The 56,707-nt window shown below is 51.2% G+C and carries 45 protein-coding genes; 23 read left to right on the top strand and 22 right to left on the bottom strand.

The features are described 5' to 3' along the window. Positions 1–2 precede the first annotated feature (2 nt). Together LAT75_RS04015 and LAT75_RS04010 are read right to left on the bottom strand one after the other, a co-directional pair. The gene (locus tag LAT75_RS04015) at positions 3–2,201 is read right to left on the bottom strand and encodes a M3 family metallopeptidase (protein WP_291481337.1); all 2,199 of its coding nucleotides are present in this window, start codon (positions 2,199–2,201) and stop codon (positions 3–5) included. A gap of 181 nt (positions 2,202–2,382) precedes the next feature. Further along, the gene (locus LAT75_RS04010; RefSeq protein ID WP_291481336.1) at positions 2,383–3,228 is read right to left on the bottom strand and encodes a TIGR02757 family protein; all 846 of its coding nucleotides are present in this window, start codon (positions 3,226–3,228) and stop codon (positions 2,383–2,385) included. Positions 3,229–3,385: 157 nt separating this feature from the next. On the opposite strand from LAT75_RS04010, the gene LAT75_RS04005 reads away from it, so the two are divergent. From LAT75_RS04005 to LAT75_RS03970, 8 genes are all read left to right on the top strand, one after another. Next, the gene (locus tag LAT75_RS04005; RefSeq protein WP_291481335.1) at positions 3,386–4,096 is read left to right on the top strand and encodes a sulfite exporter TauE/SafE family protein; all 711 of its coding nucleotides are present in this window, start codon (positions 3,386–3,388) and stop codon (positions 4,094–4,096) included. 127 nt (positions 4,097–4,223) lie between these two features. Then, positions 4,224–4,703, top strand: a complete 480-nt coding sequence (locus tag LAT75_RS04000; protein WP_291481334.1) for an EVE domain-containing protein — start codon at positions 4,224–4,226, stop codon at positions 4,701–4,703. Between the two features lie 171 nt (positions 4,704–4,874). Beyond that, positions 4,875–5,345, top strand: coding sequence for a transcription antitermination factor NusB (nusB, locus tag LAT75_RS03995; RefSeq protein ID WP_291481333.1), 471 nt, complete (start codon positions 4,875–4,877; stop codon positions 5,343–5,345). A 25-nt stretch (positions 5,346–5,370) separates the two neighbouring features. After that, the gene (locus LAT75_RS03990; RefSeq protein ID WP_291481332.1) at positions 5,371–6,039 is read left to right on the top strand and encodes a metallophosphoesterase family protein; all 669 of its coding nucleotides are present in this window, start codon (positions 5,371–5,373) and stop codon (positions 6,037–6,039) included. A gap of 11 nt (positions 6,040–6,050) precedes the next feature. Then, positions 6,051–7,154, top strand: a complete 1,104-nt coding sequence (gene ychF, locus LAT75_RS03985) for a redox-regulated ATPase YchF (protein ID WP_291481331.1) — start codon at positions 6,051–6,053, stop codon at positions 7,152–7,154. A gap of 187 nt (positions 7,155–7,341) precedes the next feature. Beyond that, on the top strand, positions 7,342–8,448 hold the full coding sequence (locus tag LAT75_RS03980; protein WP_291481330.1) for an efflux RND transporter periplasmic adaptor subunit: 1,107 nt from the start codon (positions 7,342–7,344) through the stop codon (positions 8,446–8,448). Between the two features lie 54 nt (positions 8,449–8,502). Next, positions 8,503–9,726 (top strand): ABC transporter permease, encoded by a 1,224-nt coding sequence (locus tag LAT75_RS03975; RefSeq protein WP_291481329.1) that lies wholly within the window; start codon positions 8,503–8,505, stop codon positions 9,724–9,726. Positions 9,727–9,729: 3 nt separating this feature from the next. Then, positions 9,730–10,974 (top strand): ABC transporter permease, encoded by a 1,245-nt coding sequence (locus LAT75_RS03970; protein WP_291481328.1) that lies wholly within the window; start codon positions 9,730–9,732, stop codon positions 10,972–10,974. A 243-nt stretch (positions 10,975–11,217) separates the two neighbouring features. Here the strand turns inward: LAT75_RS03970 and aceA are convergent, their stop codons facing one another. Both aceA and LAT75_RS03960 read right to left on the bottom strand, forming a co-directional pair. Beyond that, entirely contained in the window at positions 11,218–12,483 is a 1,266-nt protein-coding gene (aceA, locus tag LAT75_RS03965; RefSeq protein WP_291481327.1) for an isocitrate lyase, read from the bottom strand. Positions 12,484–12,632: 149 nt separating this feature from the next. After that, entirely contained in the window at positions 12,633–14,279 is a 1,647-nt protein-coding gene (locus LAT75_RS03960) for a hypothetical protein (protein ID WP_291481326.1), read from the bottom strand. A 304-nt stretch (positions 14,280–14,583) separates the two neighbouring features. Here LAT75_RS03960 and LAT75_RS03955 point away from each other — a divergent pair, with 304 nt between their 5' ends. From LAT75_RS03955 to LAT75_RS03940, 4 genes are all read left to right on the top strand, one after another. Beyond that, the gene (locus LAT75_RS03955; RefSeq protein WP_291481325.1) at positions 14,584–16,077 is read left to right on the top strand and encodes a helix-turn-helix domain-containing protein; all 1,494 of its coding nucleotides are present in this window, start codon (positions 14,584–14,586) and stop codon (positions 16,075–16,077) included. A 57-nt stretch (positions 16,078–16,134) separates the two neighbouring features. After that, positions 16,135–17,508, top strand: a complete 1,374-nt coding sequence (locus LAT75_RS03950; RefSeq protein ID WP_291481324.1) for a hypothetical protein — start codon at positions 16,135–16,137, stop codon at positions 17,506–17,508. A gap of 228 nt (positions 17,509–17,736) precedes the next feature. Then, entirely contained in the window at positions 17,737–20,847 is a 3,111-nt protein-coding gene (locus LAT75_RS03945) for a T9SS type A sorting domain-containing protein (protein WP_291481323.1), read from the top strand. 403 nt (positions 20,848–21,250) lie between these two features. Beyond that, positions 21,251–21,376 carry a hypothetical protein gene (locus tag LAT75_RS03940; RefSeq protein ID WP_291481322.1) on the top strand — a complete coding sequence of 42 codons (126 nt, stop codon included), beginning with the start codon at positions 21,251–21,253 and terminating at the stop codon, positions 21,374–21,376. Positions 21,377–21,464: 88 nt separating this feature from the next. Here the strand turns inward: LAT75_RS03940 and purE are convergent, their stop codons facing one another. Further along, positions 21,465–21,968, bottom strand: coding sequence for a 5-(carboxyamino)imidazole ribonucleotide mutase (purE, locus tag LAT75_RS03935; protein WP_291481338.1), 504 nt, complete (start codon positions 21,966–21,968; stop codon positions 21,465–21,467). Positions 21,969–22,009: 41 nt separating this feature from the next. Further along, positions 22,010–23,173, bottom strand: coding sequence for a 5-(carboxyamino)imidazole ribonucleotide synthase (locus LAT75_RS03930; protein ID WP_291481321.1), 1,164 nt, complete (start codon positions 23,171–23,173; stop codon positions 22,010–22,012). 84 nt (positions 23,174–23,257) lie between these two features. Here LAT75_RS03930 and prfA point away from each other — a divergent pair, with 84 nt between their 5' ends. Continuing rightward, the gene (prfA, locus tag LAT75_RS03925) at positions 23,258–24,331 is read left to right on the top strand and encodes a peptide chain release factor 1 (RefSeq protein ID WP_363320511.1); all 1,074 of its coding nucleotides are present in this window, start codon (positions 23,258–23,260) and stop codon (positions 24,329–24,331) included. 40 nt (positions 24,332–24,371) lie between these two features. Continuing rightward, positions 24,372–26,336: an ATP-dependent DNA helicase RecQ gene (locus LAT75_RS03920; RefSeq protein ID WP_291481319.1), complete on the top strand. Its 1,965-nt coding sequence runs from the start codon at positions 24,372–24,374 to the stop codon at positions 26,334–26,336. Positions 26,337–26,372: 36 nt separating this feature from the next. Here the strand turns inward: LAT75_RS03920 and LAT75_RS03915 are convergent, their stop codons facing one another. After that, positions 26,373–26,741 (bottom strand): DUF4296 domain-containing protein, encoded by a 369-nt coding sequence (locus LAT75_RS03915; protein ID WP_291481318.1) that lies wholly within the window; start codon positions 26,739–26,741, stop codon positions 26,373–26,375. Between the two features lie 287 nt (positions 26,742–27,028). On the opposite strand from LAT75_RS03915, the gene LAT75_RS03910 reads away from it, so the two are divergent. From LAT75_RS03910 to LAT75_RS03880, 7 genes are read left to right on the top strand one after another with little or no spacing between them, the layout of a single operon-like run. Next, positions 27,029–27,514, top strand: a complete 486-nt coding sequence (locus tag LAT75_RS03910; protein ID WP_291481317.1) for a chemotaxis protein CheW — start codon at positions 27,029–27,031, stop codon at positions 27,512–27,514. 10 nt (positions 27,515–27,524) lie between these two features. Next, positions 27,525–29,024, top strand: a complete 1,500-nt coding sequence (locus LAT75_RS03905) for a CheR family methyltransferase (RefSeq protein ID WP_291481316.1) — start codon at positions 27,525–27,527, stop codon at positions 29,022–29,024. Between the two features lie 19 nt (positions 29,025–29,043). Continuing rightward, positions 29,044–29,556 (top strand): chemotaxis protein CheW, encoded by a 513-nt coding sequence (locus tag LAT75_RS03900; protein ID WP_291481315.1) that lies wholly within the window; start codon positions 29,044–29,046, stop codon positions 29,554–29,556. A gap of 20 nt (positions 29,557–29,576) precedes the next feature. Continuing rightward, entirely contained in the window at positions 29,577–31,067 is a 1,491-nt protein-coding gene (locus LAT75_RS03895) for a methyl-accepting chemotaxis protein (RefSeq protein WP_291481314.1), read from the top strand. A gap of 4 nt (positions 31,068–31,071) precedes the next feature. After that, complete coding sequence (locus LAT75_RS03890; RefSeq protein WP_291481313.1) at positions 31,072–33,483, top strand: response regulator; 2,412 nt, start codon at positions 31,072–31,074, stop codon at positions 33,481–33,483. Between the two features lie 7 nt (positions 33,484–33,490). Next, positions 33,491–34,567, top strand: coding sequence for a chemotaxis-specific protein-glutamate methyltransferase CheB (cheB, locus tag LAT75_RS03885; RefSeq protein ID WP_291481312.1), 1,077 nt, complete (start codon positions 33,491–33,493; stop codon positions 34,565–34,567). An 18-nt stretch (positions 34,568–34,585) separates the two neighbouring features. Further along, positions 34,586–35,839: a response regulator gene (locus LAT75_RS03880; protein ID WP_291481311.1), complete on the top strand. Its 1,254-nt coding sequence runs from the start codon at positions 34,586–34,588 to the stop codon at positions 35,837–35,839. Between the two features lie 35 nt (positions 35,840–35,874). On the opposite strand, the gene LAT75_RS03875 is transcribed toward LAT75_RS03880, so the two are convergent. After that, entirely contained in the window at positions 35,875–38,457 is a 2,583-nt protein-coding gene (locus LAT75_RS03875) for a PAS domain S-box protein (RefSeq protein WP_291481310.1), read from the bottom strand. 256 nt (positions 38,458–38,713) lie between these two features. On the opposite strand from LAT75_RS03875, the gene brnQ reads away from it, so the two are divergent. Then, positions 38,714–40,021 carry a branched-chain amino acid transport system II carrier protein gene (brnQ, locus tag LAT75_RS03870; RefSeq protein ID WP_291481309.1) on the top strand — a complete coding sequence of 436 codons (1,308 nt, stop codon included), beginning with the start codon at positions 38,714–38,716 and terminating at the stop codon, positions 40,019–40,021. Between the two features lie 23 nt (positions 40,022–40,044). Here brnQ and LAT75_RS03865 read toward each other — a convergent pair whose 3' ends face one another. The 6 genes from LAT75_RS03865 to LAT75_RS03840 all read right to left on the bottom strand — a co-directional run bounded on the left by LAT75_RS03865 (position 40,045) and on the right by LAT75_RS03840 (position 45,808). Further along, positions 40,045–40,602 (bottom strand): hypothetical protein, encoded by a 558-nt coding sequence (locus tag LAT75_RS03865; protein ID WP_291481308.1) that lies wholly within the window; start codon positions 40,600–40,602, stop codon positions 40,045–40,047. A 73-nt stretch (positions 40,603–40,675) separates the two neighbouring features. Further along, on the bottom strand, positions 40,676–42,310 hold the full coding sequence (gene pgm, locus LAT75_RS03860; protein ID WP_291481307.1) for a phosphoglucomutase (alpha-D-glucose-1,6-bisphosphate-dependent): 1,635 nt from the start codon (positions 42,308–42,310) through the stop codon (positions 40,676–40,678). A gap of 268 nt (positions 42,311–42,578) precedes the next feature. Then, positions 42,579–43,232: a pyridoxamine 5'-phosphate oxidase gene (pdxH, locus tag LAT75_RS03855; RefSeq protein WP_291481306.1), complete on the bottom strand. Its 654-nt coding sequence runs from the start codon at positions 43,230–43,232 to the stop codon at positions 42,579–42,581. Positions 43,233–43,301: 69 nt separating this feature from the next. Beyond that, entirely contained in the window at positions 43,302–44,015 is a 714-nt protein-coding gene (locus LAT75_RS03850) for an SDR family NAD(P)-dependent oxidoreductase (RefSeq protein WP_291481305.1), read from the bottom strand. Between the two features lie 9 nt (positions 44,016–44,024). Next, entirely contained in the window at positions 44,025–44,888 is an 864-nt protein-coding gene (locus tag LAT75_RS03845) for a universal stress protein (protein ID WP_291481304.1), read from the bottom strand. A gap of 62 nt (positions 44,889–44,950) precedes the next feature. Then, positions 44,951–45,808, bottom strand: coding sequence for a universal stress protein (locus LAT75_RS03840; RefSeq protein WP_291481303.1), 858 nt, complete (start codon positions 45,806–45,808; stop codon positions 44,951–44,953). A gap of 180 nt (positions 45,809–45,988) precedes the next feature. Between LAT75_RS03840 and gdhA the strand changes: the two genes are divergently transcribed. Next, a complete protein-coding gene (gene gdhA, locus LAT75_RS03835; protein WP_291481302.1) occupies positions 45,989–47,344 on the top strand; it encodes an NADP-specific glutamate dehydrogenase in 1,356 nt (451 codons plus the stop codon). A gap of 63 nt (positions 47,345–47,407) precedes the next feature. Here the strand turns inward: gdhA and LAT75_RS03830 are convergent, their stop codons facing one another. The 8 genes from LAT75_RS03830 to LAT75_RS03795 all read right to left on the bottom strand — a co-directional run. After that, positions 47,408–48,484 (bottom strand): aminoglycoside phosphotransferase family protein, encoded by a 1,077-nt coding sequence (locus tag LAT75_RS03830; protein ID WP_291481301.1) that lies wholly within the window; start codon positions 48,482–48,484, stop codon positions 47,408–47,410. A gap of 19 nt (positions 48,485–48,503) precedes the next feature. After that, entirely contained in the window at positions 48,504–49,418 is a 915-nt protein-coding gene (locus LAT75_RS03825) for a sugar phosphate nucleotidyltransferase (protein WP_291481300.1), read from the bottom strand. Between the two features lie 115 nt (positions 49,419–49,533). Then, on the bottom strand, positions 49,534–51,375 hold the full coding sequence (locus LAT75_RS03820) for a sodium:solute symporter family protein (protein ID WP_291481299.1): 1,842 nt from the start codon (positions 51,373–51,375) through the stop codon (positions 49,534–49,536). Between the two features lie 136 nt (positions 51,376–51,511). Next, on the bottom strand, positions 51,512–52,918 hold the full coding sequence (locus LAT75_RS03815) for a Gfo/Idh/MocA family oxidoreductase (protein ID WP_291481298.1): 1,407 nt from the start codon (positions 52,916–52,918) through the stop codon (positions 51,512–51,514). Positions 52,919–53,059: 141 nt separating this feature from the next. Beyond that, positions 53,060–54,091: an HPr(Ser) kinase/phosphatase gene (gene hprK, locus LAT75_RS03810; protein WP_291481297.1), complete on the bottom strand. Its 1,032-nt coding sequence runs from the start codon at positions 54,089–54,091 to the stop codon at positions 53,060–53,062. Between the two features lie 213 nt (positions 54,092–54,304). Next, a complete protein-coding gene (raiA, locus tag LAT75_RS03805; RefSeq protein ID WP_291481296.1) occupies positions 54,305–54,598 on the bottom strand; it encodes a ribosome-associated translation inhibitor RaiA in 294 nt (97 codons plus the stop codon). Between the two features lie 124 nt (positions 54,599–54,722). After that, positions 54,723–55,634, bottom strand: coding sequence for a tyrosine recombinase XerC (locus LAT75_RS03800; protein ID WP_291481295.1), 912 nt, complete (start codon positions 55,632–55,634; stop codon positions 54,723–54,725). Between the two features lie 234 nt (positions 55,635–55,868). Continuing rightward, on the bottom strand, positions 55,869–56,707 hold an 839-nt coding region (locus tag LAT75_RS03795; protein ID WP_291481294.1), incomplete at its 5' end, for a glycosyltransferase.

The raw sequence follows: 56,707 nt of genomic DNA, 5'->3' as shown, positions 1-56,707 counted from the left end.
ATTTAATTTACCGGTGTAGGGTCGAGGCCGCGGCGGCGAAGCAGCGCATCTACGGTGGGGTCCTGCCCTCGAAAATCGCGGTATAGCTCCATCGGATCCCGACTGCCGCCGCTGGAGAGTACGGTGCGCTGGTAATGGCGGATGATTTCCGAACCCAGCCCGCCGCTTTGCTGCACAAACTCAAAGGCATCGGCTGCAAGCACTTCGCTCCAGAGGTAGGCGTAATAGCTCGCTGCATAGCCGCCCGGCCATACGTGGTTAAAGATGCCGCTTGTGTAGCGGGGCGGCACGAACGACCAGTCCACACCGTGGCGTGCAAGCGATTCGCGCTCAAAAGCTTCGGCATCAGACGGGATTTCGCTGCTGCTCAGGGTGTGCCAGTCGAGGTCGAGCAGGGCTGCCGCGATGTACTCAAACGTATCGAAACCCTGGTTGAACTTGCGTGCCTCGAGGAAACGGGCGAGCAGGTCGAGCGGGATGGGCTCTCCGGTTTCGTAGTGCAGGGCATAGTTGCGCAGCACTTGCGGCTGTATGGCCCAGTCTTCCTCATAAGTTGAGGGAAATTCCACAAAATCGCGCGGCGTAGCGGTGCCTGCAAGCGATGGGAAACGAACATTCGAAAACAGCCCGTGAATGCCGTGCCCCATTTCATGGAAAAGCGTAACAACATTGCTTAGGGAAACAAACTGCGGTTCGCCTTCGGTAGCTTTCGGAATGTTGAGCACATTCACCACAACCGGCAGCTCGCCTTTCAGGTGGTTCTGAACCACGTAGGAGCTCATCCATGCACCGCCGCGCTTGCCGTCGCGTGCGAAGAAATCTCCGTAAAACAGCCCGATTTCACTTTCATCTTCAGCGAACACGGTGAAAACGCGCACATCCGGATGGTACACCGGCAGGTCGAAGCGCTCTTCGAAGGTGATGCCGTACTGCTGCTCCATCACATAAAAAACGCCGTCGTGCAGCACGCGCTCCAGCTCGAAGTACGGGCGGATTTCGTTTTCATCCACATTAAACTGATCGGCGCGCACGCGCTCGGCGTAGAATTCCCAGTCCCAGGGCTGCAGCTCGTCGGTTATGCCGTCGGCCCGCATCAGTGCGGTGATGGCGTCGGCTTCGGCGCGGGTATTGGCTTTTACGGCAGGCAGCATGTTCAGCATGATGTCGTAGGCCGCATCGGGATGGCCCGCCATTTCGTTTTGCAGCTGGAATTCGGCAAAGTTATTGAAGCCCAGCAGCTCAGAGCGCTCGGCCCGCAGCGCGGCAATTTCCAGGATGATTGGGCGATTGTCGATATGCCCGTCGTGACCAAGCCCGCGGAAGGCGGAAGCTTCCCAAACCTTGCGGCGGGTTTCCCGGTTCAGAAGGCTTGCCGTAATGGGCTGGCGCGTCGTGTTGGTGAGGCTGAGCAGGTACTTGCCTTCGTGCCCGCGGGCGGTGGCGGCTTCGGCAGCTGCGCGGATTCGGGCGTCGCTCAGGCCGGCGAGCTCTTCGCGGGTTTCGATCAGCACGGCGCGCTCACGGCTGGTATTGAGTACGTTTTCTGAAAACTGCGTGGCAAGCGAAGACAGCCGGCCGTTGATTTCACGCATCCGGGCCTGACCCGCTTCGTCGAGGTTGGCGCCTGCCCGTACATGGGCACGGTACTGCCGCGTAAGCAGCTGACGCGACTCTTCGTCAAGCTCATTAGCGGCATCGCTGTACATCAGCGTTCTTACCCGCGCAAAAAGCTGGTTATTGAGCTGAATGTTGTCGGAATGTGCCGCAAGCTGCGGAGCCATCTCGGTTTGGATGGCCTGAAGCTCGGGGTTTGTGTTGGCTGAACTCATGTTCGAGAAAACCCGCGATACACGCAGCAGCATGGCACCGGTGTGCTCGCGGGCTTCTACGGTGTTTTCAAAAGTAGGCGGTTCGGGATTGTTCGCAATAGCTTCAATTTCACGAATCTGCTCCTCCATCCCTCTGAGAAAGGCAGGCTTGTAGTGCTCCAGCCGGATGGCCGAAAAATCAGGCGCCTGAAACGGTAGCGAGCTGGGCTCAAAAAAGGGATTGTCGGTATCGGTAGCTTGCATGGGTTGCGTTGTTTCGGAAGAGGAAAGGGGAGCGCTTTCTGCCTGCAAAGCCGGAACTGCGAAAAGTCCGGCAGTGAGGCAGCTTAGCAGGGCGCCTTTCAAAAGCGAATTGACCGGTGAAAGATTCATTTATTTTTGTTTTGGATGAGGGATGTTGCGGCAGGGCAGTTCCCGGATCGGTGAAGATGAAGATGCTGCCAGAAGAGCAACTTTTTCCATCCTGCATTTACCGCAGTTTTACTAATTGAATACAAACATTCAAATTAAGCTATTTCCCTGTTCTGAACAACAAATGCAAATAAGTTGCAGACTAAGAAATTCGTTTGTTGATGACAAATTCCTTTGGTACTTCAATGTCTTCTATACCCAGGCCGAAGAGGGCGTAATCGTACTTCGCAGGGTCTTCAGGGTCGAGCAGCCGAAGCTTTCGGGTGAGTTCGGTTACAGCCTGCCAGTCGTTTTGCTTGCGGCCCAGCAGCCCAAGGCGGCGGGCGTGCCGCGCAACGTGCACATCAAGCGGAATCATGAGTTCGGAGGCGGGCATAAAACTGTAAATGCCCGTATCGACCACGCTGTTCTGCCGCACGGTCCAGCGCAGGTACAGGTAGAGACGTTTGCAGCTGCTTCCTTTTTCGCTGCTTGCGATGTGCTTGCGGGTACGCTGCGGCCCGGTGTGATAGGCCATGAAACGCTCATGAAAAGTCGCGATAAGCTCGCGTTTTTGTTCCAGAGCCTGCTGCCGCACGGATTTCCAGAAGGCTTCGAAATTTCCGAAGTCGTCGAGTACCTGCCGCAGGTTGAAGATCAGGTGATGCACGTCTTCTTCGGTGAAGGTGCGGTGTTTGAAACCGGCAAGGGCTTCACGGTCGGCTTCCGAGTAACTGCCGATGAAGGCTGCCGGCTTGTGCCCCATGCGCTCCATCAGCTCACCGACTTTGGCAATCACAATATCGCGCCGTCCCCATGCCATGATGGCGGCAAAAAAGCCCGCCAGCTGTTTATCGATAAGCCCGTCGTAGGCGTGCAGGAAAAGCACGGGATCTTTGTCGATGTAAGCAGGTACTTCAACCCGGCTAACAACCTCGTCGAGAAAAGGGCGCATCTCAGGGATTCGTTTGAGGGCGATGGTACGGTGTCGCGATGCTTTTGAAGCCATTTATAAGGAATAAGGGTGATGCAGGAGTTCGGGCCAAATATAACAAGCTTCCGATAGGGCAGGGCAGGATAAATCAGAATCCGGTCTTTTCGGTGTGGTAATAGCTTAAATCTATTCTTATATTGATATTATATTTTTGAACTGAAACAATTGCATCATGGAATTATACTTTGCGGGCTTCCTTTTTGGCCTGTTCGGGAGCATGCACTGCGTAGGCATGTGCGGCCCCATCGCCCTGGCTTTGCCGGGAAACGATAACAAATTTGCCTTCTGGGCAGGGCGCATCAACTATAACCTCGGCCGCAGTATCACTTACGCCCTCATGGGCGGCGTGCTCGGCCTTATAGGTCTGGGCGCTTTCCTCGCCGGATATCAGGAACTGATTTCGGTGCTGGCCGGCGGGCTCATCATCACGGTTGCCGTTATTGCCATCATATCGGGCAAAGTAAACTGGATGCACCTCAAGCCAATGTGGCTGCCCATTGAGTCGCTCAAAAAGGGGATGGGGCGCATGCTTAAGTTTAACACACCCGGCGGACTGCTCGGGCTCGGGCTTCTGAACGGCTTTCTTCCCTGCGGTTTTGTGTATGTCGCCCTGGCAGGCGCGCTTGTGAGCGGCTCGGCTATCGACGGCATGATTTATATGTTCGCCTTTGGGCTCGGCACGTTCCCTGTTATGTTTCTGGTCTCTGCCTCGAACAAGCTGGTGACCCTCGACATCCGCCTCAAAATGCAGAAGGCGGTGCCTTATGTGGCTATTGCACTTGGCGTGCTGCTGATCCTTCGCGGTCTGGCACTCGGTATTCCATTCATCAGTCCGGTGCTGGGCGGCGACATGAGCAATGCCGGCGAAATGATGTGTCACTGATGCAGCGGGTTAAGGCCTGGTAACCCATCACCCTAAAAAACACAACGCCCGGCTTATTTTGGGAAAATGAAGGTTTGGGGCTAAATTCCGGCCTTCAAAATTAACCTGCATCTAAAAGAGAGAAAGCATGTCAGAAACACGCTACTGGCTCATGAAAACGGAGCCCGATGAATTCAGCATAGACGACCTCGCGAGCCGCAAAAATCAGACAACCTGGTGGGAAGGTATCCGCAATTATCAGGCGCGCAATTTTATGCGTGATGAAATGAAGGTCGGCCACAAAATCTTTTTTTACCACTCCCGTGCGAATCCGCTGGCGATCGTGGGCACGATGGAAGTAGTGAGTGAGCCTTACCCGGATCCGAGTCAATTTGATCCTGAATCCAAATATTTCGACGCAAAAGCCACGGAAGAAAATCCGCGATGGATACTCGTAGATGTGAAGCTCATCAAAAAGTTTGACAAACCGGTACTTCGTGACGACATCAAAGAAGAGCCTGAGCTGGCCGATATGATGCTCATTAAAAAAGGAAGCCGCCTGTCGATTCAGCCCGTTACGGAGCACGAATGGCTGAAGGTTCATGAAATGGCCGGAGAACAGCCCTGAGAGGTCTTATGTTGAGAGTTACAGCAAGAGCCGCTTTTCCGGAATCAGGGAAATCGGCTCTTGCTGTAAGCATTCCGGTTGCGGGGAAGAGCGTAATTGCTGGTAGTATTAAGTGCCTGTTTTGCTTATTTTGTAAAGTTTGATTCAAGCATACACCCCGTAAACCATAATATGTCCCTCAACAGAAGAAAAGCCCGGGAAACTGCAATGATGGCGCTCTATGCGGCGGAATTGAGTAATGAAACCCTCGAACACATCCTTGAGACGGTTATCAAACCGAGGTTGCAGGATGATACAAAGCTGAGAGAATTTGCAAATGCTCTCTTTCTTAAAACAGTACGTGATTCTTCTGAACTTGATGAAATCGTATCCGAATTTGTCACAAACTGGGACGTTAAACGAATTGCGACTATCGATCGTTGTGTGCTTCGTCTGGCTTTGACAGAAATGATGACTTTTGAAGATATTCCCACGAAAGTTACCATCAACGAAGCTATTGAAATAGTAAAGAAATATTCGACTTCTAAATCAGGAAAATTTGTTAATGGTATTCTTGATGCGGCTTCAAAAAAATTGACAGAGCAGGGCAAAATTATTAAGAAAGGCTCCGGGCTTATCACCAAATCTCTGCCCAGGAGCTGAAAGAAAAACATGAAATACATGCGTTTTGAGCTCAGACAAACTAATTGCAATTGGTGACATACACGGCTGTCCTGAAACCCTGAAAGAACTCCTCAAAAAGTTAAAGTTATACAGCGGATCAACTTTTATTTTTGTAGGTGATTATATCGACAGGGGCCCCGACAGCAAGGGTGTGCTTGATTATCTGATCGATTTTCAGAAATCTGAAAACTGCATTTTTTTGCGCGGAAACCACGAAGAAATGATGTTACAGGCGGCAATTGACGGTGATCATCGAATGTGGACCCTTAACGGTGGCGATCGAACCCTCAGATCCTTTGGGTTTAACAAGTGGCCGGAAGATTTTCTGAAATCTCAGTATTATTTTTTTCTGAAAGAAACACTTATGTACTACGATACGGATGATTATATTTTTGTGCATGCAGGCATGAATCCGCATGTAAGCATCCGTACTAACTTTGAGTGGGATAATGTGGATAATTTCCTATGGGAAAGAAGCCATGTGAAAGAAACCGAAATTGAATGGGAAAAGCCGGTAGTTTTTGGTCATACTCCGCTTGCAAAACCCATGAATGAAGAGCTTAAAATCGGTATCGATACCGGCTGTTGCTATGCCTATCACAGAGATTATGGTGTACTTACTGCTGTTGTACTGCCCGATCGTATTTTTATCCAACAACCCTATCTTGACTGAAAACCAATTATATGAGCGTACGCTGTGGTATTGTCGGCCTTCCGAATGTCGGAAAATCGAGCCTTTTTAATGCACTTTCCAACGCCGGCGCCGAAGCCGCCAATTTCCCGTTTTGCACCATCGATCCGAATGTGGGCATCGTTCCGGTACCCGACCCCCGGCTTGATAAACTCACCGAACTGGTGAAGCCAAAAAAGACCATCCCCACCAATATTGAATTTGTTGATATTGCCGGTTTGGTTAAGGGAGCTTCAGAAGGGAAGGGCAAAGGCAACGCCTTCCTGTCACACATCCGTGAAGTGGATATTATCGTGCACGTTGTCCGCTGTTTTGAGGATGATGACGTGATACATGTTGAAGGGAGCGTCGATCCCGTCCGGGATATTCACATCATCGATTCTGAGCTGCTTTTCAAGGATCTGGAAAGCGTCGAAAAACGCATCGACCGTGTTAAAAAGCAGACCAAAAGCGGCGATAAAGCCATGATTGCGCAGCTTGATACCATAGTACGCCTGCAGCAGCATCTTGAAAACGGCGAACCGGTTCGCACCTTTGAGGTAACCGAAGAGCAGCGCGAGCCCTACAAAGATTTGTTTCTGCTCACAGAAAAGCCGGTCCTGTTTGTGTGTAATGTTTCGGAAGATGACATTGCCAACGCAGGTGCCGATAACCCCTATGTAGCGAAGGTCCGCGAACTGGCGGAAAGCCGGGATTCGCAAACGGTTGTGGTTTGTGCAAGTATTGAAGCCGAAATTGCCGAGCTTGATGAAGAAGCCAAGCGTGAATTCCTGAACGATCTTGGCATCGACAGTGCAGGCCTTGATCTGCTGATTCGGGCCGCCTACCGCAAGCTTGGGCTTATCACCTACTTTACGGCCGGTGAGAAAGAAGTCCGTGCCTGGACCATCCGGGAAGGCTTCAAGGCGCCTCAGGCCGCCGGGGTGATTCACTCCGATTTTGAGCGCGGCTTCATTCGTGCTGAAACCATCGCTTACGACGATTTTGTTAAGCACGGCTCAGAGTCAGCTGCCCGCGATGCCGGTAAGCTCCGCAGCGAAGGCAAAGAGTACCTTGTGAAAGACGGCGATGTGCTCCATTTCCGCTTTAATGTGTAAAGCTGCTGTAAGTACTTAAACGCCTGTTTTTATAGCCCTCTCTGCTTCGCGCAGGGAGGGCTATATTTTTGCCGCAGGGCATCAGGCCGTGTTACCTCAAGCCTGCTTATATCCGGTAACTACCACAGGGTTGCGGCGTATAAGCATCTATCCTTCAATGCATTCAGCACTCTTTAATGCTACGGTTATGAAAAAACGGACGCTATTCTTCATACTTATTTCGGCAATCGCAGCAGCTGCGGTCGGTTGGTTCTATCTTCAGCAAAAACAGCAGACCTCACAGCAAACAGAACCCATGGTTGTGGTTGAACGGGGATCGGTTACTGACAAGGTGCTTGCGGTTGGCACCATCGAGCCGGAGCAGCAGGTCGAGGTAAAATCAAAAGTATCGGGGGTGGTAAGCAGGATTTTCGCACAGCCCGGTACTTATGTGAATGAGGGAGATCCGCTTATTGAAGTGCGCCCCGACCCCACACCCCTTGAACTCGCAGAAGGCCGCCGGAATGTTGAGCTGTCGGAAATTCAGCTTGCTACCATCACACAAAACATGGAGCGGCAGTCGCAGCTGATGGCGCGCGGCATCATATCACGAAGCGAATATCAGGAAACCGAGCGTCAGTTCAACGATGCGCGGGTGAGGGTGCAGATGGCGCAGGAACGCCTGGCTTTGCTGGAGTCCGGGCGGGTAACCATGGGTGATATCGAAATTGAGAGCATCATCAAGGCGCCGGTATCCGGCTATATTCTGGAGCGCATGGCCGATATCGGCGATCCCGTAGTACCGCTCACCTCCTATCAGGCCGGAACGCCGCTGATGATTATCGCTGATATGGACCGGCTGCTGTTTAAAGGCACGGTTGATGAAATCGACGTGGGGCGCATTCAGGAGGGCATGCCGGTTCAGCTCAAAATCGGTGCCCTGCCGCAGGCTCAGGTGTCCGGAATGCTGCGGCATATCGCGCTGCGTGCCAACCGGGCCGATAACACAACCGTTTTCCGGGTTGAGATAGACATCACAAATGCAGGCGGCTCCGTACTTCGGGCCGGCTACTCCGCAAATGCGGATATCGTCATCAATCAGCTTGATGAGGTGCTGCTGATTCCTGAGCGGGTTATTGTTTTCCGTGATAACCGCACTTTTGTAGAGGTTCCGGATGAATCTGCCGAAAACGGCGGCCGCAGAGAAGTAGAAATCAGAACCGGTACCGGTAACGCCATCCTGATAGAAGTAAAAGAAGGCCTCGAGGAAGGTCAGAAAGTTTTTGAACGTCCGCTGAGATCGCTTTCGATGTAGCCGCGCCTTTATCCCGTAAACCCAATCCTTTAATAAACTTACGCGGGAACTGAAATGGAACTGATTCGTGAATTCTTCAAACAAATTATGCAGCAGCGGCTGCGGACCTTTCTCACGGTCAGCGGTATTATGTGGGGTACGGCTACGCTGATTTTGCTGCTGGCTTTCGGCATGGGGTTCCGCAATCAAATGACGCAAAACCTGCTGGGCCTGGGCGACCGCATAGCCATCGTTTTTAACGGGAACACATCTCTTGCTTATGAAGGCATGGGTGTTGGCAGGCGCATTCAGCTGCGTGAAGCTGATGCCTGGTACCTCAAGCGGGAAGTGAGCGGTATAGCGGAAATCTCGCCGGAGTATTCCGGCTGGAATGAAACCATACGCTACGCACAACGCCGGAATACGCCTAATGTGGCAGGAGTGCATGTGAATTATGGTGAGATGCGCAGTATTTTTGCCAGGGAGGGCGGCCGCTGGCTTAATCCGATCGATATTGATGAGCGCAGGAGAGTCGTATTTCTGGGAGACCGGCTTGCCGGTTTGCTCTTTGAGGATGAAGATCCGGTCGGGAAGATAGTACAGCTTGGCGACCGTCCGTTTATTGTAATCGGCGTGATGCAGCGTAAGGAGCAGAATTCATCTTACAGTGCCCGTGATGAAAACCGGGCTTTCATCCCGGCCTCAACTTTTTCTGCGCTGTACGGCACCGACCGGCTCAATAATATCATTTATCTGCCGGAGTCTCCGGTAGTTGCGGCTCAGGTTCAGGCTGAGGTGAAGCAGGCACTTGCACGCCGGCACAGGTTTGATCCCAACGACCCTAACGGAGCCCCCGTGTGGGATACCAACGAAGCCTGGGAATTTTTCCACTACTTCTTTGTCGCTCTGAATGCTTTTCTGGGCCTCATCGGCTTTTTCACCCTTGCAGTGGGTGGTATAGGCGTGGCAAATATCATGTTTGTGGTTGTACAGGAGCGTACCAAAGAAATCGGCATCCGCCGTGCTGCCGGGGCAAAGCGGGGTACCATCATGCGGCAGTTTTTGGGTGAAAGTTTTTTGCTGGTCGGTTTTGGCGCCTCGCTTGGCTATGCCGCCGGCTGGGGCATAGTAAGGCTGCTTCAGAACAACCCGATACAGGAGTTTGTGGGCACGCCGGTTTTCTCCGGGGAAGTTGCCTTTGTGGCCTTTGCCGTATTGTCGTTTATCGCCCTGAGTGCGGGGTTTATGCCGGCTTACCGGGCATCCCGCCTGAATATTATAGACTGTTTAAGGAGCTGAGCGATGTGGTACATTCTTTTATCTGAGTTTATCCGCGATTTGCGGAAGCAGAAACTGAGGGCCTTCCTCACTATTATGGCCATCAGCTGGGGTACGTTTGCGGTGATACTGCTGCTGGCTTTTGGTCAGGGGCTCAGCTCAAAAATGATTGAGGGGCTGCTTGGTGGCGGCAATCAGGTGATGATGATTTACCCGGGCCAAACCTCAACCGAGTTTAACGGCCTGCCGCCGGGCCGGCGCATCCGCTTCACCGAAGAGGATCTGCGCCTGATTCAGGAGCGGGTTCCGGGCATAGCGTACATCAGTCCGCAGTATGGCCGCCACAACATGAACCTTCGCAGTCCGCATCATTCCGTAAACACCTACGGGGAGGGAGTCGGGCCCGATTACGAAATTATGCGCACCGTTTTTCCGGCGCAGGGCAGCCGGTTCATAAACCCGAATGATGTTGCGGAGCAGCGCAGGGTTGTTTTCCTGGGGGATGAAATTGCCGCAGAGCTTTTCCCTGACAACGATGCCGTTGGCAGTACGCTGTTTATCGACGCAACGCCGTTCACGATAATCGGTCTGATGCAGCCCAAACTGCAAACGTCTATGAACAACGGCCCCGACTCGCGCCGGGCCATCATGCCTTATACAACGTACCGGAACATGTATAATGAGCGCTATCTTGGCTCCATTTTGGTAAGTCCGGAAAACCCGCAGCTGCAGCAACACACGGTTGATGAAATTATGAAGGTGCTCGCCGGCCGGTATCAGTTCGATCCAGCGGATACAGAGGCCGTTTTTATCTGGGATTTTATCGAGTTTGAAGAGATGAACCGTAAGGTAGCAGATGGTATCACCCTGTTTTTATTTTCTGTTGGTTTCTTTACTCTGCTGATTGCCGGGGTAGGAGTGGCAAATATTATGTATGTGGTTGTGAAGGAACGCACCCATGAAATTGGTGTCAAAAAGGCACTTGGAGCACGACGGAAGCACATCCTCCTGCAGTTTATAACAGAAAGCCTGCTCATCTCTTTTGCAGGCGGCCTTCTTGGAATCGCCGCGGCATCCGGCATTATCCGTTTTGTGATTTCTCTGAATCTTACTGAAGGTGCCGGCGAGTTTTTTGGTCAGCCGATTTTGTCTTACCAGGTGGTTCTGGTTACGGTCGGGCTACTAACGCTTATCGGCTTTGCAGCAGGTGTGTTCCCGGCCCGAAAAGCCGCAGCACTGCAGCCGGTTGAGGCGTTGCGGTATGAATAGGAAATGCGCTTTGAGCTTAGGGGAGAGCTGTTTTGAAACCTGTTTGCTGCATCCTTCACCCAAAAAAACAAAAGGACGCCTGTTCAGGACGCCCTTTTAGAGTGTTTTGGGATAGAATTATGACCTTTCTTAGCGAAAGCTTGTAATTCAGGTCCGGCAGGGTTCAGCCTGCCGGACGTGTTGTGAACTAACCAATAATTGCTTTTAAAACTTAACCTAATACTTTCGTGTTGCGCAGGTTTCTCAGAACTGCTCTTCTTCAGTTGAGCCTTTGAGGGCCAGCGTTGAAGATTCGCCACCGGTAATGGTGTTGCTCACGAGATCGAAATACCCGGTACCCACTTCGCGCTGATGGCGGGTTGCGGTGTAGCCGTCTTTCTCGGTTGCAAACTCCTGCTCCTGCAGTTTGGAGTAGGCAGCCATGCCGGCTTCTTTGTAAGCCTTGGCAAGGGTAAACATGCTGTAATTGAGCGCATGGAAACCGGCCAGGGTGATGAACTGGAACTTATAGCCCATCTCGCCCAGATCTTTCTGGAAGCTTGCGATGGTAGGTTCATCGAGATGCTTTTTCCAGTTGAAGGATGGTGAGCAGTTGTAAGCAAGCAGCTTGCCGGGGAATTTCTCGTGAACGGCTTGTGCAAATTCGCGGGCTTCGCCAACATCCGGCTTGGAGGTTTCACACCATACAAGGTCGGCGTAAGGTGCGTAGGCAAGACCGCGGGAAATAGCTGATTCAATGCCGCCGCGAATCCGGAAGAAGCCTTCTGCCGTGCGCTCGCCGGTGATGAAAGGCTCATCATACGGGTCAATGTCGGAGGTTTGCAGGAAGGCACCGTTGGCATCGGTGCGTGCAACGAGTACGGTCGGCACATCACATACATCAGAAGCGAGGCGCGCTGCGGTGAGCGTGCGGATAAACTGAGCAGTCGGTACCAGAACTTTACCGCCCATGTGGCCGCATTTTTTCTCGGAAGCAAGCTGATCTTCGTAATGTACACCGGAGGCTCCGGCATCAATCATTCCTTTCATAAGTTCAAAAACATTCAGCGGGCCGCCAAAACCGGCTTCAGCATCAGCTACGATCGGGGCAAACCAATCTACGCTGTTATCACCCTCAGAGTGGTGAATCTGATCGGCGCGCTGCAGGGCGTGGTTAATCCGGCGCACCACATCAGGCACACTGCTTGCAGGGTAGAGGCTCTGATCGGGGTACATTTGTCCGGCGTTGTTGGCATCGGCGGCAACCTGCCAGCCGCTCAGGTAAATTGCCTTCAGACCGGCTTTAACCTGCTGCATCGCCTGATTACCCGTGAGGGCACCAAGGGCATTGATGTACGGCTCGGTGTGCAGCATGTCCCAGAGTTTTTTTGCGCCGTTTTCGGCAAGCGTGTACTTGATTTGTACGCTGCCACGGAGCTTAATAACATCTTCGGCGGTATAGGCACGGGTGATGCCTTTCCAGCGGGGGTCGTTGTTCCAGTATTCGTTGAGTTCGGATGCGTTTTTCATAATAATATGTACCCGTAGGGTTAATGGTGTTGTGTGTGAAGGATTGATTGACAGTTGAATCAAGCAGTTGGTTGAGGGTGAAGGATGCGGGATGAATTGCTTCATCCCGCGCACATACAAAAGCTTACAGAAAGGTTCCGTGTCCCGGATCAGGCCGGATCAGAGGCCATGGACAGAAAATCATCAAGCTCATCTTTTACGAAGGCTGCTTCGGCATCGGCTGCTGCCTGCGTGAAATCTTTTTTCAGTTTCTTCGCAAGCGCATCGTTTTTGCCGGAGAGGCTTTCGTCAACTTCAGCCAGAATTTTTCCCAGCTCTTCTACAAAGACCTGATGAATCAGCTCTTTGGTTACTTTGGTACCACAATCAAGCTGAACATTATGGTGCAGCCACTGCCAGGTCTGCGCCCGGGATATTTCCAGGGTTGCGAGGTCTTCCATGAGGCCGTCCCAGGCTACACAGCCGATATCCTGATTCCAGCCCTGCATGTAGCCGATGCCGACACGCACATTCGTACGCAGGCCCTTCATGCTGCAGGCGCCTTTTGAATTGGGCAGGATGTCGGGGTATTTATCGAAGTCGTCGAGGGTGCGTGTAAGCTGATTATCGTGTTTGAACTCGTTGAGCGCATACCCGATAAAGTAGGGGTGAGATACCCAGCAGCCGTCGTGCCCTATGGCTGCTTCGTAGCCCTTATCGGCCACAACTTTTGCGGTTTGTTCGGCACGGGCCTGTTCGGTTTTGCCGGGCGTAAAGGCCGACATCCCGCCGATTGCAAATGCACCTCTTGAATGGCAGATTTTAATGAGCCGCTTGGCGTAATTATCCATCCAGTATTTGTGCATATTAATGGTCGCGCGGTCTTCCATCACGCGGTCGCGGTGCGTTTTGAGCACTTTGATATCGCTGAAGATTTTATCCCAGCGGCCAACATTGAGGCCGGCTGCCCGCTCGCGAAGCTCGAAAAGAATCTCTTCGATTTGAAAAGCGGCGGTAAGCGTCTCGATCAGGAAGGTTGTTTTGATGGTGCCGGGCGATACATCCAAAACTTCTTCGATATCCGAAAATACGCGGTTCCACCAGCGGGCTTCCAGGTAGTGCTCACATTTGGGCACATAAAACTTGGGTGTTTTGCCGCGTGCGATCTGATTTTCGACCATATAATAAGCGCTCATCCAAAGGTCAAACAAACCGCCGGAAACCGGCTCTCCGTCTATGCTTACATTCACTTCATCCAGATGGAGGCCGCGAACGCGTACCATCACGCCGGCCATGTCGGTGGGGTCGAGTTCATAATGTTTTTCCGGGTTGGAAGGGTCGGTCCAGGAAAGGTTTCCTTTACTTGCGCCGGCAACGTTCAGTACGCCGTCGAGCACATTTTCCCAGCTGGGTTTCATGGAATCTTCGAAGTCCAGCATGGCCATATCGGCACGGAAACCGTCTGAATTTCTCGAAAGCATATTGATGACCATTTTCGGGGAGTTCACAGGGCCGGTAATTTCTACCCGCCGCCGGCGAAGGTCTTCGGGTATAGGATTTACGATCCAGTTTCCTGATGCAGCTTCGGTATTAGCATCTAAATAGCCGGGCAGGGCACCGTTATCAAAAGCAGCCTGACGAACCTTACGCTCGGCTAAAAGCGCTTTTCTGTCGGCCTGAAATTTACGGTGAAGAGTTACCAGTGTGGCGAGGCTTTCGTTGGTAAACACTTGTTTAGCTTTTTTACTAAGGGCTCTATCCGTAATCACGACTCCTTCGGGAATCTTCAAATTTTGTGTCTCAGTTGGTAAACTCATAAGAAGGGATTGGTTGATTGAAGGCATTGTTTCCAAATCACTTTTTGAATGTAAGTCAACGAAAACTGATAAGCAAGCGAATATTCGCAAAAAACATAAATTCGCAAAAATTATTTTATTTGCTGAATATTGCGGTCTGTTTGGGAAAGCCTTAAATTCGCTATTAGCGAAAATTTATTCCTGTATTAAACAGACTGCTGTTTCAAAGCCAAACTGCCTGTTGTTATCTTTTCAGATTATTGTTCAAACGAATAGTTCTTTTCTCCTGTAAGGCAGGTCTTTTCTCAACTAATTTTAAAAGTTAATGGACGAACAAAACCTAAAATTTATCTTTGGACTGAAACTGAATCAGCTCAGGTCTAAAAAGAATCTGTCTCTTAAGGAGCTTTCTGCGGCCTCCGGTGTATCGGCTTCCTACCTGAATGAAATTGAAAAGGGCAAAAAATATCCCAAAGCGGATAAGATTGTGGCTCTGGCCGAAGCTCTTGATATTTCTTACGATGACCTCGTTTCCCTTAAACTTGAAGCCGAGCTTAACCCTCTGAGTGAAATCCTCAAAAACGGCACCCTTCAGGATATACCGTTTGAATTATTCGGTCTTGAGCCTTCTGACATAATGGAGCTGATGAGCAACTCGCCCATGAAGTTCTCCGCCCTGCTCGATACGTTCTCGAAAATTGCCCGCAATTACGATATGCGGGTCGAGCATTTGTTGTTTGCAGCCATGAGGTCTTATCAGGAAATGAATAACAACTACTTCGAGGATATCGAGAACAAGGTTGATATTTTCGTTAAGAAATATGCCCGTTTCGATTTCAGAAATAAAAATGCTGCCGCAATGGCTGAGCTGCTCACTCAGCAGTATGGCATTGAGGTAAAGGTTCAGCATTTTTCAAAAGAAGAAGCCATCGACGGCATACGATCAATTAATGTACCCGGCAAACATCCGAAACTGCTGCTCAACGAAAAGCTGATTGAAGCACAGCGGAAATTTCTCATTGCAAAAGAAATCGGGTTTCAGGAACTGGGCCTCAAAGAGCGGGCTCACGTTTCGGTCTGGAATAAGGTTGATACCTTCGATAAGCTCCTCAACAATTTTAAAACCTCCTATTTCGCCGGTGCGCTGCTCATTCCGCGCAACGAGCTGGTAAACGAGCTCAAAGAGTTTTTCAAAAAGCCACAGTGGGACGGGGAAGCCTTTCTGGCCATCATGAACCGTTTTGATGCAACCCCTGAAATGTATTTTCACAGGCTTTCGCAGCTGCTGCCTCATTATTTTGAAATTGATCAGCTTTACTTCCTGCGGTTTAATCATCATATGCCTACGGATTTCTTCACCCTCACCAAAGAGCTGCATTTTTCCCGTCTGCATCAGCCTCACGGGGTAGGGCTTAGCGAACACTATTGCCGCCGCTGGATTACCCTTATTCTGCTTAAAGATCTCGCCGCGCAGAAAAATACCGGCACCCTTAAATACCCGATTGTTGGCGTGCAGAAATCACGCTTCCATCAAACTGAAAACGAATATTTCTGTGTTTCTATGGCGCGGCCGCTGGTATTAAACCCTGAGGTAGGCTCGTGTGTAACCCTCGGTTTTGTGATGACCGAAAAATTCAAGAGAAGAGTCCGTTTCTGGAATGATGACCGCATCAAACTGCTCACGGTTAACAAAACCTGTGAGCGTTGCGGAATTGCAGATTGTAATGAGCGCGTAGCTCAGCCTGTTATTTTTGAACGTCTTAAAGCACAGCAGAAAATGGAAGATTCCCTGCATCGCATTATTCAGGAAAATCAGTAACCACCCTGGTTATTCATTAGAAAATTTGGAAAAGGTTTTGCCACTTTAGATGGGTATGTGATTAAAAAATATCTGCTTCCGGCAGCTTGGCTGATTATGCTGAGCGGGCTTGCTGCACTCGTATTGCTGATGACAGCCTTTTTTTATTACGTGAATTATTACGAGCGCGATTTAAATCTTCCGGGTTGTACCGATACGGCTGCACTCAATTTTGATTCATCTGCTGTTGTTAATTCGGGTAACTGCGTGTATCCGCGTACCGTTATTTCTCATACAAGGCGCGCCCGAATGGTCAGCCGTGCGTACGAGTCGTCGGGCCTTCTTTACTGGCAGCACAAGTTCTGGACACAAAACGATCACGCTGATCTTAATCTTTACGGCTTTACATTCGAAGAGCCGCTTTCTGTCGAAACAGTAAAACTCAACGGACTCCAAAATATCGACTGGGAAGAAATCGTGCAGGACGATAACTTCCTTTATGTAGGCGATATTGGTAATAATTACGGAAACAGAACCAACCTGCTGATTTACAAAATTGAAAAACGCAGCCTTCAGGAAGAATTCCTCCGGTATCAGGTTATTCGTTTCCGGTATGAGGATCAGTTTTATTTCGGAAGAAGAAGCAGGCCTGGATTTGGCTTCGACAGCGAAGCCTTCATTCTGAAAGGGGAGTACATTTATCTCTTCACCAAAGAAATGCATACGCTTAAAACCAGCGTTTACCGTATTCCGAATCAGGCCGGCAATCATGTTGCACGAAGGGTGAACGGGTTCAATTCCAAAGGCATGATTACCGGTGCCATGTACCTGCAGGAAGAACGTCTGCTCGCGCTTGTGGGCTACAATTTCCCCTTTATTTCTGCACCTTTCATCTGGCTGCATTATGATTTTGAGGGAGATGATTTTTTCGGTGGCAACAACAGGCGCATCGGCCTGAACTATTTTCAGTTTATGCCCCTGCAAATTGAAGCCATCACCACTATCGACGGGCACAGCTGGTACCTGACCAACGAGCAGGCAGGTTTGAGGCGGCCGTTTCGCTTCGGCTCGGTTCAGATGATTCATGAAATTAACCTGAATCCTTTTCTTGAAGCTTATTTTGCCGGCCTTCCCGAACCCGATAAATACTATTTTCGCGGGTTTGGTGAGCTCACCGATCCTGCAAACTGGTTTACAAATCCCAACGGATCAGGGCGGAGTCCGGCTGACTTTTCGGCTCAGGGGGTGAGCTGGCACCTCACAGCCGAAGGCGAATATCAGATAAATCAACCATGGCATATCAGCGGTGAGGGCAGCCGGCTGGTGATTGGTAACGGGGAACAGCCTGTGAAGCTGACAAGCCGTTATCCGATAAAAGCTCAGTTTAAGGTTAAATCAGCATCCGAACTCCTTATTAATCATATTGGCGTACCAAGTTCCGCGAATGAATGAGTTAACGCTAATTTGTGTATTTTGAAGAACGGGCAAACCCAGACGTCAGAACCATTAAAGAGAAAAATTTACAGGAGTCATCATATGTTTAAGGGCAAATCAAACGGAACGTGGATTGTGGTATTTATGGCAATGTTTTTTGGGGTACTATTTTCGTACCCGCTTAGTGCATATGCAACGGCTGAGATCCCCGGTTGTACTGATCCGCTTGCTCAAAACTTTGATCCTGTGGCAACAGTTAATGACGGCAGCTGTACATACAACGCGACAACCATTACCTTCACTGAAAGAAAAGAACTTTCTGCAGACGTAGATGAAACTTCCGGTCTGATTGTCTGGCAGAATAAGTTCTGGACCCATAATGATGATACCGACCTTAATATCTACGGGTTCACCTTTGAAGCCCCCCTTGAATTACAGCCCATTGAGCTTACCGGCCTTACCAATATCGACTGGGAGGAGCTCACGCAGGATGCACACTATTTATATATGGGTGATTTCGGAAACAACTTCGGAAACCGTACCAACCTCAAAATCTATAAAATTGAAAAGCTTGGGCTGTTGAGAGGAGAGGTGAATGTTGAGGAAATTGCTTTCAGCTACGACGATCAGGTAGATTTCAATCCCGGGGGCTCGCTCATCACAGATTATGATGCCGAGGCTTTTATCGTAACCGACGATTTTATCTACATTTTTACCAAACAGTGGACCGGCCGGCAAACAAGCGTGTACCGCCTTCCCAACGCAGCCGGCACACACGTGGCTGAAAATATCGGAACCTTCGATGTGGAGGGTTTAATTACCGGGTCTGTTTATTTACCGGAAGAACGCCTGATCGCCCTCATTGGCTATAATTTTCCCGAAATTGCAGCACCTTTTATCTGGTTGCTGTATGATTTTGAGGGGGATGATTTCTTCAGCGGCAACAAGCGCCGTCTCGATTTTAACTTTCTGGCATTCGTTGCCCATCAGCTCGAAGCTATCACTACTGTGGACGGCCTCATTTACTATGCAACCAACGAGTTTGCCAGTACAACGAATCCGTTCCCAATCACCATCCCGCAGCGCATTCATAAGCTCGACCTTACTTCTTTTTTGGCAGGCTATCTCGATGCCCTGCCGGTGGCGGAATCATACTTTTATCGGGGCTTTGGTGATCTTGAAGACCTCTCCAACTGGGCTACCAACCCCAATGGCAGCGGCCGAATCCCCACAACTTTTGCAACGGATAACGTGAGCTGGCACATTGTGTCGCCCGATACGCTCACCCTTGCTGCCCCGCTTCCGGTAAGCGGGGCGAATGCGCGCGTTATTTTGGGGGACGGCACCTTCCCCGTGCACCTGATTGCCGAAGCAGAAATCACAGGTGTGCTTTACCTCAGCGAAAACAGCTCTGTGCACTTTAACGGTGTACAGCCGCCTGCTTTTGGTCAGATAGCCGATAACAGCTCGGTGAGCATTACCGGTGTGAATGGTTTGAGCCTCAATGAAAGCAGCTTCTGGAATCTGAGCATTACGGAAAGCAGCTTTGTAGCTGCCGATCCGGCAAGGACCCTCAGCATCCGCGGTGATCTCGTGCTGGAAAACAGCAGCGCACAAACGGCCGACGGCTGGCAGGTTACATTTGATGGAACAGGCGGACAGGCATTAACGGCCATCCCGTCCTGGGCATTCAGCCGCATGACCGTTGATAAAGCTGCCGGCACCCTTGAGATTGCTCCCGGGAGTCAGCTTCGGATTGCATCCCTGCTGAATCTGGTGCAGGGGCAGCTGAGCGGCAGTTCTGCCATTACTATTGCTTCTGATGGAAGTGTATGGGATGATGGCGGCCTTGCCCCGACCCAAACCTTCGAGCGTGAAATTACTTCACCGGATTTCAGCGGCGGAAACCTTGGTCACTGGGTTGGGCTTGCATCACCTGTTGCCGCGCCCTACGCAGGTGCCGGCGGGCTGCTCGAACCACTTTGGACACAAGGCTTCCCCGGCTCCGATGAAAACCTGCCCGGCACGCCCTCATCTGTTCTGCTTTACACCGCACAGCCCGGTCAGCCGGTTTATACAGGCCCGACTAATAACCTGATTGTACCCGGCACAGGCTTTTTCGCCTTCCTTCTTCAAAACAATCCTCCCGGTGACAGTTCCTCAGCTGTTGATTTTACACAGCCACTGCGGGTTTCCGGTGCGGCTCCCTGGTTCGATAGCAGCGGAGCATTTGCGTTTGGCGCCCTCAACGGCTCAGACACCGGAGAGTCCGCCGGGTGGAGTCTGCTTGGTAATCCTTTGGCTGCATGGCTCAACTGGGGCGACGGCAATCACTGGCAGCGGGAGAAAGTCAGTCGGTTTGCCTGGGTCTGGAACCCCATCACCCGGGAATACCGCCTGCTTGAACAAGACGGCACCGACCCGATTGACGGCATAGCCATTGAACCCGTAATCGCTCCGTTTCAGGCATTTTGGGTGAGAGCAACAGACAGCAATCCGGAACTGACAGTTGACCGGCCTGCGGTTGTGCTCGCCGGGCATGATGAGCAGCTTTTTGAATCACCGGCGGAGAATCCCTTTATTTTGTTTACCATGGATGCTGAAGGGCAGCGCGCAAGCACAGCAATCAGGTTTTCAGACCACTATGCCGGAGCTGCCGGCAACTATGATGCCCCGGCACTTTGGCCTGCATCTGAGACCTTCAGCTACCTTGCGCTTGTTCCGCAAGAGCGCCCTGTGCCCCTGATGCTCATGTCCCGAACTACGGACTTCACAGAAAGCATCTCAGTCGAAATTTCTGCAGCAGCATTTGTGCAGTCGCAACCCTATTCCGGTGCAGCTGAGTTGAGCTGGACATTGCATGATAATCTCCCCGAAGACTGGCAGCTAAGCCTAACCCACGTTCCGACAGCTGAGGTAACCGACCTTCGTTCACAAAGCAGCCTTGTATTCGAAACGCAGTTTACATCAGTTGAAACCGGTACCATAAACGCTCCGGTCTCTTTTCCGGAAAAAACCTTGTCAGAGCCCGTATTCATTTTAACAATACAGCCTGAAGGTAGCACATCACTTAGCCCTGAAGCTGAAAAGCCGGCATTTGTACAGTTACAGCAAAATTATCCGAACCCTTTTAATCCTGAAACAAGGATCACATACACCCTGCCTGAAAGTGCAGAAATCAGCCTCACTATATATGACAGTCTCGGGAGAAGGGTGGCGGTAATTATTCAGGGGCAGCAAGCAGCCGGTACGCATACAGCTGTTTTCCGATCAGGAAACCTCTCCTCCGGACTTTACTTTTATGAGCTCCGAACCCCAACGGCCACACTTATCAGGAAAATGAGTATATTGAAATAAATACGATCATATTTTTGCCCTGGTCGGAGAGCAGGTAATTTTGCCCCGAACCAAGTGTAATTACGTATTTTTTGGATCTGAATTAAGCAAAATAGCGGATTCTGATGCTTAAAAACACCATCAGCGGGTGTGTTAGGATACAGGTTCCACAATGGAAAAAGCTTATAAAGTTTGATTTAAGTACCCCTTAGGCTGAATTAAACAGCAGTTTTGCCTTTTTGCTTTGATACCCATCGGAATTTAAAATTCATTCATCGAAGAATTTTAACAGTTTATCGAAAAATATCCGAAAAAGTACGTAATTCCCCTTATCCTACACCCAAGGACAACGGAAATTTGATTATGCACTGATAATGATCAATTCGGATATCAATCAATCTTAAACTCTTAGTTGCGTTCATTCATGCGAACAAGAAACGAATCTGCAAGTACAACCGGAGCTTTTTTTCTGCTCATTGTTGGCTTTATAATTTATGTAACCATCGCAGTGATTGGTACGCTTGAAGTACTTTTCAGATACTGGAATTAATTTCTTCATAAAACAAAAGCAGGCCTCATTCTGTACAGTGAGGCCTGCTTTTGTTTTATAGATTTAGAAATCAAATTGCCACTCTACTTCACTTCAGGTTTGCCGTTTTCTCCATGCTTTCCTGATGAATTTCCCGGCGATAAAGGTCAAGTTTTTCAGCAACAGCGGCATCTGCAACCGATAAAATGCTCAATGCCAGCAACCCTGCGTTGGCAGCATTGTTAATGGCGACAGTCGCAACCGGTACCCCTTTCGGCATTTGTACAATTGAAAGCAGGCTGTCGATGCCTTTCAGACTTTTGCTCTTCACCGGCACGCCAATAACCGGCAGCGTTGTGCAGGCAGCGAGCATGCCCGGCAGATGCGCTGCACCTCCGGCTCCCGCTATAATGACCTTAATGCCCCTCTCCCGTGCTTCTTTCCCGTAGGTAACCATCACTTCCGGGGTGCGGTGCGCCGAAACGACCCTGCATTCACAGCTCACCTCAAAAGTATCGCAGACGTCCCGTGCTGCTTTCATTACGGGCCAGTCTGAGTCGCTGCCCATCACAATGCCAATCAGCGGATGTTGGGGTTCCGTTTCGGAATTCATCATGCTTAAAAATTTTTTATGTTTTGTTTTGGGATGGAGAATTACAGCACCGTAGCTTTTTCAAGACGGTCGGCCGTAGCAAGGGTGCTTTCAGGGTTGTTGCCAAGCACCGTTATATGGCCCATTTTGCGGCCCAGACGGCTTTCAGATTTTCCGTACACATGCAGGTGCACTTCTTCATGCGCGGATTCAGAGACGGGCAGGGTTAGTTCAGCGGGGCCGTTAAATTTGCCCAACAGATTCACCATAACAGCTGCAGGATAACGCATAACAGGCTTAATGAGGGGTAAACCGCAAACCGCCCTAACATGCGTTTCAAATTGGGAAACCGAGCAGGCTTCCATGCTGAAGTGCCCGGAGTTGTGCGGCCGGGGCGCAGATTCGTTGAGCAGCAGCTCGTTATCTTTGGTGAGGAAAAACTCAAAGCCGAAGATGCCGATGCCGTCAATAGCCTGAATGGCCTTCTCGGCCAAGGCCACGCACTCATCGCGCAGCCGGCGTGAAATCGGAGCCGGAGCCAGCACTTTGGCGCAGATGTGATGGTGCTGAATGGTTTCGCAGCAGGGGAAGGATACCATGCCGTGCGCGTTTCGGGCCACCATTACCGCGAGCTCCTTGGTGAAATCGACCATTTCTTCGGCGATAACCTCGCGGCCTTCTTCGCCGCCGAAATTCCGGAAGGCTTTTTCCGCTTCCGCCTGATTGCTCACAACGGCGTTGCCGTACCCGTCGTAGCCGCCTTTGGATGACTTCAAAATAAAAGGCCAGCCCAGCCGGGCGCCGGTTTTCTGAATGGCCTGAACATTTTCTACGACCACAAAATCAGCAACCGGAATGCCGGCCTCGCGGAAGGTTTCCTTTTCCAGCCGCTTGCTCTCGATTAGTTTGAAGGATTTCGGGGAAGGGTACACGGGTTTGCCCGAATCCCGCTGCACGCGCTCGAGCACCTCGCCGTCGAGAAATTCATTTTCAAGGGTGATGACATCTGCCCACTCCGCGAGCTTCATCAGCGTGTCGTAGTCCGACACATCTCCTCTGAAAACTGTTGGTGTTACCTGTTCCATCGGGTCCTTTCCCGATTCGCTGCAAACGGCCCCTACGTGAATACCAAGTTTAAATGCTTCATACGCGCTCATGCGGGCAAGCTGACCGCCCCCAATAATGCCGAGCCTGAAGCCCGGGGGGAGTCCGAATCGTGTCATCATGCTGTCTTCTCCTGTTCGTTAGCGGCTCTGATTTTTCGTATTTTGCCAAGATAAGCAAATTGAAACCCACACGCCTGTATGAACATCGAAAATAAGCTTGAACGGCTCAAATCCCGCTATCAGGAACTGACCGTAGTATTGAGTGACCCGGATATTTACAGCAATCAGAAGCAGTACGCTTCGCTGAGCAAGGAGCATTCGGATTTAAAGGAAATTATTAGCCTGTACGACGACTGGCGAAAAACCGGCGCAGAATTGCGCGGTGCCAAAGAGATGATTGCTTCCGAAACGGATGCCGATCTTGTGGAAATGGCCGAAGCCGAGCTCGAAGAGCTCAAAGAGAAGCTGGCTGAAAAAGAGCAGGAAATAAAAATGAAGCTCATCCCCCGTGATCCGGAGGATGCGCGCAACGCCATCATCGAAATCAGGGCGGGCACAGGCGGCGATGAGGCCGCCATTTTTGCCGGTGACCTGTTCAACATGTACCGCCGCTACGCAGATACCATGCGTTGGAAGGTAGAGGTGATGGATTCTTCGCCCGCTGCCAAGGGCGGTTTTAAGGAAATTGTGTTTATGCTGAGCGGCTCCGATATATTTGCCCGCATGAAATGGGAGAGCGGGGTACACCGCGTGCAGCGCGTGCCCGAAACAGAGTCGCAGGGCCGTGTGCATACCTCCGCAGCAACGGTTGCGGTGCTTCCCGAGGCCGAAGAGGTGGACATTCAGATTAATCCGGCCGACCTGGAATTTGAGGCCTTTCGCGCTTCCGGGGCGGGAGGGCAGCACGTAAACACGACCGACTCCGCTGTGCGTATCCGGCACATTCCGTCGGGTATCGTGGTTGGGAGTCAGGAAGAGCGCTCGCAGCACAAAAACCGCGACAAAGCCATGATGATGCTCCGCACCAAGTTGTACGAGGTCGAGCTGGAAGCAAAGCGGGCCGAGCGCGATGCCAACCGGAAAAATCAGGTTTCGACCGGCGACCGCAGTGCGAAAATACGGACCTACAATTTCCCGCAGGGGCGCATGACCGATCACCGCATCAACTACACCATCTACAACCTCGATGACTTCATGAAGGGCGACATTGATGGTGTTATTGACGCCCTTCAGCTCGAAGACAACCTGCGTAAGCTTCAGGAAGTCGCTGAGACGTAGGCCCGGGGCATGCATCCCACCGCGAAACACATCACCCTATATGATTGAAATCCCCACAGGGCAGGCAGAAGAGTTTTTTGGCAGGGCAGAGCAGGCCCTGCACAAATTCTGGGGATTTGAGAAATTCCGCCCGGGTCAGGATGATGTCGTAAAATCGGTGCTTTCCGGGCGCGATACGCTCGTGCTTTTCCCGACCGGCGGGGGGAAATCGCTCTGCTATCAGGTGCCGGCGCTCGTGCTCGAAGGCCTCACCATTGTGATCTCGCCGCTTGTGGCGCTGATGGAAGATCAGGTAGAACAGCTCAACAGCCGGAACATCCGGGCGACCTTCATCAATAGTACCATCAGCAAACAGGAAATCGAGCAGCGGCTGATTAACGCCCGAAACGGCATGTACCGCCTGCTCTACATGGCACCCGAGCGGCTGGCGACTCCGCTGTTTCAGTACGAGCTGCTCAACCTGAAGCCCGCGCTCATCGCCATCGACGAAGCGCACTGTATCTCGGAATGGGGGCATGATTTCCGGCCTTCCTACCGCAGCATACGCGAAAACCTGGAGCCCGTGGCCGGCAGGGTCCGCTGGGTGGCCCTCACCGCAACGGCAACGCCCGAAGTGCGGGACGACATCCTGAAAGTGCTGGGGTTTCAGGAACCGAACGTGATTTCCAAAGGATTTGAACGGCCCAACCTGCACTGGTGGGTGTATTACGGGGATGACCGCATCCATGCCGTGCAGCGCATGGTAAAACGGCATCAGGGCTCCGGGCTGATCTACGCGGGCACGCGCAAGGGCTGTAACGAGCTTTCCTCACAGCTGCAAAAAGTGAGCGGGCGCCCGGTAAAGCCCTATCATGCGGGGCTGAGCGCCGAGCAGCGCAGTCTCGTTCAGGAGCAATGGGTGAAAGGCAAGGTGCCGCTTGTGGTGGCAACCAACGCATTCGGCATGGGCATCGACAAGCCCGACTGCCGTTACGTGATTCACTACGATGCGCCCGGTTCGCTCGAGGCCTACTATCAGGAGGCGGGCAGGGCCGGCCGCGACGGGCAGATCGGCTACCCCGTACTGCTCTATAACCCGCATGCCTTCACGGTAATGCGGCAGCAGATCGAAGACAGCTACCCGACCCGGCCGCAGCTGCTCAAAATCTACAACTGCGTGTGCGATACCCTGCAGCTCGCCGAAGGCTCCGGCATGGATCGCGCGGAGATGCTCGACCTCAAAAGTGTGGAGCAGCGAAGCGGCTTCGGCACCGGGAAAATTCTTGCCGCTCTCCGCATTTTTCAGCGGCTTGAGCTATTCGAACTTAGCAGCGAGCCGGGCCGGCAGATCGGCGTTCAGTTTATGATGGACCTCGGCCTGATCCGGCAGATAACCGCTGATGCCCGCTACAGCGAGAAAAAAAGAAATTTCGTGATGGATATTTTCCGGCTTTTTGGTCCCGAAAGCCTGGATCAGATGGCTTGGGTGCCTGCCCGTTACGTATCTGATAAAACGGGTTTCACCGTAACCCGCATTATCGCGGGGCTGGAAGTGCTGCAGCGCGAGCAGCTGCTCGTGGCGCGGGTGCTCAACGGCGACCCTATGGTGCGCATCACCGAAAGCCGTGAGGTGAAGCCGCCAATGGACAGCAAGGTTGTGGAGCAGTATCGGGAGATCCTCATTACAAAACTAAAGCACATGCAGGCCTACTGTGAAACCTCCGACTGCCGCAGCCGCTTCCTGCGCACCTACTTCGGGGAGGTGAGTCCGCCGCGCTGCGGCACCTGCGATAACTGCGTGAAAAAAGAGCGAAAGCCTGATGCAGAAGTCATCCAAAAAGAAAGCGGGCAGATCCGGCGCATCCTGTTTGCCCTGCGCAAAAACAAACAGCTGCATATTCACGGACTTGCACAGGAAACCGGCATCAAACCCAAAGAGCTGCGGGGATGCCTCAATCAGCTTATGCGGGAACGCCTTGTGCGGCAGATAAGAATCGATACGGGGGCGTTTTATGAGCTGGTTTAGGTCATCCTGTGTGTTGCCCTCAGAATCATATCCCGCTTAATCAACCTGTTCCCGGCTGCGTGAATGCACCTGACCGTAAGCCTCATTGATGCGATCAACAGCCCGGCGTTTTCGCTGAATCTGTGCATCAATATCCCGCTCGTACCATGCGTGTGAGCGGTCGAATTGATCCGGGCTAATGTTGTAACTGTTAAACAACAGGTTCAGAAACTCACGCTGTGCAAGGCTGTCAGCCTCAGTGCCATACAGAAAGTTTATGAGCTCAAACTCAACGAGCAGATCAATATAGATTTCCTCGGGAATAAGGTCGTCGGGCTGCTGATTACAGGCGGCGAGTCCGCCAAGTAGCACAAAAGTGAGGATGAGGAAGCCTGCCGCTTTCAGTTTGATGCGTTCAAAAAACATGGAGTGAGTATTAATTGCTGTGGATTCGTGAAACTAAGGTTTTTTGAACAAATCTTTATGCCTGGCGCACACCTGGTCTGATTGATGATTAAACGGAAGCCGCAAGTGTACTTGTAAGTACTATTACGTAATTGTGTTTTGGTAACTATTGCCAATTGTGGTACTTTAGAAGGTCTTATGGTATTGAAATCATGGTATTTGCGAAGTAGCCAAATTAAAATTACAGATGCGCAATATTTATTGGTTAATGACAGGAAAAAGAAGTTGTGCAGAGGTGTTAAATTAAATTGTATCTAAAAAATAATCAATATTTTACTTTTACTGTAGAAGATCAGCGGCTGGCACTTAAAGTCGAGGAAGTTGAGAAGGTGATTCATGCTGTGTATGTGACTCCCATACCGGATTCGCCTGTTGAAATCGAAGGTGTTTTCGAATACCATCAGTTGCTTGTGCCGGTTCTGAATCTGAGAAAACGGTTTGGCGCGACCGCGAAACCGCTCGAAGTACAGGATGTTTTCATCCTTGTTAAGCAAAGGGACGGCACCCTGCTTGCCCTTTTAGCCGATACAGTTGAAGGAGTGCTGGAGAAAAAAGGCCTCACCAAAGCTGATACGGAGGCTGATCTTGCTGCACTTTCTGAAGTTCACCTTGAAAGGGCAAAAGTTATGCGGGATGACAGCGGGATTTTGCTCCTTTACCGCGCTGAGCAGCTTCTAACCGAAAGGCTTCAGCATTATCTCGAAGGTCTCATGGAAAAATATTCCGAAAGCTAAGCGATCCTCAATGGAACAGGATTCGGTACATCAGAAACTTGCATGCCATGTGCATCGTCACTTTGGGCTCGACTTCAAACGGTCGCAGTGGAAGAGCATGGAGCACCATCTCAGCCGGGCAGCAATTGCACTTCAGCGAAGCCCCCGGCCCTCTGCTGTACTGGAGTGGCTTTCATCCGATAGGCTTTCCGCTTCAGAATATGAAGCCCTTACCCAAAACCTGACTGTCGGTGAAACCTACTTTTTCCGGGAGAAAGCCGCTTTCACCCTGCTTAGAAACGAACTGCTGAAACCACGCAGTGAGGCAACTCACCCGAAGTTCCGGCAGCTTCGCATCTGGAGTGCCGGCTGCAGCAGTGGTGAGGAGCCCTACAGCATCGCCATGACCCTAAAAGAGTTTCTCCCTGATCTTGACAAATGGGATATCCGGATTACCGCCACTGACCTGAACGCCGCTGCCCTCCAAAAAGCAAAGGCAGCACGTTATCGGAGCTGGTCGTTTCGCGATACCCCGGAGTTCATCAAAGAACGGTATTTCATAAAGAAGGGCGATACTTTTGAGCTCATCCCCGAAATCAAAAAGATGGTAACGTTTCAGCAGCTGAACCTCATCGGGGAAAGCTACGCGCCGGTTGTGCCGTACCCCGGCAGCTGCGACATCATTTTCTGCCGCAACGTGCTGATGTATTTCAGTCCGGAAGTTATTGAGGCTGTGGCGGCACGCTTTTGGGAGGCGCTTACAGCTGAAGGGTGGTTTGTTACAAGTCAGGTAGAGCTGAACGAAGTGTATTTCGGTCTGTTTGTGAGGCGTCAGCATGGCACCGGACTCTTCTACCAGAAATCAAACAAAGCCGTATCCATTCAGCTTCCGCCTGTTGAAAATTACCCCGTTCCGCTAAAAAAACTCACTCCGGGCAACAGGCCCAAACGGCAGGAGGAAACATCGGATGAGAGAAGGCGGGCTGTTGCAAAGCGGGTAACTCCGCTGCCGGGAAATGAAAAGTACTTAGCTGAGAAAAAGGCAATGCTCAGTCTAAGTCAGATCCGCAGTTTGTTTGAAGCCCAAAATTACGCGCAGTGTATCAAGGTTGCAGAGCGCTATGTAGAAGAACACGGGTACTCTGTGCTGGTCGGGGAGATGCTGGCCCGTGCATATGCCAATACCGGCCGTTACGCTGAGGCGGAACAGCAGCTTACCGGCATTCTTACCACCCGGCCTGACTACCCCGCGATGCTGCTGCTGCTTGCCGACATCCTTGCCGAGCAGGGGCGTACGGAAGAAGCAGATGCACAGCTGGTGAAAGTGCTGTATCTGGAACCCGATAATAAAAGCGCTCTTTTTACCCGAAGTCGTTTGCTCACTCATTTGGGCAAAACGGAGCTCAGTCAGAAACACCTCCGCCGCCTGCTTTCGCTGATTGACCTGCTTGATGATGCCGAGTCCTTGCCCGAGCTGGACGGCCTCTCAGCCGGAAGCCTGCGTCGTATGGCTCTCTCTGAAACCTCATAATTTGTAATGTATTGATGTGATGCATACTGCTAACAGCCTCGAAATTCTTAAAAAACGGGCCAGGAAATTAGCTGAGCCGCTTCGCAAAGAAGAGCCGGGTGAGCGCATTTCGGTGATTCGTTTCCTGCTCTACCCCGAAACCTTTGCCATTGAGGCCTCCTGCGTTCATGAAGTGTTCTCCCTGCGCGACCTTACATCCATACCGGGTACCCCTGCGTTTGTGATGGGCGTCATCAATTTCCGGAGTACCCTTGTGCCGGTGGTGAACCTCAAAAAACTGCTGGGCATACACGAAACAGGCCTTACGGAAATGAACAAGGTGCTGCTTCTGCGTGATGGCAGCATGGAGTTCGGCCTGCTTTGCGACCGCATTTTGGGCTCTGAGTTCATCCTTCAGAAAGATATACGCGAAGCCCCTGCTACAGTGAGCCGCCTTGGCTCTGAGCTGATAGCCGGCATGGCTGATGAATACACCATTTTACTCGACGGCAGGGCGCTGCTCAAAAGCCGGCAATTAATCGTTGATCATTAATATTTAATCAGTACAGTGCTATGAATTTCTTCAACCTAAGTTTTACCGGACGCATCATTGCCTTTGCAGTTGCACTGGTATCCGTATTTGCGCTCACGTTCATCTACCTGAATAATAATTTAATCAGGCTTGGAGAATCAGCTGATGAACTTGAGGAGCTTACAGAGCTTTTTGATCAGGCCGATCTTATCTCAAACCTGACGTCCAGGATATTCATCTTGCAGTTTGAAGCGGTTGTGGCTGCTGATCTGCGGGAAACCAAAACGGCCGAGAGCGAAGTTCAGATTCGCCGCCTGAAGGAGGCAACACAGCGGCTTCAGCAGGCTGCGGTGAACAGACCTGCAATAAACGCCGAAATTTTCGGATTGCTGCCCCACTTAAATTCGCTGATTGATGAGTACGAGCAAAATAGTCAGCAGCTTCGCTCTGCGGTTGCCGGTACGGGTACGGCCATTCAGGCATTCAGCGCTGATGATTTTGATTCCTATGAAACTGTTTTCGCAGCCTTAGGAGCGTTGCAGGATGTGATAATGGAGGAACGGGAAGAAATCAGAATTGAGGCCGATGCGCAGAAAGCTTCAAGTGCGCGCGCCATGATTTTATCAGCTATTTTGCTGATTGGTCTCATTATGGCATCCGCTTTTCTGCTGTACCGCACCATGCGGCGTATCACAACCGAGCTGAAAAGCAGTATTCAGGTACTGGGCACTTCAGCCGCTGAAATTCAGACTACGGTTACTGAAATTTCAACCGGGGCAACGGAAACGGCTACGGCCATTGCGGAAACGACCTCAACGGTTGAGGAGGTGCGGCAAACGGCCTCAGTAGCGAGCGACCGTGCGCGGAACCTACAGGAGACCTCGAAGAAATCAGCAAGTATGGGAGATCAGGGCCTCGAAGCATCAAGGCTTATGGTTGACGGCATGAATAAAATTGACCAGCAGATGAAGGTCGTTCAGAAAGCCATCACACGCCTCTCCGAGCAAAACCGCTCTATTGGCGAAATCACGACTACTGTATCAGATATTGCCGATCAGTCGAATCTGCTGGCTGTGAATGCATCAATCGAAGCCGCAAAAGCGGGCGAGCATGGCAAAGGCTTTTCTGTTGTGGCGCAGGAAATCAAGAGCCTGGCCGAACAGTCCAAGAAATCAGCCGCGCAAATCAAGAGCATCCTCAACGATATTCAAAAGTCAGTGAGCGATACGGCAGAAGCCATCCGTACCGGGACTACTACCGTAGAGGAAGGCAGTCGCACGGTAATGGAAGAGCGCCGCATTATGGAGGCGCTCATTGAAAGTATTGATGAAGCCCTCGATGCCTCTGTGCAGATTTCCTCATCGAGTCAGCAGCAGCTCGCTGGTATGGAGCAGATTGCCCCGGCTATGGAAAACATACGCGTGGCAAGCGATCAGAACGTAAGCGGCAGCCGGCAGACACAGCAGGCGATTCAGGAACTGAACGAACTTGCCCGTAATTTGGAGCAGATTATAGAAAAATACAGGCTCTGAAGGTATGAGTACTTCTGACGAAGAATTCCTGAAAGAACTGCTGGAAGACTTTAAGCTGGAAGCTGCCGAGCACCTTCAGGTGATCGGAGACGGACTGCTTGAGCTGGAAAAATCAGCTGATTCAGGCGGAAATCCCACCAAAACGGAAGAGGTTTTCCGGGTGATTCACAGCATGAAGGGTGCTGCGCGGGCGGTAAACCTGCAGCGCCTGGAGCAGCTCGCTATGGTGCTTGAGGGTGTTTTTCATGAAGTAAAAAACAAGAAGCTCACACTGCATCCGGCTATGTTTGATGTGCTATACCCCGCAACGGACATGCTCGCAGCCCTGCTCGGCGAAATAGACAAGCCTCTGAAGTCAGTTTCTCAGAATGATTTCAACCTGATGATTGGCCGGGTGCAGGCCATCAGGAATGTGAAGAAAGGGCGAGCTGAGCAGGAACCGCAGCCCGCGAGAGTTAAATCTCAACCGGCTGCCGGTGAGTCAGTGCCGGAGCCGGAACCGCCCGAAGCACAGCTAAGGCCTCAGAAGCCATCACCCGAAAAACACACACACCAAAAAAAGGAAGAACAAGAGCAGCGGCAGCCGCAGACACAGCAAACTCCTTCTGAAGCCGGGCCGGAAGCACAGCAGGATGCGGCTCCCGCTGATTTCAGTGCTGTAAATACAAGCGGCCGGGGCGTTTCTGAAAATGAGACGGTTCGGGTACCCGTAACCCGGCTGCTCGAAATTCTGAACCTTGCCGAAGAAATGATTACAAGCAGGAATATTCTGCGCTGGCACGCGGATGAGTTCGGGGAAAGTGCAGCGGAGCTTGCCCGGCTGAGAGCCCGGCTGGAAGAAGAACTCACGGATAACCGGCAGGCAACGCTGCCCGATGAGCGGGTTGCCCTGCGGAAGACCATTCAGGATTTACGCTCCTCAGCCGGGCGGCTGGCCCGGCTCTCAGATGAGCTCAGCGCGCATCAGCGGCGCTCCGGCCGAAATATCGACGAGCTGGTTGAACATATGCGGCACACCCTGCTGCAGCCGTTTTCGGTACTCTTCGCCGTTGTGCCCCGGCTGGTGCGCGATCTTTCTAAAAGCAGCGGCAAAGAAGTGGAAATAGCGATCTCAGGTGCGGAAACCGAGCTCGACCGCCGTATTCTGGAACAACTCAAAGATCCGCTGATTCATCTCATCCGCAACAGCGTAGATCACGGCATTGAGCCAAAGGCTGAGCGGAAAAAGGCTGGCAAGTCCGAAATGGGAAAGCTTGCGGTTAAGGTAGGCAAAGCCGACGGCCGTAAAGTTCAGATTGTTATTGAAGATGACGGTGCAGGCATCAACCGGGAGCGCTTGCTCGAGGCTGCCCGCAAATCGGGGGCAGTTTCGAAAGAGGCCCTTCAGGAAATAAGCACGGCGGAAATAAACCGGCTCATTTTTGCATCGGGTGTTACCACAAGCCGCATGATTACCGATGTTTCGGGCCGCGGACTCGGTATGGCCATTGTTCTGGAGAAGATCACCAACATGGGCGGCACGATTGATGTGGAAAGCGAGCCCGGCAGGGGTACACGGTTTGTAATCACCCTGCCGCAAACACTCGCAACCTTTCAGGGTATTCTGGTTGAAAGCGCATCTGAGCTCTTCCTGATGCCGGCACAGGCCGTAAGCCGTGCGGTTAGGGTTGATGCCTCACGCGTGAAAACCGTAGAGTCAAAGAGCGTGGTTCAGACAGGCGGGCACACGGTTGCCCTGGTGAAGCTTTCTGCCGTGTTGGGGCTGAGCAGCAGGGAGCGCAAGCCTGGTGGGCCGATGATGACCGGGCTGCTCCTTGAGCGGGAAGGCCGCCGCCTCATTTTTCTGGTTGATACTATTTTGGGCGAGCATGAGGGTATCGTGAAGCCGCTGGGCGCGATGCTGCGGTGGGTGAAACATGTTGAAGGTGCCTGCCTGATGGGCGACGGCCGTATAGTGCCGGTGCTCAGGCCCTCAGAGTTATTTGTGAGCGCGGCCGGCCTCGGGCTTCAGGTTCGCAGCGGGGATGCTGCCACGGCAGAAAAACCGGAGCAGAAAACGAGGGTGCTCGTAGCCGAAGATTCCATCACCATCCGCAACACCATGCGGAACTACCTTGAGCTTGCCGGCTGCGAAGTAACTACGGCCTTCGACGGGCAGGATGGCTTCGAAAAACTGATGACCGGCACCTTCGATGTTGTAGTTACTGATGTGGAAATGCCCCGAATGAACGGCTTTGAACTTACGGCTCAGATCAGAAAGCAGAGCGCGCTGCAGGATCTGCCGGTTATCATTGTAACTGCCCTTGAAACCCCCGATGACCGGAACCGCGGTATGGATGCGGGGGCAAATGCTTATATTGTTAAAAGTAATTTCAGGGAAAGCAACCTCATCGATACCATCAAAAGGTTAGTGTAAAGGCTTTATGAACAGCTCCGCAGCGGCAACCAAAATACGGGTACTCATTGTTGATGACAGCATCACAAGCCGAAGGCTTCATCAGCGAATTATTGAATCTGATCCGGGTTTTGAAGTAGCGGGTATGGCCAACGACGGGCAGACAGCCCTCAAGATGATTCGGGAACTGCGCCCGGATGTGGTTAGCATGGATATACATATGCCGGTTATGGATGGCATCGAAGCAACCCTGCTTATCATGCAGCAGGAACCGGTTCCCATCCTGATTGTGAGCAGTTTATATAACGACTCAGAGAAAGAGCTTGCAGTTAGGGCCATGGCCGCAGGGGCTGTGTACATTATGCCGAAACCTAATGGTCCGGGACACGAAAATTATGGCCGCTCGTCTGCTCTGTACCTGCGCATGCTCAGGAATATGGCAGGTGTAAAAGTGGTGAGGCGCAAATCTGCGGCACCCAAAGCGATACCCCGCACTGAAAAAATGAGCCCGACGGAAGTATCTCATACGAAGGCATTTGGAGACGAATTCAGGAAAATTGTTGTGATTGGCGCCTCAGCGGGCGGTCCTGAAGCCCTTCGCAGCGTACTTGGAGGAATTCCGGAAAGCTTCCCGTTCCCGATTCTCGTAGTGCAGCACATACACGAACAGTTTACGGACACCTATTGTAAGTGGCTTGATACACATACAGCGCTAAAGGTTTGTATTGCCGAAAAAGACCAAAAAATGAGCGCAGGAACTGTTTACATTGCCCCCGGTGGAACGCACCTTGAGCTGAAGAGCCGAACCAGCCTAACGCTCACTTCAGGGGAGGCTCATAAAGGGCACCGGCCTTCCGTTTCGGTTTTGTTTGAAAGTGCTGAGCGTACTTTTGGTTCCAATACCGTGGCGGTAATGCTGTCCGGAATGGGCAGAGACGGTGCCGACGAAATGATTGCTCTGAAGCGGGCCGGAGCGTTAACGCTGGTGCAAAATGAAGAAAGTTGCCTGGTTTTTGGGATGCCCGGTTCGGTAGTAAGCAAAGGAGGTGCAACCCTTGTATTGCCGCCGGAACTCATAGCCGGCAAATTAAATGAGCTTAAATAACTAAACCCAACATGTGTTATGAATTATCTGATTGAGCAATCTTTTGAAAAGGGCTATGTACTGTTGGCTGAAGACTCCCTGGTGCAGGCAAAAAAGCTGAAGCGTTTTTTTGATACCAAAAAAATCAGGGCTGTAGCCTGTAAAGACGGGCAGGAAGCACTCGCACAGGCGCGGCAGCAGAAACCAGACCTTATCATTAGTGATGTGATGATGCCTGTAATGGATGGTTACGAATTCTGCAGGAAAGTGAAGGAGGATGAGGCCCTGCGGGATGTGCCGTTTATCCTGCTTACATCACTTGGCGACCCTATGGATATCATCAAAGGCCTGCAGGCCGGGGCTGATAATTTCATCACAAAACCCTACGAAGATGCCTACCTGATGTCGCGCATCAGCTACCTGATTGCCAACCGGCATGTGCGGCGCATGGGCTCGGGGGATATGAGCATCGAGATTGTGTTTCAGAATCAGAAGTTTGAAATCAACTCTGATAAAAAGCAGATTCTGGATTTACTGCTATCGGTTTATGAAGCTGCCATCAGCCGGAACGAGGAGCTGATAAAAACACAGCGCCGGCTCGAAGAGCTCAATGCGAATCTCGAGGATGCCAATCAGGAACTTGAATCGTTTGCACGAACGGTATCGCACGATCTGCGATCGCCTCTGAGCGGTATTATCGGGCTTACGGAACTGCTTAAGGATGACTACAGCAGTGCACTCGACGAAGATGCCATTTCATTTCTTGAGTCTATCCTGATTTCCTCAAAAAACATGCAGCAGCTCGTTAATGATCTGCTGGGCTATTCAAGATCTGCCAGCCTCGAAATTCATCTACAGAAAATTGATCTGACTTTAATGGCTAAAAAAACGGTTGAAGAGCTCACCAACCTCACCTACAGAAAAGAATACGAGGTGACCATAGATGAGGGCATGGAAATTATGGCCGACCGCCCGCTGATTCGGATTGTGATGAATAACCTGATTGAAAACAGCCTCAAATACAGCCAAAAGAAAGAAAAACCGGAAATACACATCGGTAAGGAAGTCAAAAACGACAAGACCATTTTCTTTGTGAAAGACAACGGCAGCGGTTTTGATATGGATAAAGCGGAGAACCTGTTCCGGCCTTTTATCCGGCTCCACAATCAGACCGAGTTTGACGGTACCGGCGTTGGCCTTAGTACGGTAAAGCGGATCATTGACCGACATGGCGGTCAGATATGGTTCGATTCGGCTACAGATAAAGGTACAACCTTCTGGTTTTCACTCTGAATCGCACAGATGCTGTATTTAAAGCATTAACCGGCTTATTTTTTTAGACTGAACTTACCTTCTGTGATCAAGTTGGCTTCCTGAACTATTTTTTTAACAATTTCATCGAGTTTGCCGATTTCCTCTTCAAGGTAACGGATGTTGGTGTACTGTGACTCAGAAAGTTCGTTTTCAGTTTTGATGAAATCAATCAAGCCCATGATATTAGCAACAGGCCGGCGTACAACGTGGCTTTGATGCCAGGCAATTTGTTTGAGGGTTTCGTTCTGTGCGAGCAGTTTTTGCTCGTACTCTTTCTGGTCGGTGACATCCTGTTTAACAGCGATAAAGTGTGTGATTTCGTTTTCTTCATTAAAAATTGGCGTTATGGTCTGATACTCGAAATAAGTGCTGCCGTCTTTTCGCTTGTTGATGAGCTCACCTTTCCAGTTTTTGCCGCTTAAAAGAGTACTCCAAAGTTGTTCGTAATAGTATTTCTGCTGATTACCGGATTTCAAAATACGCGGGTTTTGGCCGATAGCTTCAGTTTCCGTGAATCCGGTAAGCTGCTCCCACGCAGGATTTACCCACTCAAGGGTACCATCGCGATCTGTTATCGCAATGGCGTTTGATGTGGATCTGAGCGCATGAAGCTGCAGTTTGATCTGTTTTTCCAGTGCTTTGCGGTCACTGATATCCCGCATAATTACAACAGCCCCGAGTTTTCTTCCTTCATTATCATAAAATGGTGTGCCGCTTGCCGATATGTATTTGATTTCTTTGCCCGGCACTTTGATAGACATTAGGGCATTTTGAAAAATTTCGCCCTTGAATGCACGCGTAAGCGGAACTTCGTCAGCAGTTAGTTTTTTCTTCCCCTCACTGTCAAACAAACCGTACCTGCCACTCCAGCTTGGTGGCGTAGATCCATCAGGCTCAGCGTCATGCCATTCTCTGGCAACGCGGTTAAAAAGTTTTAGTTTTCCAAGTTCATCACAGGCAACTATGCCGTCCATAGCACTTTCAAGAATGGCTTTGCTGAACACTTGTTCGTGTAATAGTCTGCTTTCCGCCTTAACGATTGCACTGTTATCGTGTACAATTGTGTGCAATAATAACTGCCCGTCCAGGTGGATGTGGCTGTTATACATTTCTACATCCACAATACTGCCATCAGCTTTAAGATGCTGTTGTTTGGTTTTAGCCTGCCCGATATCGGGTTCATTCGCAGCTGATAATTCTTCATCAAAACCAGAAACCATGATGTCAGGGATGCTCATTTCAAGCAGGCGCGTTTTTTTCCAGCCATAAAAAGAAACAGCGGCTTTATTGGCATCTAAAATCCGTTTTGAATCCGGGTCTATAAGCAGTTTAACGGCAGAGTGATTTTCAAAAAGGGCTCTGAAGTGTCTCTCACTTTGCTCCATATCCTCCTGAAATTTTTTTCTTTCCGAAATATCAGACTGAGTTCCTGACATGAGCAAAGGTTTTCCTTCGCTGTCAAATTCAGTAATCGAACCCCGGTCGTGTACCCATACCCAATTGCCGTTTTTGTGCTTCATCCTGATTTCGCACTCGTAGATTTCTTCTTCCCCTGAAATTACTTTTTCAAGCAGCCCGACCGTTTTTGGCAAATCGTTAGGGTGAACAAGTTGTTCCCAATCCGGATAGCGGAAGGGTGAGCTTAATTCATCGGGGGCATAACCGATTATGGAAGCCCAAATTTCATTCAGCACGGCTTCGCCGGTTTGTAAGTTCCACTCCCATGTACCTACCCTTGTGCCTTGCAGGATGTTAAACAGCCGTTTCCGTTCCTGTTCTAAGGTTTGCTCTGCATTTTTTTCATTGGCTATGTCGATATGGAAGCCTAAAAAACGATCATTTGACAACTTCACGGCCGAGATATAGCACCATACACGTGAGCCGTCTTTTCTTAGCAGCCTGAATTCGCCTTCATTCCGACCTGTTTTGTTTAGCTTTTCGTGAAAGTAAAGAGCTGAGGTGAGGTCTTCAGGAGCGATAATATCGGTAATATGCATCTGTAACAGCTCCTCAGTCGGGTACCCGCTGAGTTCACTTGCAGCGGGATTTACGTCGAGGTAGCATCCGTTCGCATCTGTTACGAAAGTTCCGAACGGTGCAGCGTAGATGTAGCTGCAGGGTTGATTTGGTTCCGGGCGTTCAAAATGCTGATGCTTATCGTAAGCAACGGGTTGCTTTTCCAGACGCGACTGATTGCCAGTGTAAGGCATCAGTATTTGTTTCGCCTCATCTTTAAACAAAAGGTTCAGGTATTTTTCCTGATCCATCCACACATAAACCTGCAGGCTGTTTAAAACCCTCATTACTCCCGGCTTTGTAGTAAACGTAAGGCACTCGGCCTGACCGGAACTTGGATTGCGTTTAAGATATTCGGTTAAGCTTGAGTAGTCGATTCCCCGTTTCATACACAGAAAACGCAGGCTGAGCCAACTTTTTGGATGCATCGGTGACAAGCCGAATAGTTCACCAAACGCTGTGTTATATGATTGCGCAATATAATTGGGTTCAGTTTCAGTTTCAGTATCGGATGCACCTTTATGGAATCGTGCATAAGGTAGCGGGAGATTTTGAAATGCCGAAAGGTCGGAAACGATCATAAGATAAGGTTCTGTAATGCCGGATTAATGGCAGATACGAGTATTGTAAAAATTTAGTAGTCTTATTTTGTAATTTAGGAAAATTCAAACTTTAAAAACCTCTCCTTTCCAATTTATTTATTGGAAGTTCGGCCAACGTGGTGAATGCAGCATAACTGAAAAAGCAGCTGGTTAGAAAGCCGCAGAAGTGTTACGTTGTATGTGCGAAATACAGGATCCAAACCACATGTAGAATTTCCTTTAACTTTATATTTACATGATGTTTTCGAGGCAGACGCGTGATGCGTTTATTATAGGAGTTGCCTTATTTGCCATGTTTTTTGGGGCCGGAAACCTCATCTTTCCGCCCTATATGGGTTTGTTAGGCGGTGAAAAATGGGGGTGGGCTTTTTTGGGCTTTGCTGCCACAGGTATTGGTCTTCCGTTGCTGGGTATTCTTGCGGCATCAAGAGCAGGCGGCTCGGTTGAGCATCTGGGCGGGCGGGTTTCCGGCTGGTTTGGGGTTGGGCTGAGCATCATTGTAATTCTTGCGATAGGTCCGCTGCTTGCCATTCCGCGAACCGGTGCTACGGCTTTTGAGCTTGGGGCCGGAGCTATTTGGCCCGATTTTTCGCCGGTGCTGTTTTCAGTGCTGTTTTTCGGGCTCACCCTCTGGTTTGCAATGAACCGCAACTCGGTGGTAAAAAAAATCGGCAAGTATCTTACACCGGTTCTCGTGCTTACCCTCGGCTGGATAATCATTCGGGGGATATTCTACCCGCTTGGTACCCCGGCTGAAGTAAGCCTGAAAGCACCCTTCGGCGACGGTTTCCGGGAAGGCTACCAAACGATGGATGCCCTTGCCTCGCTCGTTTTCACCCAAATCGTGATTGCAGCTTTGGTGTATCAGGGGTATAAATCGCCCAAAGAGCAGACGCGGCTTACGCTTTTTGCAGCTTGTGTGGCTGTTGCCGGCCTGCTGATTTTTTATGGCGGGCTGATGTATCTTGGTGCGACAGCTGTAGAACTCTACGGGCCGGATGTTGAGCGTACGGTACTGTTAATCGGCATCACACAGCAGCTGCTTGGTAATGGAGGTGCACTGGCTCTCGGTATAGCCGTTACCATCGCCTGCCTTACCACTGCTATCGGGCTCACAGCAACGGTTGCAGAGTATTTTAGCCGGTTAACAACGCAGCGCCTTAGTTACAAACTCGTGGCAGTAATCACGGTATTATTCAGCGGATTTTTTGCCACTCGCGGGGTCACTGAAATTGTAAATATTGCTTATCCGCTGCTGGTGCTGGTTTACCCGGTGGCGATTGCACTCATTTTGCTTACCATGGCAGGAGGGCCGTTTGCTCACAGATTCGTTTATACGGGTGCGGTTAGCGGCGCATTGATAGTAAGTATTCCCGAAGCTCTTCATATAGCCGGATTCAGCTCCTTGGTTTATGAAGCTTGGGTGCTGAAGATTCCGTTTGCGGAAGCCGGTTTCGCTTGGGCCGTATTCGGTATTATCGGCATGTTGTGCGGGTTTGCAACGGTCCGCAAATTAGAAGGAGCCTTTTGGATTAAAGGATGAGCAGAGAGGAAAATAGTTGAAATTTATTCCATCAGGTACACAACGAAGGTGAGCAGGGGTGCGCGGTAGAGCAGGAAACCAAAATCTTCATCTGATACGGCATCAGAAAGAGACTGTAATAATTCCGGATTTCTGAAAGTGGCGTTTTCATCATCATAAAACTTTTCATAAACGGAGGAAAGCCTGCTTAGGCTACCGGCTTCATCTGCTATGCTGCCCGCTGAAACCTGCTGTGCGCATAGCGGAAATGCCCCAAAGGTAATCTCCTGCTGAAGCCCCCAAAAATCACGCACCTGAGGAGCAGCGCTGCGCCAGCTGATGCTGCGGTTTTCAGTTGCAAGATCTTGCAGTAAAGCGGCATAGTCCGGGCGGTGAGGCTCGTTCAGGTACCCTTCGGCGAGCAGGAAATTTTCGAGCTCCGCATATGCTACCAGAAAGTCTTCACCTATTGTTGTGTTTTCCTGAAGGCAGCTGTTAAAAGCGATGTAATGGCCCGGAAACTGCCGGCATCCCGCAATGAGCAGCAGCAGCAGTAAGTATATGAATGGTTTGATGCCGGTGAGGATGCGGTGTTTGCTCATAAAAAAAGCCGGCTCAGTTGAGCCGGCGCGTTGGGTATGAAAAGGGTATCGATTTATAAATCCGATAAGCAGCTTAAAATAAGCTGCTTACAAGTTCCTGCGCTTCTTTTTGGATCAGGGCAAGATGCTCTTTCCCTTTGAAGCTCTCTGTATAGATTTTGTAGATATTTTCCGTGCCTGAAGGCCGCGCTGCAAACCAGCCGTTTTCGGTTACAACCTTAAGCCCGCCGATGGCAGCGCCGTTGCCGGGCGCGTGTGTAAGTTTCGCAATGATCTGTTCGCCGGCTAGCGTGTCTGATTTGATGTCGTTTGCGTTCAGGTTGGAAAGGATAGCTTTTTGCTCCGGTGAGGCAGGGGCATCAAGCCGCTCATAAACGGGGGAGCCGAATTGTTTCTCGAATTCAGCATAGTGCTCGGATGGACTCTTTCCTGTTTTGGCCAGAATTTCAGCCGCAAGCAGGTTCATGATGATGCCGTCTTTATCGGTTGACCACGGCTTTCCGTCGAACTTCAGGAAGCTTGCGCCGGCACTTTCCTCTCCGCCGAAGCCGTATTCCCCGTTAAACAGCCCGTCAACAAACCATTTAAAGCCAACCGGTACCTCTGAAACTTCACGGTCGATGCTCGCGGCTACGCGGTCGATCATGGAGCTTGAAACCAGAGTCTTGCCGATTTTGAGCTCTTCAGACCACTGCGGCCTGTTCTGGAAAAGATACCAGATAGCAACGGCAAGATAATGATTCGGATTCATGAGCCCGGTTTTGGTTACGATACCATGCCGGTCATAGTCAGGGTCGTTTCCGAAAGCGATATCGAACTGATCTTTGTATTTTATAAGTCCGGCCATGGCGTAAGGGGAGGAGCAGTCCATGCGAATTTTGCCGTCTTTATCCACGTGCATAAACCGGAAGGAAGCATCAACGTGATTATTGACGATCGTGAGATCCAAACCATAGCGCTCTGCAATCGCAGGCCAGTATTTGATGCCTGAGCCCCCAAGCGGATCAACGCCGATTTTGATGCCGCTCTTGCTGATGGCCTCCATATCGATCACGTTTTTGAGGTCTTCCACATAGGGGGTAATGTAGTCGTAATCATGGATGTGCGGCCCCTCAAACGAATCTTCGAAATCCATTTTGAGCACGTCTTTGAGGCCGCTTTTAAGCATGTCGTTGGCGCGGTCCTCAATAATTTTAGTAGTTTTGGAATCGGCCGGTCCGCCGTGGGTCATGTTGTATTTTATGCCGCCGTCTTCCGGAGGGTTGTGAGACGGGGTGATGACGATACCGTCAGCCGGTGATTCAGGATTCTGACTGTTGTATGTGATGATCGCATGCGAGATAACCGGAGTTGGTGTATAACCGCCTCCGTTCTCAACCATTACATGTACGCCGTTAGCTGCGAAAACGCGGATTGCCGTCTGAAGCGCGGCTTCTGAAAGCGCGTGCGTATCCATGCCAATGTACAGCGGGCCGTGAATTTCCTTGCCCTTGCGGTACTCGGCTATGGCCTGACAAATCGCAAAAATATGATTCTGGTTAAAAGATAAATTTGTGGATGAGCCTCTGTGCCCTGATGTACCAAAACTTACAGCCTGAGCCGGATCATGGGCGTCTGGTTTAAGCGTATAATATTTACTGACGAGGCGCGGAATGTTGGTTAAAATAGATTCTGGAGCCGGCTTACCTGCCAATTCGTGAATAGCCAAAATAAATTCCTCCGAATAAATAATGATTACAGTAAGGTTGATTGAGTGTCAAATAATCTCATAGCATTATACGAAATAGGACTTGTTCAAACCAATACTTTTTTGGCGTATATGCTTTGTTTGTATGCCTTCATCTTCAAAAATCGGAAGCCGGTTGCTTTTTTTTAATATACTTATTCCGGTATTTAACCAGCATTTGAATGGCGTTCAGCCGGTATTCGGGAATGTTTCTGTATAGCCTGAAGCGGATGCGGGTGGCTGCCGGTATTCAGGGCGAAAGCCGGGTTAGCGACCAGCCGTTACCTTCGGTCTTCCGGTACTCAATCCGGTCGTGCAGCCGGCCGGGGCGGCCCTGCCAGAACTCGATAAGCAGCGGTCGCACCACATAACCGCCCCAGTTCTTCGGTCGTGGTACCGGCTTTCCCCCGAATTTCCTGAGCAGCCCTGCGTAGGTTTCTTCGAGCTGAGCCCGGGTTTCTACAGCAGTACTTTGCTTTGATGCAAGTGCCCCGATACGGCTTTCAAACGGGCGAGAAAGAAAATAGGCATCTGATTCGGTTTCCGGCAAGCGCTCGGTAATGCCTTCGATGCGTACCTGCCGCTCAAGCTCCAGCCAGTTGAAGCAAAGCGAAGCTTTTGGGTTTTCGGAAAGCTGCCGGCCTTTTCGGCTGTCATAGTTGGTATAAAAAAGGAAGCCCCTGTCATCCAGTCCTTTCAGGAGTACAACGCGGGCGGAAGGCTGGCCTGTGCTGTCGGTAGTAGCAAGTACCATGGCGTTGGGTTCGGGCAGTTTTGATGCAAGTGCTTCATCAAACCACTGCTGAAACTGTACAAGCGGGTTTGCCTGCACATCTGAAATATCGAGGGAGTTTAGGGTGTAGTTTTTCCGTAAATCAGCAATTTCGTCGGATAAGCTGCTCATGGATTCTCTTGATTGGATTTTTGTAGTTCAGGGTGGGATGCCATCACCTGATAAACACCAAAAACGCTGCTAAAAATCCTGTTTCATGGGGTGAATGGTAACTTCATCCATGATCAGGTAAGGCGGGCGGGTGAGCATAAATTCAGCGATTTCGGCAAGGTCATCGGCGGCAAGGCCGTAGGGAGGGGGCACATCGCCGGCGGAGCGCCCTCCGAAGCCCGTATCGATGATGCCGGGGTTGAGCAGCATCACCCGTATGCCTTCTTTGGCGAGTTCGCGTGTGAGGCTCTGGGAGAAGCCGGCCATGGCGTGTTTGGCGGCTGTGTACACGCTCATGTTTGCAAGCGGCCGCCTTGCGAGGTCCGAAGCGATATTCAGCACCTGCCCGTTTGCTGCGGCCCTGAGGTCGGGAAGAAGCCTTTTGGTGAGCATTAGCACGGCTTCAGCAGTAACCCTGAAGGTTGTGAGCAGTTCAGTTTCGGTCAGGTCATTCAGGGGCGTATAGCTGCCAATACCAGCATTGTTAACGAGGATTTCTACCGGGCCTTGTTTTCCCCTGAACCACGCAAGGGCTTTAGCCATAGCGGCATAGTCGCTAACATCAGCGGCATAAACGCGTACATGCTCTCCGAGTTCATCCCGGAGCTGTTCGAGCTCAGTGAGGTTGCGGGCGATGAGGGAGAGTTTTGCGCCCCGCGCAGCAAACAGCCGGGCCATGCTGCGGCCAACACCGCGTGTGGCCCCGCTTATCAGAATATGATGGTTTTTCAGGGTTTCAGCCATATCGGGTTATCAGGCGTGCTCCTGAGGATTCACGATAAAAACGGCGGTATCAACCATGCGGATAATGGTTGATGCCGTACTGCCGACCATGAGGTTGCGGATATTGGAGTGGCCGAGTGTAGCCATGAATACGAAATTGTAATCTCTGGAGTAGGTAAGGTTTGTGATGGCTTCACTGCCCGAAACGCTTGTAATTAGTACCTGCTCTTTCACTTTGTCGGATACTTCCTCAAAATAGGTTTCTTTAAGCTGACAAAGCTCTTTTCTGCCGCGCTCTACAATTGAACCTGAGCTGCCTGTAGTGAGCGGACCTACGTGCACGAAGTGAACAAGATCGGCGTTTATGCCTGTTTGGGCTACAAACTGACGTGCGTAGCTGAATACGCCGGTCGAGTTTTCAGACATATCAGTGAGGATCAGTACTTTTGTTAGCGGGCTAAGCCGGGATTCATCGGTTACAACAACGACCGGCTTTGGGCACACAGAAATTATCTTGTTGGCAACCGAGCTGTGCATGAGCCGGTCGAGGCCGGTTCGTGAGTTTGTTGCAATAAAAACGAGGTCAAAATCTGCTGCGGCCCCCACAATCTGCATGGCGATATTTCCGGTAGCCACAATGGGTTCATTTATCTGAGCACCACCAGCATATTCCCCCGCAATTTTTAGCAGCTTATTTTGGATGCGGCTGTGCAGCTCCTGTTTCATTTCTGCTACGTCATCTTCAATGATATCAGAGATGCCGTGCCGCGGTTCAAAAACATACATAGGGGTGATGCTGCCTTCAAAATAGGTGAGATAATCTGCGGCATCTTTGAAAGCCTTATTACCGGTATTCGTAAAATCAGTTGGTACGAGAATGCTAAGCTTTTTCATGATATGCTCCTTGTTATATCAGTCGGATAAAAGTGAAATAAGCCGGATCAAACATTATTTTGTCAGGGTCTGACGGTAAGCACCGGAACCGGCGCGGTCTGAATAATATGGGCTGCGGTGCTTCCCAGCACCACATAATCCATACCTGTGCGGCCGGCTGTTGAGATAATGATGAGATCGTATTTATCTGCCGAAAGATGTTTGCTGATGGCACGGTGCACGCTGTTGCCCGAAACGATTACATGGGTTTGAACGCGTTCGGCAAAACCGGCAAAGTGTTCGTCGCGAAAGCGGTTAAGGCGATCAGCAACAGTTACATAGAGTTCCTCCTTATCTGCCAGCCCGCCTGCGTACTCTATGCTGAGTACATGCAGCAGGGTAAAAACGGCGTCCGTATTTTGTAGCAGCCAATGTGCCTTGTCGAATGCCTTGCAGGATTCGTCAGAGAAATCAGTGGTTAGCAGAATGCGTTTGAAAGGCCGCGGGCTGTCTTCGGGGCTTGTAACCAAAACCGGCGCTTTGCTCATCCGGCATACTTTAGAGGCAACGGAGCCCATCACAAATTTGCGGAAACCGGTACGGCCGTGTGTGGACATCACCAGAATGTCGTAACCCGCTGAAACCCCGACGATTGTGCGGGCCGGATCGCCGTAACTGATGTAAGGCTGATCAACGAACTCAGCCGGGGTATGTTTTTCAGCCGCTTCCCTGCATTTGCGATATGAAAATTCCATGAGCTTTTTGGTGGCAGCATCATCAAGAGAGGGCAAGCGGATGCCTTCCGGCCAAACAGGCTCGTTTAAGGCATGTGCAGGCGTAATAACACCTCCGGCTATGTTGCGGTACTGCTCAGCTACTGCAAATGCGCGGTTCCCGTTTTCTGATAAATCGGTTGCAACCAGTATTTTTTGGTAATGCATAGATGTTACCCCTGTAAATTGAAGCCTGTTGTTTATGATTACTAAATTAATATACAACTTAAAGAACAGTATTCTGAAGCCAATGAAGTGCACAGTACTCTTTTTGTTTGATGATATTCGAATATTGAGCATTTTAATGGTGCTCTTATCCATTAATTTTCACTTAGCTGATTGATGCCTATGTCCGAAAATTCAACCGAACTTAGTCTTGAACAGGTGCTTGAACGCGCCCGGATGCGTGACCCGCATCAGCCTGAATTTCATCAGGCGCTTCATGAAGTGCTTCAGTGGGTAGTGCCGTTTGCGGCTTCCCGGCCCGTGTACAACCATCCCGCTTTGTTCAGTAAGCTAACCGAGCCCGAGCGTATCATTCAGTTTCGTGTTCCCTGGACCGACGACGACGGGCAGGAGCACATCAGCCGGGGGTATCGTGTACAGTTCAGCAGCGTTATCGGGCCCTGCAAGGGCGGGCTTCGGTTTCATCCGTCAGTTAATCTCAGTGTACTCAAATTTCTGGCTTTTGAACAGGTTTTCAAAAACAGCCTCACAGGCTTACCAATGGGGGGTGCCAAGGGTGGGGCTGATTTCAGCCCGAAGGGGCGCAGCGACGCTGAAATTATGCGGTTTTGCCAAAGCTTCATGACCGGACTTTACAATCATATTGGTCCGGAAACAGACATTCCGGCAGGCGATATCGGTGTGGGCAGCCGTGAGATCGGCTATCTCTTCGGGCAGTACCGGCGCATTACCGGCACCTTCAGCGGAGTGCTAACCGGGAAGGGGGAAGCCTTCGGCGGAAGCATCCTTCGCCCTGAAGCCACCGGCTACGGCCTGCTGTACTTCACGAAAGAAATGCTGGATGCCGCAGGGAAGCAGATGGATGGCATCCGTGTGCTGATTTCAGGTTCCGGTAATGTGGCACAGTTTGCATGCCGGAAAGCCATTGAGATGGGCGCAAAAGTGCTCAGTATGTCAGATTCTGACGGGTATATTTTTAAGGAGGAGGGGCTCACAGACGAAGACCTGGATTTCATAATGGAACTGAAAAACGAAAAGCGCGGACGCATTAAAGCTTGTCAGGAGGCCTTCGCCTGCAGCTGGTACGAGGGCACCCCCTGGCGGCACGGTGCCAAAGCCGGCCTCGCGCTGCCCTGTGCTACCCAAAACGAGCTGGATGCGGATGATGCACGAACCCTAATCGAAAACGGCCTGCTTGCGGTTGCCGAAGGAGCGAACATGCCCTGCACTGAAAAAGCCGTGAAGCTTTTCCATAAACATCAGATTCCTTTTGCGCCGGGTAAGGCAGCTAATGCCGGCGGTGTAAGCGTTTCGGGCCTGGAGATGAGTCAGAACAGCATCCGAATGAGCTGGAGCGCCGAACGCGTTGATGATGAACTGCATCGCATTATGCACGATATTCACGAAAAATGCCGCAGTTTTGGCGAAACCGACGGCAGTATTAACTATGAAAAAGGTGCTGCGATTGCCGGATTTATTAAAGTGGCCGATGCTATGATTGCGCAGGGGCATGTGTGAGTTCTCTCGAAGCACCGGCATTTCATAAACTCAAACTGCCTGTAGTGGTGCCCTAACCTTAAGTTAAGCCCTGCAGGCCGATTCGGTGATGCGGCAGCAGGCGTCATGATTCTTCGCCATGGCCTCCATCAGCTGGAATTGTGCCCGGCAACGCATGAGGTTTTGCTCGGGGTAATGCGTTGCGTAGTACAGGTCGCCGTTCAGGTAATCGGCAAGGAAACGTATGCCCATTATGTAGGCCATGTAGCGCGGGGCGAGGGGCATCAGGTTTTTTTCTTCCGGGCTCAAAATAGTGGCCGTTTCCTTCAGGTATCCGCGGGTTATGGCCTCAAAGCAGGAAAGGCTGAACCCTGTTTCTGCACTGTCTTCATTGTTGGTGGCAGCAGCGGTACGCACCAAATCCCCAAAATCATAAAGGGATAAACCGGGCATCACGGTATCAAGGTCAACAACGGCTCTGGCCTGCATCTGCGTATCAAAAAGCACATTGTTGAGTTTTGTGTCGTTGTGGGTTACCCGAAGGGGAAGCCTGCCGGCCTGCTGCTGCCGCGGAATGACGCTCATTTCCGCAATGTGCTTTTTTGCGAATCTCAATTCCTGTGCTGCATGCACGAAGCGGCCAATAGGTTCAGGTTTTGCTGCGTCCAGGAGTTGCCTGTATCTGAGCGACACGCTGTGAAAACCGGGGATCACCTCATGGAGCTTGTCCGCCCGGAGTTCCTGCAGGGCTGCCAGAAACAGACCGTAAATTTTGCCGGCTTCAAAGGCGGTTGCCTCATCCGGTACCAAATCGTAGCTCAGGCCCGGGGCTATCCGCTGAAACAGGCGCCAGGCAGATCTGTCTTGTTGCCTTACCGCGTAGCCGCCGGCCCTGCTGCTCAAAGGTGCGGCAATGCTGTATCTTTTCGAGTACTCCGGGTGCCGGTTCAGTAGCCCGGTAACAAGCAGCAGGTTTTCTGTCACTTTGTCAAAATCAGGAAAAACGTGCCCGTTAAACTTTTGCATGATGAAGCCCGGCTCGTTTGGGTTTTCCGTGTGTATCAGCCAGGTTTTGTGGATGTGGCCCGAGCCGATTGGCACCGCGTATGCCATTCGGCTACCCGTGCTGAACGCACTGAAAATGTCGGAAAGAGCATCCATCAAAATAAAATCAGGAGGTTTAGTGTGTTTTGCGGGGCCAGAGGTTTTCGGGGTATTCCCCCGATTCGGTCATTTGCCGGATCCGGCTTCGGATGTGCTCCAAATCCGGCGGATAGGTGATGCCGAACCAGTCAGAACCGGAATCCAGAACGGATACCTTCGCGCGCTGCTGCCGGATCATGCGGTCGATTACCGCAGGAAGATGAAACTCAGCTTCTGGCTGATTGATGCGCGCATCCAGAAAACGCACAAATCCGGACAGCAAATGGGTGAATACCGAAGGCGCAAATCCCCAGCAGTTCATCGAAACCAGCGTTTGGGGCGAAAGCGGGATTCCATCCGGAGCTTCACCCGATAAAATCAGCTCCGCTTTACGACTGATGTTTTTGTGTTCCTGCACTGACTTTAAAAATCCGTTTTCATCGGTTTCACAAACACCCCTCGAAACACTCCCAAATGCTGACAAAGTTTTTTCCAGCCGGTAGGCCGCCATGGCATAATGGTTTGAGGTTGCATGCTGCCTGAGAAATTCGGCCATTTGCCGAAATGCGGCTTCTCCATAGAAATCATCGGCATTGATTACGCAAAAGGGCGTATGCACGGCTTTTTCGGCTGCAAGGAGAGCATGCCCTGTGCCCCATGGTTTCAGCCGCCCGGGCGGGGCTGTGAATCCGGCCGGTAACTCATCCGGCTCCTGAAAAACGAGTTCGGTTTCAAAGCGGTCTTCAAAAGGTTTCAGTACCTCATCACGGAAGATTACTTCGGTCTGTTTCCGGATCACAAAAACAATTTTTCCAAACCCGGCGCGCCGGGCATCATAAACAGAATAATCTATAATACGCTGATTAAGGGGGCCTGCCGCTGCAAGCTGTTTGAGTCCGCCGAAACGGGAGCCTGTTCCGGCTGCCATAATTACGAGGGCAGGTTTGCTCATTTAATATTTGTAAGAGGGTGATGTGTCCCGTGCCGGAATGCTGCACCCCGGTCTCTCGGCTGCATAGTGTACCGGAAAAGCTGCGCTGTTGTGCGCTGATAAGCAGGTGGCTGCATTACTCCATCCTCAGTTTGCTCCAGAATCGGGTAAGCAGGAAACCCGAGGCGGCGGCCATAGCGGCAAGTACAGCGGCGGGCATGAGGTTGCCGTACAAAATGTTGCCAATCATAAACAGCAGGCTGTAGATCATGGTAGTACCCAGAATCATGCAGAGAATTCCGGTCGGGACATCCCACTTCAGGTTGTCTTCTTTTACGAGTGTAATCCCTTCACCCGTTGCCTCATCAACTACGGATTTCCATCCCGGTCCGCCGGGACGTATTCGGCTGTAGAAATTCCGCAGGGTTGCTTTATCAACCGGGGAGGTGAGCAGGGTTACGATGATCCAGGTGGCTGATGTGAGGAAGACCGTGCCAAGCAGCTTGATCACATTCCAGTAGCTCATGCTTGTCTGAAACCCGAACACATCAACCATGCCGGTTTCGGGACGCTGCATCACGAAATTCTCAATCAGAATGAAAATCATTGAAAAAGTGCCGGCGGCAATCATGGCGGAAATTTCGGACCAGGCGTTGATCCGCCACCAAAACCACCGCAGAATATAAATCAGGCCGGTGCCGGCTCCGATCATGAGGATGTACTGAAACGCCTGAAGCGCATTTTGAAGCACGAGGGCCAGTAAAACGGAGGAGCCCATCAGGGCTGCGGTTGAGATTCGGCCGAAACGGACGCGCTGCTTTTCAGTAGCGTCGGGTTTGTAGAAACGGCCGTAAAAGTCGTTCACCAGATAGGAGGAGCCCCAGTTGAGCTGTGAGGCCGTAGTTGACATATAGGCCGCGATAAGGGAAGCAACCACCAAACCCAGCAGGCCGGCGGGAAGAAACTCGCGCAGCATGGCAGGGTAGGCGAAGTCGTTCTGAATGTACTGAACGGGCACGTCGGGATATCTTTCCACCATGCTTGCGATATCAGGGAATACCACCAGCGAGGCAAGGCCCACGAGAATCCACGGCCAGGGGCGCAGGGCATAGTGGAAGAAGTTGAAGAGCAGGGTTGCACCAACGGCATGCGATTCATTTTTGGCTGCCAGCATCCGCTGCGCCACATAACCGCCACCGCCCGGCTCAGCACCGGGGTACCACACAGCCCACCACTGTACGGCAATGGGAATCAGGAAGATGCTCACAAAAAGCTCGGGCTGTGAAACGGACGGCACAAGGCTGAGCTTATCTGACACGTTCGGGTGTGACAGTAAATTCGACATCCCGCCGACTTCAGGCGAACCAATAATGTACACCGCTGCAATTACTGCGCCGAACATGGCAAATGAAAACTGAAACAGATCGGTCCACAAGATGGATTTAAGCCCGCCCAGGCTGCTGTAAAACACCACAATTACCGAAGCAATGATGAGGGCAACCCCCGGTTGAAGCCCCAGCATAACGGCAGCAATTTTGATAAAGGCCAGGGAGACGGTCGCAATCACCATCACATTAAAGAAAAAGCCGAGGTACACGGCCCGGAATCCGCGCAGAAATGCAGCCATTTTGCCGGAGTAACGTAGCTCATAAAATTCCAGATCGGTTAAAACCTGCGAGCGGTTCCAGAGTTTGGCATAAACAAACACGGTGAGCATACCTGTAAGCAGAAACGCCCACCATAGCCAGTTGCTTGCCACGCCGCCGGTGCGCACCATATCCGTTACCAGGTTGGGCGTATCAGCCGAAAAGGTGGTCGCAACCATGGATACGCCCAGCAGCCACCAGGGCATGTTGCGGCCGGAAAGGAAAAAACTGGTCGTGTCGTTGCCCGCACGGTAGGAGGCCGCGTAGCCAATGGATAGCAGCACAAAGAAAAATGCGCCGATGATTACCCAGTCAAGTGGTGACAGAATCAAGTGAGGATACCGGTTTTGTGAAAAGGGAGGTCGATGTTCTTACTTTTTGGGGGGGGGCGGCCGCACAAGCAGGTGCGGCTCCCGATTCGGCGCTGCTTAAAAAAGAAAGGCGCTGCGCATTATTTCGGGGCGGAGTTTAAATTATTCGTGTTGTGCCTCCCTGCCTGAGTTCGATATCCATCACGGGCGTGTTGGTTTTCCAGGCGCCTCTGGTAAAATCAGGCACATCAATTGACTGAGAGCGGTTCGCGACAGACTGCTCGCTCAGCGGGGCAATGGCGCTCCAAAGGGCAGCATCATACACGTCGATATCCATCGGAAGCCCGTTGCGCAGGCAGTCGATCAGGCGCCAGTCCATGATGGTATCCATACCCCCGTGCCCGCCCACTTCACGTGCGAGGTCGCCCACTTTCTTTGTGATTTCCGGCGTGTACAGTTCCTCCAGGGCTTTCATACTTTCCTGAGAAAGCCAGCCGGTGTGGTCTTTGGCGATACGGGCCGGGCCCGGCCACTTTTGTGCTGTGCCGTCGGTACCGCTCACCAGGTAAATCCGGGAATAGGGTCGGGGAGAGCTTACGTCGTGCTGCACCATAATGGTGCGACCCCTGTGCGTGCGGATTGTAGTAGTATTCATGTTACCTCTGAAATTGCGGCCGGCAAAAGGCTGCCACATCTCGTTTTCTTCCGCCAGTTCCCGGGCGCGGTCTGCCATCTGGAAATCGTTGCCGGAAACCGAAACCAGATAATCCATCTGATCCCCGCAGTTAAGGTTCATCAGTTTAGACATGGGCCCGATGGCATGCGGCGGGTAAAGCATACCGTTCCGGCTTGCGTTTTCTTCCAGCCGCCACAGATCGTGATAGTAGGTTTCGGAGAAATTCATCTCCATCAGATCGTGAATGTATGCGCCTTCGCCGTGTACGATTTCGCCGAAGTAGCCCTGCCGTGCCATATTAAGCACCATCATCTCAAAAAAATCGTAGCAGGTGTTGCTGAGCATCATACAGTGCTTTTTTGTTTTTTCGGAGACCTCAACCAGCTGCCAGCATTCGTCAATGGTTTTGGCCGCGGGCAGTTCTACGGCAGCATGCTTGCCGTTTTCCATGGCGTACACACTTTGTGCGGCATGCTGATCCCAGGGCGTACAGATGTATATGAGGTCCACATCGTCGCTGTCGCACATGTCTTTCCAGGCGTCAGCCCGGCCGCTGTACTGTTTGGGATGCTGATCATATCCCTCTAAAGCCGCAATGCCACGTTCTGCACGCTCAGGCTCGATGTCGCAAATACCTGTAATCTTAACCCCTTCAATTCGCTTCAGGCGGTTTACGCCTCCGATGCCGCGGTTTCCAATGCCGATGATGCCAACCCGTACGGTTTCCAGTTTTGGGGCGCCGTATCCGCTCATATTAAACTGCTGAGGCCGCCGGGCTGCCCGCTGCTTTTCTGTGATGTCAGCATCGGAACAACCGATAAGCCCGGCACCTGCAAGGCCGAAGGCGGAAAGTTTCAGGAAGTCGCGACGGCCGAAGGAATTACTCATAAGTCTCAGTCCGGTTTTTAATTGAAAGGGGAGGGAGCCGAAAATATATTGAATCCCCAAAATTAAAATACCGGTATTTTTTTGGATAATTTAAAAGCCCTGAACCGGGAAATAAATCAGCCATTTCGGTTGTGTTCACTGTTACTCCACATCACCCTCGAAATAATCCACGAATCTTTTTGGGCCGTTATTTCCGGTTTTGGTTTTCTGAGCGATGCGTGTTTTGATGCGTTCCTGAAAAGTGCGGGCAGCATCGTAGCCGTAATTATTGAGCAGATAATTCATAGCAACTACTTCAGCAATTACGGTGATGTTTTTGCCGGGTGTGATGGGCAGCTGAATTACCGGAACCTCCACATCCAGAATGGCTTCCCGCTTTCTCTCCAGGCCTGTACGGTCAATTTCAGTGATTTCATCCCAAAGGTATAATTCAAGCAGCACTTCGAGCCTTTTCTGATAGCGAACAGCCCGGATGCCGAACATACTCATGATGTCGATAATACCGAGCCCGCGCACTTCCATAAAATGCTTGTTGATGTCGGTTGCAGCAGCCATGAGTACATTGTTTTTTCTGGTGAGCGTAACTACATCATCCGCAACAAGGCGGTGCCCGCGCTCTACGAGATCGAGGGCGACTTCGCTTTTACCGATGCCGGCCTTGCCGGTTATCAGAATGCCGATGCCGTAAACATCAACCATTGCTCCGTGTACAATGGTTTGCAGGGCAAACTGATCTTCCAGAAAATCCCGAAGTAAATACATGAATTTAATGGTTTCGGTGTGTGTCGTGAAAACCGGGATGCCGGCGGCTTCGGCCATTTCCAGCAGGTGCGGGCCGAGTTCGTTGCCATGGGTTACAAACATCACCGGAATTTCAAACTGTGTAAGGTTGCCAAAGGCTTCACGCTGCGCTACCGGAGGAAGGTTTTCCAGGTATTCGCATTCGGTGTTGCCCAGCACCTGAACGCGTTTCCAGGCGAACAGATGGGTGTAACCGGTGAGGGCCAAACCCGGCCGGTGCAGGTCGGCTTCTGTGAGGTAGCGCTGCATACAGGCCGATACAGAAGCGCAGGCCTGAACCTGCATACGAATTTTATCGCGAAGCTGTGTAACCAAAAACTCTACCGAAATTCGTTTGGTTTTGGGTACGATGGGATTGGTTCCGAAGGGCATAGGCTCAGAAATTAGGGCGGGAGGAAAGGTTTTCCGATATCAATATAAGGAAGCTTCCTAAAAGCTGTGGCGGCACCTGATTAAACAATGCATTAAACAAGGCGGGCAGATGAAGCCAAAGCTGCATCTGCCCGAGACGAGAAAGATGTTCTGAAGGGGGCGCCGTGTCGGATCAGAGTTTGTGTCTGGCAGCCCGCCTGTTTAGTTAAATTCTTATTTCGATCGCTTGTCTTTGTATTTGCGAAGCTGACGCGTCATGTTGTCGATAGCTTTTCCCAATGCCTGCTCGTAGGTAGCAGCCTTTTCGTTGGCCTGCAGCAGGTCGCCTTTTACTTTAACCGTAAGCTCAGCCGACTGAGGTTCGTCGTGGTCCTGCGTGGGCTGCATAATAATGTCACAGTCGAGAATTCCGTCATAAAATTTGGTCAGTTTTTGAACCGCTTCTACCGAATAATTGTGCAGCCTTTTGCTTGCTTCAAAATGTCTTGCGGTGAATGAAGTATTCATTGTAATCCTTCTGATTGGGTTTCGGTTTGGTTGAAATCAGAGCTCCGGGCCGGGTAAATTCCGGTGATTCCGGCAGCCCTCAAGGTTGAACTTTAAGTGGTTTTCTAATACTAATATAACATTTTTAATGGCCTCGTGGGTGTGCCTTTTCATGCACTTTTTTTAAGTGTTCCACGCTTGTTTGGGTATAAACCTGCGTGGAAGTAAGGGCTGCATGTCCCAGAAATTCCTTGATTACGCGTATATCTGCACCCTTTGCGAGTAAATGCGTAGCAAAACTGTGGCGCAGCACGTGCGGGGATTTTTTGCTGATTTCACTTACCCTGGAGATGTGTTTTTTTACAATGCGCTGAACGGCAACGGGATAGATACGGCGGCCCGATTTGCTCACAAAAAGGGCGCGGCGGTCAGCTTCGGGGGCCTGCGGATCGGCACAGCGCGGCCTGCGGCTCAGCCAGTCGTCGAGGGCATCCCTTGCATGCTCTCCGTAGGGTACAATCCGCTCCTTTGAGCCCTTTCCTGTTACGCGCAGCAGCCTTGCACCGCTCTGCACATCCCGCACATCCACCGAAATCAGCTCGGCCAGCCGGATGCCCGTTGCGTATAGCAGCTCCATGATGGCCTTTTCCTGCGCATCCCAGTCAGTTTCGACCGGGAAACCGGTAAGCATTTCCAGGGCTTCATCTGCTTGCAGGTTTACCGGCAGCTTTTTTTCTGTTTTGGGGATGAATACGAGCTCTGCCGGATTTTTAGTCGTGTAGCCCCGCGCAAGGGTGTATTTGAAAAAAGATTTGAGGCAGGATACCTTTCGTGCGATACTGCTCCGGCTCAGGCCGTCGTCGCTGAGCTGACCCATCCATGCACGCAGATGAAACCGCGTGATGGCATCCGGGTTCTCCCGCACCTGTGCATCGTAGCCCACCAGAAAAAGGGAAAAGCTTTCCAGATCTTTTCTGTAGGATGTGATGGTGTGAGGCGAAGCGTTTCGCTCAACCTTCAGGTAATTGATGAAGCGGGAGATGGTTGTATCGAGCATGGCAGGGATTTGGGTGAGATGCCTTCCTCCCAATATAATGCAAATAAACGGGGATTAAAGAGGGGAGACCGGTCCTGTTTTTCGGAAAGGGAGAGCTCTTTTCCGGCTCACCAAATTAATCAGCATCACACAATGTGGACCGGCCCTGTTTGGGCGGCTTAATTCGTGCACCGGGCCCGAACAAGCTGTGGGCACATCACCCGGAAAAATAAAAAAACTGCCCGGGCAAAAAGTTTATTTGGGGTGCACAATATCATCGCCCTTCCAGCTGATGCTGCGGCCGGTGAGGTAGTCGGTGAGGGTGATGACCCCGAGCTTCTGAAACCAGCCTACCCCGACCGGGTGGAGCAGGGCGAAGGAGGCATCCCAGTTCATCCAGCCGGCAAGCAGCAGGCGGTGCAGGGTAACGAGCCCTGCCATGAGCGCGGCAAGCGTTACGGCAGCTGCTGAAACCGGCAGGAAAACGGCGGCAAGCAGCACAAGCAGCGGCAGCAGGAAGCTGATGAAGTGCATCACGCCCATCATAACAAAAAGCGGGATGTTGTAATCGAAGCCGGCCAGAAAATTTTTCCGGAAGCCCTCAAACATCTCCCGCTCTGATTTGTACATGCGGCAGAAAAAGGCGTCGCGGCCATGGAACATCCGCATACGGAAGCCGTGATCGATCACTTCGCGGGCGAGCATCACATCCTCCACAATTTGCTGTTTAACGGCCTCATGACCCTCAACCTGCCGGTAGGTTTCGGTGCGGAAGGCCATGAACTGTCCGCAGGCGGCGGCGAACATGCTGCGGAATTTGTTGTGGAAGAAGGCGGGCATCCAGCGGGGTTTCCGTTCGGTGTACACGGCCGGCAGCAGCCCGAGCAGGGCGTAATAGACCAGCGGCACAACAGCTTTCTCCCAAAAGGTTTCGAGACGCTGCTCGGGCCAGATGGTGATAAAATCGATGTTGCTGCTGTTGAACGCGCCCACGGTTTTGCTCACCACGTCGGGCTGCATCCAGGTATCGGCATCGATGAAAATGAGGAGGTCTTCGCTTACGAGCCTGCTCAGCTGATGGCAGGCATAGGGTT

Source organism: Cyclonatronum sp. (assembly GCF_022565315.1).
Classification (GTDB): domain Bacteria; phylum Bacteroidota; class Rhodothermia; order Balneolales; family Cyclonatronaceae; genus Cyclonatronum.
The sequence above is the reverse complement of the archived record's forward strand: the minus strand, read 5'-3'. Positions and strand labels throughout refer to the sequence as shown.

Excerpts from the sequence above, each read along its gene's own strand:
- LAT75_RS03915 (WP_291481318.1), bottom strand. The coding sequence starts at position 26,741 with ATGTTTTTTGAACGCATCAAACTGAAAGCGGCAGGCTTCCTCATCCTC.
- LAT75_RS03920 (WP_291481319.1), top strand. The coding sequence starts at position 24,372 with ATGATTGAAATCCCCACAGGGCAGGCAGAAGAGTTTTTTGGCAGGGCA.
- pdxH (WP_291481306.1), bottom strand. The coding sequence starts at position 43,232 with ATGAGCAGCTTATCCGACGAAATTGCTGATTTACGGAAAAACTACACC.
- LAT75_RS03865 (WP_291481308.1), bottom strand. The coding sequence starts at position 40,602 with ATGAGCAAACACCGCATCCTCACCGGCATCAAACCATTCATATACTTA.
- LAT75_RS03875 (WP_291481310.1), bottom strand. The coding sequence starts at position 38,457 with ATGATCGTTTCCGACCTTTCGGCATTTCAAAATCTCCCGCTACCTTAT.
- LAT75_RS04010 (WP_291481336.1), bottom strand. The coding sequence starts at position 3,228 with ATGGCTTCAAAAGCATCGCGACACCGTACCATCGCCCTCAAACGAATC.
- LAT75_RS03900 (WP_291481315.1), top strand. The coding sequence starts at position 29,044 with ATGCATACTGCTAACAGCCTCGAAATTCTTAAAAAACGGGCCAGGAAA.
- LAT75_RS03815 (WP_291481298.1), bottom strand. The coding sequence starts at position 52,918 with ATGAGTAATTCCTTCGGCCGTCGCGACTTCCTGAAACTTTCCGCCTTC.
- LAT75_RS04000 (WP_291481334.1), top strand. The coding sequence starts at position 4,224 with ATGTCAGAAACACGCTACTGGCTCATGAAAACGGAGCCCGATGAATTC.
- LAT75_RS03825 (WP_291481300.1), bottom strand. The coding sequence starts at position 49,418 with ATGAGCAAACCTGCCCTCGTAATTATGGCAGCCGGAACAGGCTCCCGT.
- LAT75_RS03800 (WP_291481295.1), bottom strand. The coding sequence starts at position 55,634 with ATGCTCGATACAACCATCTCCCGCTTCATCAATTACCTGAAGGTTGAG.
- LAT75_RS03845 (WP_291481304.1), bottom strand. The coding sequence starts at position 44,888 with ATGAAAAAGCTTAGCATTCTCGTACCAACTGATTTTACGAATACCGGT.
- LAT75_RS03955 (WP_291481325.1), top strand. The coding sequence starts at position 14,584 with ATGGACGAACAAAACCTAAAATTTATCTTTGGACTGAAACTGAATCAG.
- LAT75_RS03830 (WP_291481301.1), bottom strand. The coding sequence starts at position 48,484 with ATGGATGCTCTTTCCGACATTTTCAGTGCGTTCAGCACGGGTAGCCGA.
- LAT75_RS03960 (WP_291481326.1), bottom strand. The coding sequence starts at position 14,279 with ATGAGTTTACCAACTGAGACACAAAATTTGAAGATTCCCGAAGGAGTC.
- aceA (WP_291481327.1), bottom strand. The coding sequence starts at position 12,483 with ATGAAAAACGCATCCGAACTCAACGAATACTGGAACAACGACCCCCGC.
- brnQ (WP_291481309.1), top strand. The coding sequence starts at position 38,714 with ATGATGTTTTCGAGGCAGACGCGTGATGCGTTTATTATAGGAGTTGCC.
- LAT75_RS03970 (WP_291481328.1), top strand. The coding sequence starts at position 9,730 with ATGTGGTACATTCTTTTATCTGAGTTTATCCGCGATTTGCGGAAGCAG.
- LAT75_RS03975 (WP_291481329.1), top strand. The coding sequence starts at position 8,503 with ATGGAACTGATTCGTGAATTCTTCAAACAAATTATGCAGCAGCGGCTG.
- gdhA (WP_291481302.1), top strand. The coding sequence starts at position 45,989 with ATGTCCGAAAATTCAACCGAACTTAGTCTTGAACAGGTGCTTGAACGC.
- raiA (WP_291481296.1), bottom strand. The coding sequence starts at position 54,598 with ATGAATACTTCATTCACCGCAAGACATTTTGAAGCAAGCAAAAGGCTG.
- LAT75_RS03850 (WP_291481305.1), bottom strand. The coding sequence starts at position 44,015 with ATGGCTGAAACCCTGAAAAACCATCATATTCTGATAAGCGGGGCCACA.
- LAT75_RS03895 (WP_291481314.1), top strand. The coding sequence starts at position 29,577 with ATGAATTTCTTCAACCTAAGTTTTACCGGACGCATCATTGCCTTTGCA.
- LAT75_RS04015 (WP_291481337.1), bottom strand. The coding sequence starts at position 2,201 with ATGAATCTTTCACCGGTCAATTCGCTTTTGAAAGGCGCCCTGCTAAGC.
- purE (WP_291481338.1), bottom strand. The coding sequence starts at position 21,968 with ATGAATTCCGAAACGGAACCCCAACATCCGCTGATTGGCATTGTGATG.
- LAT75_RS03905 (WP_291481316.1), top strand. The coding sequence starts at position 27,525 with ATGGAACAGGATTCGGTACATCAGAAACTTGCATGCCATGTGCATCGT.
- nusB (WP_291481333.1), top strand. The coding sequence starts at position 4,875 with ATGTCCCTCAACAGAAGAAAAGCCCGGGAAACTGCAATGATGGCGCTC.
- LAT75_RS03880 (WP_291481311.1), top strand. The coding sequence starts at position 34,586 with ATGAATTATCTGATTGAGCAATCTTTTGAAAAGGGCTATGTACTGTTG.
- LAT75_RS03890 (WP_291481313.1), top strand. The coding sequence starts at position 31,072 with ATGAGTACTTCTGACGAAGAATTCCTGAAAGAACTGCTGGAAGACTTT.
- ychF (WP_291481331.1), top strand. The coding sequence starts at position 6,051 with ATGAGCGTACGCTGTGGTATTGTCGGCCTTCCGAATGTCGGAAAATCG.
- LAT75_RS03840 (WP_291481303.1), bottom strand. The coding sequence starts at position 45,808 with ATGCATTACCAAAAAATACTGGTTGCAACCGATTTATCAGAAAACGGG.
- LAT75_RS03940 (WP_291481322.1), top strand. The coding sequence starts at position 21,251 with ATGCGAACAAGAAACGAATCTGCAAGTACAACCGGAGCTTTTTTTCTG.
- hprK (WP_291481297.1), bottom strand. The coding sequence starts at position 54,091 with ATGCCCTTCGGAACCAATCCCATCGTACCCAAAACCAAACGAATTTCG.
- LAT75_RS04005 (WP_291481335.1), top strand. The coding sequence starts at position 3,386 with ATGGAATTATACTTTGCGGGCTTCCTTTTTGGCCTGTTCGGGAGCATG.
- LAT75_RS03930 (WP_291481321.1), bottom strand. The coding sequence starts at position 23,173 with ATGATGACACGATTCGGACTCCCCCCGGGCTTCAGGCTCGGCATTATT.
- cheB (WP_291481312.1), top strand. The coding sequence starts at position 33,491 with ATGAACAGCTCCGCAGCGGCAACCAAAATACGGGTACTCATTGTTGAT.
- LAT75_RS03980 (WP_291481330.1), top strand. The coding sequence starts at position 7,342 with ATGAAAAAACGGACGCTATTCTTCATACTTATTTCGGCAATCGCAGCA.